Raw genomic sequence first — 56,684 nt, 5'->3', positions numbered from 1 at the left:
GGGGCGTCCCAGTCCAGATCGACGACCGGGTCGTAGGACTTCTTCACCGATCCGGCCAGCAAACGCTGGGCGAAGGATTCGCGCCCGGAGGGGCCGCGCGCAGGCGTGGAGACCGCGTTGTCGCCCATGACAGCTCCCGACTATTACTGATACAGGCTGTTACACTCAGATTAGTGGTACAGGCTGTCACGGTCAATGCGGAGGTGGGTATCGTGAGGCGCGTGACCGGGACCCGACGCAGCAAACCCGCGCCGCCGGGCGCCGACGGCCGCAGTACGCGCTGGGATGATCACAAGGCCCGCCGCCGCGTCGAGATGCTCGACGCCGCGCTGGCCGTGATCGAGGAGCACGGCACCGAGATCTCCGTCCAGCAGATCGCCGACCGCCTGTCGGTCCCGCGCCCGGTCGTCTACCGGCACTTCGACGGCCGCACCGACCTCGACGAAGCCATCCGCCGCCACATCCTCGACGGCCTCACCGCCGAACTCATGCCGCGCCTGCACCCCGACGGCACCGTCCGCGACCTCGTGCGCGGAGCCGTCGGCACCTACGTCGGCTGGGTGGAACGCCATCCGCACCTGCACCGCTTCCTCACCGCCGCCGACCCGCACGGCGAATCCTCCACCGCGCTGGCCGGGGCCCGCGACCGCATCGGCGGGCGGCTCGCGGACCTGTTCGCCGACGCCCTGCACCGTTTCGGCATCGACCGGAACCGGGCCCGCCCCATGGCCTTCGGCACGGTCGGCTTCGTCGACGGCGTGGTCAACAGCTGGCGCGCGGCCCCCGGGCTGTCCTCGGAGCACATCGAGGGCATCCTCACCGAATCGGTGCTGTCGCTGCTCGAGGGCAATGCCCGTAGTCTGGACGTGCCGCTGACCCGCGACACCGTCGTCGCCGACCTGCTCTCGCGTACCGAGGCGGCGCGGGCGTGACGTCGATCGATCCGAGGACTCCGATGGCTGCACGCACTCTCGCCCGCCTGGCCGTGTTCACCGGAATCGCCGGGGCCGCACTGGCTCCGGCCGCGTCCGCCGGCGCCGACGCCGAACTTCCCGCCGGACTGCACTGCGACGTCCTGGACTGCCGCAACGACACCGACACCGAATACGTGGTCTCCGGCTACATGCAGTGCGAGTACCACGACTCGGACGGCGGCGGCTCCTCCGGCAGCGAGCAGTTCGTCGATTTCGTGCCGGCGCATTCGCTCTACCGGCTCTCCTCCTGCATCGACGGCCAGGCGCCCTACCTGCGCTCCATCGACGAGGTCGACTAGCCCCGCACCCCGCCGGTCAGGGCCAGATAACTGCGATTCCACAGCCACTCGACCGGCCCACGCTCGAAGCGCCGCAGCCAGAAGTGGGCGAAGGTCAGCATGAGCGCGCACACCAGCACGTAGATCCCCACCGTGAACGGCACCCGGGCGTTCGCCGACACCAGGCTCGCCAGGCCCAGACCCCAGCCGTAGCACAGGAATCCCGCCACCAGGTTCTGGAGGATGTAGCAGCTCAACGCCATTCGCCCGACCTCGCCGAAGCGGCGGCCCACCCAGCCCGGCCGGGGCCGATGCGCGTACACCTCGGCGACCAGGGCCAGCAGGCCCAGCGAGACCACCGGTGCGGTGCCGTAGCGGGCCAGCAGGATCAGATCGCCGCCGATCAGGCCCAGCGTCAGGTCGACGGGGGCGGCGATGCCGAACCCGATCAGCATGAGCCGCTTGCGGATTCGCGCGCCGCCCGGCTCGAAGATCCCGGCCCGGAACAGGCGCGCGCCCAGCAGGAACAGGGCGATGGACATCGGGAAGATGAGCAGCGGTTCGAGCCGGAACACCAGCAGGTGCTCCCACCGGAACGCCACCAGATCCCAGAACGAGCCATCCGCGTACGGATTCGGATCCAGCGCCTGGCGCGGGCCGGAATCATCGGGCGATCCGACCGCGATCGCCACCGCGAACAGCGACAACAGCGTGATGTGCACGCTCGCCTGCGCGATGAGCCAGCGCCGCTGCGCCTTCGGACCGGTGGCCAGGATGAATGCCACCACCAGGCCGGTGACCGCGTACCCCATCAGCACGTCGAACTCGGCGACCAGGAAGAAGTTCAGCATGCCGTCGAGGAACAGCAGCCCCGCCCGCACCGGATAGCTGCCCGGCCAGGTGCGCCCACTCCGCGCCGCCGATCGCTGCTGGATAGCCAGCCCGATGCCGAACATGATGGTCAGCAGCCCCAGGAACTTGCCCTGCGCGAGTTGTTGCAGGAATCGCTCGATCCACAGCCACGCCCCGTGCGGCTCGTCGCTGCGCGCGATGTAGCCGAGCAGCCCTTCGGCATTGGTGAAGATCCAGACATTGGTGCCCAGGGTGCCCAGGATCGCGATGCCGCGCAGCACGTCGAGGGCGGCCACCCGGCTCGAAACAGGTTGGGCGGGTGCGGGATCGGTGTCGTCGGCGACGGTGGTGACCGGGTGCGGCGGGCGGGGGAGGGGAGCCGATTCGACCATGCAGGTGATTGTGCCGTCGCGCCGGTCCCGGGCGGATCGCCCGCGAGGACGATCCGGCGTACGACTCGCGAATGAGAACGACCCGGACAGTCCGGCCGCGTCGGGGCCCGCCTTTCGCCTAGGCTCGAAGCCATGCAGCGCATCATCGGAATCGAGGTCGAGTACGGCATTTCGACGCCGACCGAGCCGTCAGCCAACCCGATTCTCACCTCCACCCAGGCGGTGCTGGCCTACGCCGCGGCCGAGGGCGTGCCGCGCGCCAAGCGCACACGCTGGGATTACGAGGTGGAATCGCCGCTGCGCGACGCGCGCGGTTTCGATCTCGGCAGGCTCAACGGGCCCGCGCCGGTGATCGACGCCGACGAGGTCGGGGCGGCCAATATGATCCTCACCAACGGGGCCCGCCTCTACGTCGACCACGCCCACCCGGAGTACTCCGCGCCCGAGGTCACCGACCCCCTCGACGCCGTGATCTGGGACAAGGCCGGTGAACGGGTCATGGAGGCCGCCGCCCGCTACGCCTCCAGCGTGCCGGGCGCGGCCCGCATGCAGCTGTACAAGAACAATGTGGACGGCAAGGGCGCCTCCTACGGCACCCACGAGAACTACCTGATGAGCCGGGAGACCCCGTTCAATCAGATCATCGTGGGCCTGACCCCGTTCTTCGCCTCCCGGCAGGTGGTGTGCGGTTCCGGGCGGGTGGGCATCGGCCAGTCCGGTGACACCCCCGGTTTCCAGTTGTCGCAGCGCGCGGACTACATCGAGGTCGAGGTCGGTCTCGAGACCACCCTCAAGCGCGGCATCATCAACACCCGCGACGAGCCGCACGCCGACGCCGACAAGTACCGCCGCCTGCACGTCATCATCGGCGACGCCAACCTGGCCGAATGGTCCACCTACCTCAAGGTGGGCACCGCCTCGCTGGTGCTGGACCTGATCGAGGCCGGCGAGGACTTCTCGGATCTGCAGCTGGCCCGCCCGGTCACCGCCGTGCACACCATCAGCCACGACCCGACTCTGCGTGCCACCGTAGCCCTTTCCGACGGCCGCGAGCTGACCGGCCTTGCGCTGCAACGCATCTACCTCGACCGGGTCGAGAAGTTCATGGACCGCACCGGAAACGACGACGCGCGGGTGCTGGACGTCATCGAGAAGTGGGCCCACGTGCTGGACCTGCTCGAGCGCGATCCGCTCGAATGCGCCGACCTGCTGGACTGGTGCGCCAAGCTGCGCCTGCTCGAGGGCATGCGCTCGCGCGAGGGCCTGTCCTGGGCCGCCCCCAAGCTGCACCTGGTCGACCTGCAGTACTCCGACGTGCGCCTGGACAAGGGCCTCTACAACCGCCTGGTGGCGCGCGGCTCCATGCAGCGGCTGGTCACCGAGCAGCAGGTCACCGACGCCATGACCAACCCGCCCACCGACACCCGCGCCTACTTCCGCGGCGAGTGCCTGCGCCGGTTCGGCGCGGATATCGCGGCGGCCAGCTGGGATTCGGTGATCTTCGACCTGGGCGGCGACTCGCTGGTGCGGATCCCCACCCTGGAACCGCGTCGCGGCACCAAGTCCCACGTCGGCAAACTCCTGGACGGCGTGCACACCGCCTCGGAACTGGTGCGCCAGCTGACCCACTAGGCCCACGTGAGAGGGGTACGGGAACTGAACCCCGTACCCCTTTTTCGTGTCCGCGACATGGCGGCGGAGAGATCGCGGGGACAGCACAATGACGTTTAATCCGGCATGTTGTCCCCGCTGGTGGGTACTGTTGACGGCACGAGCATCGGGTCTTCTCCGGTGCTCGCCGATGATCACAGAGGAGGTCGGCTGCTATGGCACAAGAGCAGACCAAGCGCGCCGGTGGCGGCGACGAGGACGAGGGCCCGGTCGGCGACGGTGGGGCGGGACAGGAGCGTCGCGAGAAGCTGGCGGAGGAAACCGACGACCTGCTCGACGAGATCGACGACGTGCTCGAGGAGAACGCGGAGGACTTCGTCCGCGCATATGTGCAGAAGGGCGGCCAGTGACCCAAGGTGACCCCCTGCGGCTCCAGTTGGGGTTCGCCCAATCCTCTTTCTCCGAGTACCTGCGTTTACACGCTCCGGAACTGTTGCCCGGCAACGGAATCGGATCCGGCGGCACGCACCCGAATCCGGGCGTGCCGTCGGATATCGCTCCGCACGGCACCACCATCGTCGCGGTCAGCTACCGCGGCGGTGTGCTGATCGCGGGCGACCGCCGCGCCACCCAGGGCAACCTGCTGGCCCAGCGTGACATCGAGAAGGTGTACATCACCGACACCTACTCCGCGGCCGGCATCGCCGGTACCGCGGGGATGGCGATCGAGATGATCCGCCTGTTCGCGGTGGAGCTCGAGTACTACGAGAAGATCGAGGGCGTTCCCCTCACCTTCGCCGGCAAGGCCAACAAGCTGTCGAAGATGGTGCGCGACAACCTCCCCGCCGCCCTGCAGGGGCTGGCGGTGGTCCCGCTGCTGGTCGGCTTCGACCCGGACGCGCAGGACCCGGACAAGTCCGGGCGGATCGTGTCCTACGACGTGGTCGGCGGGCGCAGCGAGGAGCGGTTCGGGTACACCGCGGTGGGGTCTGGTTCCCTGTTCGCCAAGTCATCGCTGAAGAAGACCTACGCGCGCGGCCTCGACCAGGACCGGGCGCTGCGGATCGCGATCGAATCGCTCTTCGACGCCGCCGACGACGACACCGCCACCGGCGGTCCGGACACCATGCGCAATATCTACCCGACGGCCATCGTCATCGACTCCGAGGGCACCGTGGAGGTCACCGACGAGCGCCTGAAGGAGATCACCCGGGCGATGGTGGAGGAGCGGGCCGCGCTGGCGGCAGAGGGGATCGGCGAAGCATGACACTGCCGTATTACGCGTCGGCCGAACAGATCATGCGCGACAAGACCGAGCTCGCGCGCAAGGGCATCGCGCGCGGCCGCTCGGTCATCGTGCTGGTCTACGACAAGGGCGTGGTGTTCGTGGCCGAGAACCCCTCGGCCACCCTCCACAAGATCAGTGAGCTCTACGACCGGGTCGGTTTCGCCGCGGTCGGCAAGTACAACGAGTTCGAGGCGCTGCGCCGCGGGGGCATCCTGCAGGCCGACCTGCGCGGTTACCAGTTCGATCGCCGCGACGTGACCGGGCGGTTCCTGGCCAACCTGTACGCCCAGAGCCTGGGCACCATCTTCACCGACCAGCTCAAGCCCTACGAGGTGGAGATCTGCGTCGCCGAAGTGGGCTTCCCCGAGCAGGACACGAACTCGGTGCTGTATCGGATCAACTTCGACGGATCCATCGTCGACGAACGGGAATTCGTGGTGATGGGCGGCAACACCGACCCCATCACCACCGCCCTCAAGGCTTCCTACAAGCCGGGCATGGACCTGCATTCGGCCATCACCACGGCGGTGGCCGCGCTGCAGAAGGCCGTGCCCGAGGGCGACAAGGACAAGCAGCGCACCGTGGGCGTCTCCTCCCTGGAGGTGGCAACCCTCGAGCAGTCCCGGCCGCGGCGGGCGTTCCGCCGGGTCCAGGGCTCCGCGCTGTCGGAGCTGATCACCGGCAAGGCGCCGAACGCGAAGGCGGCCGCCGAAGCCGACAAGCCGTCGGGCGGGGACCCGTCCTAAGGCCCCGGCGACGCCCGCAAATCCCGCTATTCGGGATAAGGCTCCTTTGCACTCTCAATAGCAGAGTGCAAAGGAGCCTTGCTTTTTCGCAGGGTAGAGCGCGTGCCGCGTTGCACCCCGTGCTAAATCGTTGTGAATACGTTTGCATCAGTGCTCCGACAAGGCCGTTACCGGGCACTATTCCGCTGTAATGTCGATAGGGTGCAGCGACGAATCATGGGGATCGAGACCGAATTCGGGGTGACGTGCACGTTCCACGGTCACCGTCGGTTGAGTCCTGACGAGGTGGCCCGGTACTTGTTCCGCCGGGTAGTTTCCTGGGGCCGTAGCTCGAACGTGTTCCTTCGTAATGGTGCCCGGCTCTACCTCGATGTCGGTTCCCATCCGGAGTACGCCACGGCCGAATGTGACAGCCTGGTGCAGTTGGTCACTCATGACCGCGCCGGCGAGCGGGTCCTGGAGGATCTGCTCATAGACGCCGAGCAGCGGCTCGCGGAGGAGGGTATCGGCGGCGATATCTACCTGTTCAAGAACAACACCGACTCCGCGGGCAACTCCTACGGCTGCCACGAGAACTTCCTCGTGGTCCGGGCCGGGGAGTTCTCGAGGATCTCCGACGTGCTGTTGCCGTTCCTGGTTACCCGGCAGTTGATCTGCGGGGCCGGGAAGGTGCTCCAGACGCCGAAGGCGGCGACGTTCTGCCTGTCGCAGCGGGCCGAGCACATCTGGGAGGGGGTGTCGTCGGCGACCACGCGGTCGCGGCCGATCATCAACACCCGCGACGAGCCGCACGCCGACGCCGAGAAGTACCGCCGCCTGCACGTGATCGTGGGCGACTCGAACATGGCCGAACCGACGACCATGCTGAAGGTCGGCACGGCGTCGCTGGTGCTGGAGATGATCGAGGCGGGCGTCGCGTTCCGAGACTTCGCTCTGGACAACCCGATTCGCGCCATTCGCGAGGTGTCGCACGATCTCACCGGTCGTCGGCCCGTGCGGCTGGCGGGCGGGCGGCAGGCGTCGGCGCTCGAGATCCAGCGCGAGTACTACGCCCGGGCCGTCGAGCACCTGCGCAACCGTGACCGCGATCCGCAGGTCGACGCGGTGGTGGATCTGTGGGGCCGCACCCTCGACGCGGTCGAGGCGCAGGACTTCGCCAAGGTCGACACCGAGATCGACTGGGTGATCAAGCGCAAGCTGTTCCAGCGCTACCAGGACCGCTACAACATGGAGCTGTCCGATCCCAAGATCGCCCAGCTGGATCTGGCCTACCACGACATCAAGCGCGGCCGCGGGGTCTTCGACCTGCTCGCCCGCAAGGGTCTGGCCAAGCGGATCACCGAGGACGACGCGGTCGACGCGGCGGTCACCACGCCGCCGCAGACCACCCGGGCCAAGCTGCGCGGCGATTTCATCACCGCCGCGCAGGAGGCGGGCCGCGACTTCACCGTCGACTGGGTCCACCTCAAGCTCAATGACCAGGCACAACGGACGGTGCTCTGCAAGGACCCGTTCCGCTCGGTCGACGAGCGCGTGGACCGGCTCATCGCCTCGATGTAAGGACCGGGAACGGGCCGCGAACCGAGGGTTCGCGGCCCGTTCCGCGTCCGGACCCGGCAGGATCGGGGTCGATAGGGGAAAAACGCGACCGCCCATGCGTCACCTCGGCGACACTCCCATTACTCTCTACGGGGTGGCGATATCCAAGGTCGAGCGGTTGATGAATCTGGTTATCGCGCTGCTGTCCACCCGGCAGTTCCTGACCGCGGAGCGGATCCGGGAGTCGGTCGCCGGGTACGAGGAGTCCGCGAGCGACGAGGCCTTCAGCCGGATGTTCGAGCGCGACAAGAACGAGCTGCGCGATCTGGGCATACCCCTCGAGATCGGACCGGTGAGCCGGTTGTCGAGTGTCGAGGGCTACCGCATCAACCGGGATGCCTATGAGCTCCCGGACATCGATCTGACCAGCGAGGAAGCGGCCGCGGTCGCGGTGGCCGTGCAGTTGTGGGAGTCGCCGGAGCTGGCGGCGGCCGCCGAGGGCGGTCTGCTCAAGCTGCGCGCGGCCGGTATTCACGTGGAGCCCGACGCCGGGGTGTCGGCGGTGCCCGCGGTGCCGGCCCGGACGCGCGGCTCGGAGCCGGTGCTCGGCAAGCTGCTCGCCGCGATCGATGCCGGACGGTCGGTGCGGTTCAAACACCGGCAGTCGCACGGGGATCCGGTCGAACGCGATGTCCAGCCCTGGGGTGTGGTGACCCACCACGGCCGCTGGTACCTGGTCGCGCATGACAATGTGCGCGCCGCGCAGCGGGTGTTCCGCATCTCCCGCATCGACGAGGACGTCACCGAGTACGGACCGGCCAATGCCGTGCACAAGCCCGAGGACCTGGACCTGCGTACCGCCGAGGTCACCGCGCAGTCGCCGATCACCGGATCGGCCACGGTGTGGGTGGCCCAGGGCCGTGGCCAGGAGATCCGCCGCCTCGGACCGGTCATGGAGGACCGGGTGCTGGGCGGGCGGCCCGGCTCGATCGTGGAGGTGCCGATCCGGTCGCGGGACTGGCTGGCTCGGCTCATCACCGGACTCGGCGCGGACGCGCTGGTGCTCGCGCCGGAGGACCTGCGCGACAACGTGATCGCGCGCCTGAAGTCGGTGCTGGAGCGGACGGAGGTGACGGCGTGAGTGCGGACGCGTCGCGGAAACGCCGGGGAGACAGCGTGATCGACACTGCCCGCAAGGGTGACGGCGCTCGGGCGTCGGAGGGGGCCAAGGACCGGCGGGGGAGCGCGGCGGCGAGCAGCCGCCTGTCGACCCGGCTGGCCCGGCTGCTCAATATGATTCCGTACTTCCAGGCCAACCCGGGCATCGGTGCGGCGGAGGCGGCGGCCGAACTCGGCGTCACCACCAAGCAGTTGATGACCGATCTGAACCAGCTGTGGATGTGCGGTCTGCCCGGTTACGGCCCCGGTGACCTGATCGACCTGTCGTTCTCCGAGGAGAGCATCGAGGTCACCTTCAGCGCGGGCATCGACCGTCCGCTGCGGCTGACCTCGCTGGAGGCGACCGCGCTGCTGGTGGCGCTGCGCTCGATCGCGGATCTGCCCGGCATGGTGGATCCGAGCGCCGCGCACGCGGCCACCGCGAAGATCGAATCGGCCATCTCCGGACGGGAATTCGCGGGCCCGGAGCTACCCGCGCCGGTGGAAGCGCCCGCCGTGGCGACCGTCCGGTCCGCCGTCGAGCACGACCACGCGCTGCGCCTGGTCTACTACTCGGCCAGCCGCGATGTGGTGTCCGAGCGCGTCGTGGATCCGATCCGAATCGTGCTGGTGGACAACAACAGTTACCTGCAGGCGTGGTGCCGGCAAGCCGAGGGCGTGCGCCTGTTCCGCCTCGACCGGATCGAGGAGGCCACCGAGCTCGACGAGCCCGCGCGCCCGCCGGCCGAGGCCGCCCTCGACGAGTCCGCGGCGCTGGACCTGTTCGTCGACGATCCCGCGGTTCCGCTGGCGCGCTTGCTGATTCGCCCCGACTACGCGTGGGTGCTCGAGCAGTACCCGATGCACAAGGTCACCACCCACCCCGACGGCAGCCTCGAGGCCACCATGCGCTTCGCCACCCTGGACTGGATGGCGCGGCTGCTGCTCGGCTTCGGCGCGGGCGTCACCGTCCTCGGCCCCGCCGAACTGGTGACCGCGGTGCGCGAGCGGTCCAGTTCGGCGCTGGCCGCCTACGCCGGACTCGACGACACCGGGCTCGGGAATCGCGCCGGGCTCGAGGAGGTCGGTCCCGCTTGAGTTTCCGGGTGACGGTGCTCGGCGCGGGCAGCATCGGGTGTTATGTGGGTGGGCGGCTGGCCGCGGCGGGCGCCGAGGTGACCTTCGTGGGCCGCCCGCGCGTCCTCGACGAGCTGAACACGCACGGCCTGCGGCTCACCGACCTCGACGGCAAGAACGTCACCGTCGAACCGACCGCGTTCCGGACGGCCACCGAGCCCACCGACGAGGCCGATCTGGTGCTGATCACCGTCAAGTCCGCGGGCACCGCCACCGCCGCCGCCGAACTGGCCGGGGTGCTCGCGCCCGGCACCGTCGTGCTCAGCCTGCAGAACGGCATCGGCAACGACGCGGTCATCCGCGAGATCCTGCCCACCTGTGTGGTGCTGCCCGGCATGGTGATGTTCAACGTGGTCCACCGTGGCGAGGGCCGCTTCCACCGCGGCACCGCGGGCACCGTCGACATCGCCGACGATCCGGTGCTGACCCGGTTCACCGGCGTCTTCGCCCGCTCGGGTCTGGGCTTCAAACGCCACGCCGACCTGCTGTCCATCCAATGGGCCAAGCTGCTGCTCAACCTGAACAACCCGATCAACGCGCTGTCGGGTCGTCCGCTGCGCGAGGAGCTCGGGTCCCGCGACTACCGGCGCTGCCTGGCCCTGGCCCAGCGCGAGGCGCTGGCCGCCATGGCCGCCGCCCGGATCCGCCCGGCCCGGCTCACCCCGCTGCCGCCGGAGCTGATGGCGCGGCTGCTGACCGCCCCCGACGGCGTCTTCCGCCGGGTTGCCGGACGTGTGCTGGCCATCGATCCGGTGGCCCGCTCGTCCATGGCCGACGACCTGGCCGCCGGGCGCGCCACCGAAATCCCTTGGCTGTGCGGAGAAATCGTCAGCCTCGGTGCCATGGTAGGAATACCCACACCGGTGAACCAGAAGCTGATAGAACTCGTGACAGCCGCGGAGAACGGCGACCGGCGCACCTGGTCGGGAGCCGAATTGCTGGCACAACTCGAGGGCGCCGCGGGTGACGACGCGGCGAACGAGGGTTGACAACGAGGTTCGCGGTATGCGGGTCCGGTAGCATCGGACTCACCAAGTCTTTGGAGGTAATGGAATGACAGGCGCCATCAGCCCGTGGCACTTGCTGATCGTTGTGCTGATCTTCTTGCTGTTCTTCGGCTCGAAGCGCATGCCGGACGCGGCCCGCAGCCTGGGTCGCTCGATGCGCATCTTCAAGACCGAGGTCAGCCAGATGCAGAACGAGGGCAAGACGGGCGAGGCCGCTCCCGAGGCCCAGGCCCAGCCGGTGCAGCCGCCGGCGCAGCTGCCGCCCGCCCAGCCGGTGCAGCAGCCCGCGGCACAGCCGAACGACCAGCAGAAGGCCTGAATCGGCCACCATCCGGGATGAGCGCGGGCTCATCCCGGATGTGGTGTTGTCCGGGTCCGGGGGCGCACCCGCGCCCACGTCTTCTGTGGCCGTAAGGCGGAGGCAGTCACACTCACATGCGTATTCGCATCCCGTTCGATCCCCGGCGCAGCAAGCGCCGCACGAACCCCGACGGCACCATGTCCCTGGTGGAGCACCTCTCGGAGCTCCGCAAACGCCTGCTCATCGCACTGGCGTGGGTCGCCATCGGCACCCTGTTCGGGTTCTTCTGGTACTCGCACACCCTGTTCGGGATCGAGAGCCTCGGTGAGATCCTGCGCGGCCCCTACTGTGCGCTCCCGGCCTCCTCGCGGGCCAATCTCAGCTCCGACGGCGCCTGCCGACTGCTGGCGACCGCGCCGTTCGAGCAGTTCACGCTGCGCTTGAAGGTCGGCACCACCGCCGGCGTGGTGGTGGCCAGCCCGTTCTGGCTGTACCAGCTGTGGGCGTTCATCACCCCGGGCCTGTACGCCAAGGAACGCAAGTACGCGATCGCGTTCGTGGCGGCCGGCGCGTCGCTGTTCATCGCGGGCGCGGTGCTGGCCTACTGGGTGGTCGCGCACGCGCTCAGCTTCCTGATGACCATCGGCAACAATGTCCAGATCACGGCGTTGTCGGGTTCGCAGTACTTCAGCTTCATCATCAAGCTGCTGGTGATCTTCGGCGTCAGCTTCGAAACGCCTTTGCTCATCGTGGGTTTGAACTTCCTCGGGGTGCTCACCTACGAGCGGCTCACCAAGTGGCGGCGCGGGCTGATCTTCGGATTGTTCGTGTTCGCGGCCATCGTGACCCCGCAGGACCCGATCTCCATGCTGGCGCTGGCGTTCGCGCTGACCGTGCTGTTCGAGATCGCGGTGCAGGTCGCGCGGATCAACGACAAGCGCAAGGCCCGCAATGCGCAGGCCTGGGACAAGCTGGCCGACGACGAGGCCTCCCCGCTCGACACCGCGCCCGGCGGCGTGGACGCGGCGGCCCCGGTGCCGGGGGCCGAGCCGGTCAGCGCCACACCGGTGGAGAAAACCACGGGAGTCGTGTCGGATTACTCCGATACCCTCTGACGCGTGACCGAGGGATGTAGCGCGCGTCGATCTCGTGACATGCAAGCGCGCTATCATGTCACTCATGGGGAATCGGGGAGTCAAGCGGGCGTACAGATATCGCTTCTATCCGACCTCGGAACAAGCCGAGCAGTTGTCGAGAACGTTCGGTTGCGTCCGCTACGTGTACAACCGGGCGTTGGCGGAACGCTCTCGCGCGTGGACGCTGGAGCAGCGGCGTGTGTCGTACGCGGAGTCGGACAAGATGCTCACCGGGTGGAAGCGCGACCCCGGAACAGAGTGGCTGGTGGAGCCTTCCAAGGGTCCGTTGCAGGCGGCACTGCGGAATCTTCAGGGTGCGTTCGACAAGTTCTGGCGCAAGCAATCCGGCTACCCGAAGTTCAAGAAGAAGGGGAGGTCTACGGACTCGGCCACCTACTTCTCGAACTGCTTCAGCTATCGCGACGGCCGGATCAAGCTGGCGAAACAGTCGGAGCCGCTGAACATCCGCTGGTCTCGCCCCTTGCCCGAGGGTGCGGCGCCGTCACAGGTGACGGTGAGTCGCGACGGTGCGGGTCGCTACCATATCTCGATCCTGGTGGAGGACTTGGTCCGCGAGCACACGCCGACGGATGTGACAGTCGGAATCGATGCGGGCATTTCGTCGCTGTACACGTTCTCGACGGGGGAGAAGGTATCCAATCCTCGACACGAGAAGCGGGACCGTGCTCGGTTGGCGAAGGCGCAGCGGGTGCTGGCGAAGAAGCAGCCGGGCTCCAACAATCGCGCGAAGGCGCGATCGAACGTCGCTCGCATCCATGCTCGGATCGCGGACCGGCGGCGGGATCATCTGCACAAACTTTCGACTCGTGTGGTGCGCGAAAACCAAGTGATCGCCATCGAGGATCTGAGTGTGCGGAACCTGGTTCGGAATCGTTCACTGGCGCGAGCGATCTCGGACGCGTCATGGTCCCAGTTCCGGTCGATGGTGGAGTACAAGGCGGACTGGTACGGCCGCACCGTTGTGGCGATCGACCGGTTCTATCCGTCGAGCAAAACCTGCTCGGCGTGTGGCCGTATCGTCGATCGCTTGCCACTCGGTGTTCGCGAATGGAGATGCCCGTGCGGTGCGGTCCACGACCGGGATGTAAATGCCGCCAAGAACATACAGGCCGCCGGGCTGGCGGTCTTGGCCTGCGGAGATGGTGTGAGACCGCCCCGCAGCTGATGCGGGAAGGCAACCGTCGATGAAACAGGAAAGCACCCCCGCGAGGGCGGAAGTCCCGGTCTTCGAGGGCCGGGGGGAAGTCAAATCAAGGTCGCTCACTGGCGAACTGGCGGCATTCACCGCCGAACTGAAATTCGAGCTCGATCCGTTCCAGCGGCAGTCGTGCGCGGCGCTCGAGGGCGGGCACAGTGTGCTCGTCTGCGCGCCCACCGGCGCCGGCAAGACGGTGGTCGGCGAGTTCGCGGTACACCTGGCCCTGGCCTCGGGCGGCAAATGCTTCTACACGACGCCCATCAAGGCGCTGTCGAACCAGAAGTTCGCCGACCTCACCGCCCGCTACGGGCGCGACGAGGTCGGTTTGCTGACCGGTGACCAGTCCATCAATCCGGACGCCTCGGTGGTGGTGATGACCACCGAGGTGCTGCGCAACATGCTCTACGCGGGATCGGATGCGCTGCGCGGGCTTTCCTACGTCGTCATGGACGAGGTGCACTACCTGGCCGACCGCTTCCGCGGCGCGGTGTGGGAAGAGGTCATCCTGCACCTGCCACCCGAGGTGCGCCTGGTCAGCCTGTCCGCCACGGTCTCCAACGCCGAGGAGTTCGGCGCCTGGATGGAGACCGTGCGCGGCGACACCGCGGTCATCGTCGACGAGACCCGGCCGGTGCCGCTGTGGCAGCACGTCATGGTCGGCAAGCGCATGTTCGACCTGTTCGACCCCAAGTCCAGCGACGCCAAGGTGGTCGTGGACCAGGATCTGCAGCGCTACATCAAGCACCGCGAAGCCGTTGACCGGATGGACAATTGGGGTGTGCCCGGGCGCGGTCGCGGCGGGCCGCGGCGCTCGTTTCGGCCCATGCCGCGCCCCGAGGTGATCGCCCGGCTCGACGACGAGGGGCTGCTGCCCGCCATCACCTTCATCTTCAGCCGCGCGGGATGCGATGGGGCACTGGCCCAGTGCGTGCGCTCGCGCCTGGACCTCTCCCGCGAGGACGATCGCGCGGTGGTCGACGAGATCATCGAGAAGCACACCGGGGACCTGCCCAAGAGCGACCTCGAGGTGCTCGGCTACTGGGAGTGGCGCGAGGCGCTGCACCGCGGCTTCGCCGCGCATCACGCGGGCATGCTGCCCGCCTTCCGGCACACCGTCGAGGACCTGTTCGTGCGCGGACTGGTGCGCGCGGTGTTCGCCACGGAGACACTGGCACTGGGCATCAATATGCCCGCGCGCACGGTGGTGCTGGAACGCCTGGTCAAGTTCAACGGCGAGAGCCACGCCGAACTGACGCCGGGGGAGTACACGCAGCTCACCGGGCGCGCCGGGCGGCGCGGCATCGACGTCGAGGGTCACGCGGTGGTGCTGTGGCAGCCCGAGGTCGACACCAGCGCGGTCGCGGGTCTGGCCTCGACGCGCACCTATCCGCTGCGGTCGTCGTTCCGGCCGGGCTACAACATGTCGATCAATCTGGTCGATCGTATGGGCGCGGTGGAATCACGTGCGCTGCTGGAGCGTTCCTTCGCTCAGTTCCAGGCGGACCGGTCGGTCGTCGGCCTGGTGCGGGGCATCGAACGCAACGAGGCGCAGCTGCGCAAGCTGCGCTCGCAGCTCGGGGACGAGAGCTTCTTCGAATACATCCAGCTGCGCGAACGCGTCCGGGACCGGGAACGGAACCTGGAACGTCAGGGCCGCACCGACCGGCGGCAGGCCGCGGTGTCGTCGCTGACCGCGCTGCGGCGCGGCGACGTGGTGGCGATTCCGTCGGGCCGCCGGCAGGGGCTGGCGGTGATCCTGGAACCCGATGCGACACCGGGTGATCCGCGTCCGCTGGTGCTCACCGAGGACAAGTGGGCCGGTCGCGTCTCGGCCGCCGACTTCCCGACCCCGGCCGAATCGCTGGGCCGGCTGCGGCTGCCCAAGCACGTGGACCACCGCACCGCGCGGGTCCGCCGCGACCTGGCCTCGGCGCTGCGCAGCACCGGCATCACCATGCCGCGCCGCCCCCGCACCGCCGGCAAGTCCAAGGCCGCCGACGACCGCGACCTGCAGACCCTGCGGCGAGCGCTGCGCAACCATCCGGCACACTCGCGGCCGGATCGAGAGCAGTTGGCGCGCATCGGGGAACGCTACAACCGCCTCGAACGCGAGACCGAGCACCTGCGCCAGCAGGTGGCGGCCACCACCAACTCCCTCGCGCGCACCTTCGACCGCATCCTCGGGCTGCTCGAGGAACGCGGCTACGTCGAGAACGGCGAGGTCACCCAGGACGGGCGGCGGCTGGCCCGGATCTACGCCGAGGCGGATCTGGTTGTCGCGGAAAGCCTTCGGCAGGGGCTGTGGCGCGGGCTCGGCCCGGCCGAGCTGGCCGCCGTGGTGTCGATCCTGGTGTACGAGTCCCGGCAGGAGGGCGGCTACCTGGGGGCGTCCGGGCCCACCGCGCCCATCCGGCGGGCCGTGGACGCCACCATCGGGGTGTGGTCGCAGCTGCGCTCCGACGAGTCCCGGCACCGGCTGCAGCCCACCCGGGAACCCGACCTCGGTTTCGTCACGGGCGTCTACACCTGGGCGCGCGGCGACGACCTCGCCGACGCCCTGCTCGCCAGCGGGGATCGCGGAAACGCGCTCTCCGCGGGCGATTTCGTGCGCTGGTGCCGCCAGGTCATCGACCTGCTCGACCAGATTCACAGCACCGCCGACGACGTCGAGGTGGCGGCGACGGCCAGCAAGGCGGTGCGCGCCATCCGCCGGGGTGTCGTAGCCGTGGACGCGGCGTAGTAGATACGACTGTGCTTTGATTCTTGGATGTACCGACCGCAGCGGGAGCATGCGCGTGTTCCCGCTCGGGGGGCTAGCGTGAGTACAACGGATTGCTATTGGAGGCAAGCAGATGAGCGGCCCGTACGGACCGAATGACGCCCCGGCGGGGGGCAACAACGATCCGACCCTGCAGTGGAGCGGACAGCAGCCCGCGCCCGGCGCCGGACCGACTCAGCAGTGGGGCGGTCAGCAGCCGGCCCAGCCGACCGCGCAGTGGGGCGATCCGTCTCAGCAGCAGCCCGGCCAGCAGCCGTGGGGCCAGTCCCAGCCGCAGCAGCCCGCCCAGCCCTGGGGGCAGTCGCAGCCGCAGCAGCCGGCCCAGCAGTGGGGGCAGAGCCAGCCGCAGTGGCAGCAGCCGCAGGGTGATCAGCAGTGGGGGCAGTCGCAGCCCCAGTGGCCGCAGCAGGGTCAGCCCGGCCAGCAGGACTGGAACCAGCAGGCCGGGCAGCAGTGGCCGCAGCCCGGTCAGCAGGCGCCCGCGGGCAAGAAGAAGACCGGTGTGATCATCGGCGTGGTGGCCGCGGTCGTCGTGGTGCTGGCCGCGGTCGGCGGCGGTCTGGCCTGGCTGCTGAGCAAGGACCAGCTCGACAACAGCGCCGTGCAGTCCGGGGTGCAGAAGGTCCTCAAGGACACCTACGGCATCGACGACGTGCAGGACGTGAAGTGCCCGTCGGGGCAGAAGGTCGAGGTCGACAAGACCTTCGACTGCACGCTCAAGGTGGGTGGCGAGAGCAAGAAGGTCACCATCAAGATCACCAAGGACGACGGCACCTACGAGGTCGGCCGCCCGAACTGATTTTCGGGGCAAAGTCGTTGGGCCCGGGCGCGATTGGGATCGCGGCCGGGCCTATTTGTTTGCCAGGGGTTGTCTGATCGCGCTCGGCGGGTAATGTGGGCCGAAATTCTTTCGGTTGATCGTGATCGGGGGGCGTTATGAACTCGACTTTTCGAACCATCGGCTGGACCGCCACCGCGGCTGTCGTCGCGAGTGTGGGCCTGGCATCCACGCCGTTCGCGGGGGCGGACGGACCCGCCCCGGTCGTGAACGACTGCATCACCAACCACACCGTGGAGAAACCCGGCGGTATGCTGCTCGCCTGCGGTGACGGCGGGCTCAGCGTCCGCGACATCACCTGGAGCAGTTGGGGTCCCGACATCGCCGAGGGCGACGGCACCGAATACCGGCGGGTGTGCGAGCCCAGCTGCGCGGCCGGGCACACCGCCAGCGGCGCCACCCACGTGACGCTGCGCAAGGTGCAGGACGGCTACTTCACCGAAGCCGCCATCACCGATCTCGACGGCAAGCCCGAAACCTGGCCGGTAGGACCGATTCGCCGCTGATCGCGGTCGGCTCGACCACGGCCGCCGATCGCACACCAGGGTGGCTCGCTACCGCTGTGTGACAGCGAACGAGTTCGGTCAGGAGGCGGAGCGCTTGGCCATGGCGGTGAGCAGTCGTTTGACCGGGCTCTCGGCGTTGTAGGCGGTGGCCAGCGCGGCCAGTCGCTCCGGATCGGCCGGGGTGAGCGGCAACAGGTCGGGGCCGGAGTATTCGACGGTGGCGTCGCGGACGACCCGGACCACCGGGGCCGCGGCCTTCAGATAGTCATCGGCGGCAACGAGTTTCGCGCGCACACCCTTCGCGAGATCGGAGTCCGGGTCGGCGGCCGCCTCCCGCAGCGCCTCCACCGAGCCGAACCTGGTGATCAGCTGGGCGGCGGACTTGTCGCCGATTCCCGCCACACCCGGCAGGCCGTCGGAGGCGTCGCCGCGCAGCGTCGCCATATCGGCGTACGCGGGACCCGCGATGTCCTCGGGCACACCGTATTTGGCCGACACCTCGGCCGGACCCCACAGCTCGGCCTTCGCCAGGCCGCGCCCGACGTAGAACACGCGCACCGGCGGCGTCGGCGTATCGCGGACCAGTTGCAGCAGATCGCGATCGCCGCTGACGACGATCACCTCGTCGATGCCCTCCCGCGTGGCCAGCGTCCCGATGACGTCGTCGGCTTCGAGACCCTCAGCGCCCGCGGTCGCGATCCCCGCGGCCTCGAGCAGCTCCATGATCATGTCGACCTGCGGTGTCAGGGTGTCGGGGACTTCCTCCGCGATCACGCCCGCGACCGGCTCGCCCGCGTCCTCGGCCACCCGGTGCGCCTTGTACGACGGCAGCAGGTCCACCCGGAACCGCGGCCGCCAATCCAGATCCAGGCACACCACCAGCCGGCTCGGGGCGTGCTGCTTGACCAGCGCGGCGATCATGTCGGTGAACCCGCGCAGCGCGTTCACCGGCCGCCCATCGGGCGCGGTGATCTTCTCCGGGATCGCGTAGAACGCCCGGAACCACAGACTGGCCCCATCGAGCAGCAACAGCGGACCGGCGGCAGGGTTGCTCATAGCGCACGACCCTACCGTTCGCCGCCGACAACGCGGGGACAGCGCCGCGGGGAGTCGGCGGGCTCGCGGGCTGGTTGCGGCGCATGGGCCGCGGGCGGGCCGAACGGTACGACGCGGCGCACACGTGGGGCATTCGCGGGTCGAAAGCTGCTCGGCGGCAGGGCGGTCGGGTGCTGCGGCGGTGGTGGCACCCGGTGGTGGGGGTGCGAAGTTCGGTGGTGGCTGGAGGGTGGCGGGGCGGGGGAGTAGCGTCGGATGGCATGAGCTCTCATGACGAGTCACGGTTCGCGGCGGAGGTCTATGGGGCGCGGTTGGAGCGCGCCGCGCGGTTGGCCAGGGATGCGCATCTGGACGCGCTGCTCATCACCCCCGGGCCTGACCTGCGGTTTCTCATGGGGTCGCGGGCGCAGTCGTTCGAGCGGCTGACGTGCCTGGTGATCCCGGCCAGCGGGGAGACGCCCTCGGTGGTGATCCCGAAGCTGGAGCTGGCCTCGCTGAAGGGGTCGGCGGCCGGGGAGCTGGGGTTGCAGATCGTGGACTGGGTCGACGGGGTCGATCCGTACCGCATCGTCAAGAACGTGCTCAATGCCGGTGCGCGCGTGGCGGTCACCGATGTGATGCCCGCCCTGCACCTGCTGCCCATCGCCGATCAGTTTGGCTCGCTACCGGTTTCGGCCACCCCGCTGCTGCGTGAACTGCGAATGCGCAAGGACCCCAGCGAGACCGAGGCCCTGCGGCGCGCGGGCGCGGCCATCGACCGGGTGCACGCCCGCATGGGTGAGTTCCTGCGCCCCGGCCGCACCGAGGCCGAGGTGGGCGCGGACATCGCCGCCGCCATCGTCGAGGAGGGCCACACCGAGGCCGACTTCGTCATCGTCGGCAGCGGCCCGCACGGCGCGGACCCGCACCACATGGTGTCCGACCGCGTGATCGAGCCCGGTGACGTGGTGGTCATCGATATCGGCGGACCGGTCGAACCCGGCTACTTCTCCGACTCCACCCGCACCTACGTGCTGGGTGAGCCGAGCGAGGAGGTGGCGGCCCAGTTCGCGGAACTGGAACGCGCCCAGGCCGCCGCGGTGGCGGCCGTCCGCCCGGGCGTCACCGCCGAATCCATCGACGCCGCCGCCCGCGACGTGCTGGCCGCGGCCGAGCTCGCCGACTACTTCGTGCACCGCACCGGCCACGGCATCGGCCTGTCGGTGCACGAGGAGCCCTACATCGTGGCGGGCAACGACCTGGTCCTGCAGGAGGGCATGGCGTTCAGCATCGAGCCGGGCATCTACTTCCCCGGCCAGTGGGGCGCCCGCATCGAGGACATCGTCATCGTCACCGCCGACGGCTGCGAGTCGATGAACAAGCGTCCCCACGGGCTGACCCGGCTATGACCGCTGGGCCCCCGCGGCAGGTCAGTGGCCGAGGGCGGGGGCTCCCGGCTTGAACACGCTGCTGGCCAGCACGCGCTGCACCTGGATGGCGATGACCACGCGGGTCGGGTTCTCACGGGGCTGGCGGTAGCGGCCGGCGTAGCGGTCGACGGCGTCGGCCACCGCGGCCGGGTCGTCGAGCACGGTGGCCGGTCCCTCGAGGGTGATCCAGCGCGGGCCGTCGACCTGGCTCACCGCCGCGTACCCGGAGCGGCGCACATTGTTGACCTTCACCGAGCCGTCGTTGGTGATGATGCGGGCGATCCCGGCCTCCGGATCCCAGGTGAAGCCGACGGCGACGACGTGCGGGGTGCCGTCGGCGCGCAGCGTGGACAGGGTGGCCAGGTGACGCTCGGTGACGAAGTCGGCGGCGGCGGGGGACAGTTCGGGGCGTGCGGCGGTGCTGGTCATGATTCGACGCTAGCAATCCACCGTCGGGCGCATCGGGCGGCGGTGCCCGGGTGGCACACTGTGGGCCATGGGTTTCGGATCGCGGGACGTCGACAAGGGCGTCGTACTGGTGCTGGGTGGGCGCAGTGAGATCGGGCTGGAAGTGGCGCGCCGGCTGTCGCCGGGCCGGGAGGTCATCCTCGCGGCGCGCGGCGCCGACCGGTTACAGGCACAGACCAAGGAGCTGCTGATCGCGGAGGCGGCGGCGGTGCACTGCGTCGAGTTCGACGCCGACGACATGGCCTCGCATCAGCCGCTGCTGGAGAAGATCATCGCCGAGCACGGGCGCATCGGTGTCGCGGTGGTGGCCTTCGGAATCCTCGGGGATCAGGAACTGGCCGAACAGGATCCCGAACACGCGGTCGCGATCGTGCAGACCGACTTCGTGGCGCAGGTCAGCGTGCTGACCAGTCTGGCGAACCTGCTGCGCGAGCAGGGCGACGGGCAGATCGTGGTGTTCAGCTCCATCGCGGGCGTGCGGGTGCGGCGCGCCAACTACGTGTACGGATCGGCCAAGGCGGGCCTGGACGGCTTCGCCACCGGCCTGCAGATGGCGCTCGAGGGCAGCGGTGTGCACCTGCTGATGGTGCGGTCCGGGTTCGTCATCGGCCGCATGACCGCGGGCATGAAGCCCGCCATCATGTCGAGCACCCCGGACCAGGTGGCCGACGCGGTGGTGGCGAGCCTGTACCGGCGCGCCCGCAACGTCGATGTGCCGCGGCGCATTCGGCTGCTGTTCATCGCCATGCGCTTCACCCCGCACGCGCTGTGGCGGCGGGCCCGCCGATGACCGACCTTCCCGTGCCGTCGGTCCCGATCGCCGTGATCGGGATCGGGGCCGACGGCTGGGACGGCCTGGGCGGTCCGGCGCGGCGCGAGATCGCCGCCTGCGACGTACTGCTCGGCTCCACACGGCAATTGGCGCTGATCCCCGAGGGCGAGACCGGTGCGGAGCGGGTGGCGTGGCCCTCGCCGCTGGTGCCCGCCCTCCCGGGCCTGCTGCGCGAGTACGCGGACCGCAAGCTGGGTGTCCTCGCCAGCGGTGACCCCATGTTCTTCGGCATCGGCGTGACCCTGACGAAACTGGTTGGGGCCCAGGCGCTGCGCGTGCTGCCGCAGCCGTCGTCGGTGTCGCTGGCGTGCGCCCGCCTGGGCTGGGCGCTGGATGCGACGCCGGTCGTCAGCGCGGTCGGCCGTCGCGTGGAGACCGTGCTCCCGGAATTGTCGTCCGGCCGCAGGATTCTCGTCCTGAGCTCCGACGAGCACACCCCGGCCGCGGTGGCGGAGCTACTGGCACGCAATGGATTCGGCGGGTCGGCTCTCACGATCCTGGAACAGCTCGGCGGTCCCGCCGAACGCCTGGTGACCGGCACTGCCACCCGCTGGGATCACCCTCTCGGTGACGCGTTGAACATCATCGCGATCGACTGCGTGGCGGACCCGTCGGCACCGCGGCTGACTCGCCTGCCCGGCCTCCCCGACGAGGTGTACGACGGCGACGGCCAGCTCACCAAATCGGAGGTGCGGGCCCTCACCCTGTCGGCGCTGGCCCCCGCGCCCGGCGAACTGCTGTGGGATGTCGGCGGCGGGTCCGGCACCATCGCGATCGAGTGGTGCCGCACCCACCCGTCGTGCCGGGCGGTCACGTTCGAACGGGTCGAGAGCCGCCGCAAGCAGATCGCCGCCAATGCCGCCGCCCTCGGCGTCCCCGGCGTCGATGTCCACGGCCCGGCCCCCGACGCTTTCGCCGACCTCCCGGCCCCCGACGCGATCTTCATCGGCGGCGGCTTGACCCAGGACGGAATGTTCGACGCCTGCTGGTCCCGCCTGCGTCCCGGCGGCCGTCTGGTCGCGAGCGCCGTGACCGCCGAATCCGACAGCCTGCTCCTGCGCCTGGCCGACGAGCACGGCGGCACCCTGCGCCGCTTCCAGATCTACCGCGCTGAACCCCTCGGCGGCTTCACCGCCTGGCGCCCCCAACTCCCCGTCACCCATTGGGTGACGACGAAACCCGCCGCGCCACAAGGTTAGCCACGCCGCGAGGCTCTCCGTGGTGCGCAGCGGAAATGGGCGCCGCAATGTCGGCGGTGTCGTGGGCTGGTTCCTGACGTGCGGTGCGCGTCGCCTCGAAATCGGCGCGATGCGAGGCGGTGCGTGACGCGCGGCCACCCACGCCGCGAGTTTGGGCGCGGCGTGGGTTGAGTGTGACGAGGTGGTCGGATGCGGCGTCGGCCCGCGCGGTCAGCCGACCGGAGGCAGTGCGAGGGGGCCGGGTTCGAAAACGGTGACCAGGACGACGATATTGCCGTAGGGGGCGGAGCCGTTGGCGAGGCGGTGGGCGGCCTTGGCCAGTGACGTGCGCCAGCCGTACTTCGCGTCGATCGCCGCCTCCACCTTGGTGAGGAGATCACCCTCGGGGACCAGGTTGGCGTGGCCCATGAGCTGACGGCTGCCGACGGCCGGGTTGCCGCGCCAGTCGCCGGGCTGGACCAGGACGCGGGGGTCGAGGGCGAGTTGCTCGGCTTCCGCGGCGAACGACGAGACGCGGAAGGCGAGGCCGTTGTCGCCGAAGGGAATCACCAGCCGCGGGGCGGTGACCAGTTGGCGGTGTCCGAGAGTCCGGGTGACCAGTGCGGTCTTGGCCTTCTCCCAGACCGTCGACGGCCGTGCCGCCGCGGCCTGGGCCGGTATGGTCCGGTCCGGTATGGCCGACACGGCCACCGTGGGTCGTGCGAACGGGGTGCGGCCGACCGCCGCGTCGATGGTCATATCGGTCATCGCCTTCGATCCTTCCGTGCCGGTTCCTCTGCCAGGGCTCGGTGTCGGGCGCGCGCGAGCCGGTGCGGTTCGGCACCAACACGGCGTTTGCCGTGTATTCGCTCATCAGGCGGCGACCCTCTCACTGTCGGTCGGTCCAACCGGTCCGCGCAAGAGCGACACACTGGGCCGCTCATTGAGTTTCGCCACTCGTCACCTTCGGGCCACCCTGCCCCAACGCATCTCGACGGCACTGAGCCCTCCTCTTCGATAGTCCCGGTGTTTCGCGGATCCGGCAACGACACTGGTCAGGCGCATGTGCGCCGGTAACGGAAAAGTCGCTCGAGGCGGCGTCAGTGGGACGCAGGCGCATTGGTGACGTGTCTCGAATCCCCTGTGGGCGGAACAGATCGGTCTGGCTGGGGGCCGGGCTCGGGGCCGGGTGTCGTGTTTACTGACGGTATGGCGCTGTTCGGTCGAATGGTCTCGGCCGGTTCGCGATTCGCGAATCGTCGCGGCATCTACCTGGGTCGTCGATCCACGAGAGTGCACGTGCGCGTCTATCGGTGGTCGCGCGGCCGGATCGGCGGGCGCGTGCCGGGTTGGCGGGGCGGCCGCATCCTGCTGCTGGACCACATCGGCGCGCGCAGCGGCGTGCGCCGGACCTCCCCGCTGATGTACGTCGAGGCGGATGACGTGCTGGCGGTCGCCGCGTCCAAGGCGGGGGAGCCGGCGCATCCCGCCTGGTTCCACAATCTGCTCGCGCACCCGGACACGGTCGTGCGGGTCGGCGGCACGGCGCGGCCGGTGCGGGCGCGCGTGGCGACCGCGGACGAACGGGAGCGGTGGTGGCCGCGGTTCGTGGCGGCGATGCCGGACTTCGCGTTCTATCAAGAGCGCGCGGGCGGACGGCTGATTCCGGTGGTGCTGCTCGAGCCGCGGTGACGGTCCCGCGCCGGGCTGTCCGTTCGGTCCGAATTGCCCTGCCCCCGTGTGGAACAACGTTGTTTGACCTGTTGGGGGCGGGTTTCGCCTAGGCTGGCCGACGTGAGTGCTGCCGTGTCGCGAACGATTGCTTTGCCGCACTGCCGGGTGAGTTACGCCGAGTACGGTGCGGGGGATGGGATGCCGGTGCTGTACTGCCACGGCGTCCCCGGAACGCATGTCGAGGGTGAGGCTTTCGACGAAGCCGGAGCCGCCGCCGGGGTCCGCGTCATCGCGGTCGACCGCCCCGGCATGGCGGAATCCTCGCTACCGGCGGGGGAGCAGGTCGCCGACTGGGCGGCCACCGTGGCCGCCCTGGCGGACCGGCTGGGCCTCAACCGTTTCGGTGTGATCGGCGTGAGCGGCGGCGGCCCGTTCGCCCTCGCCATCGCCGCACGCCTGCCCGATCGCGTCACCGGCGTGGCCCTCGTGTCCGCTCCCGCCCCGACTAGCGAACAACCCGCCGCCGAGGATCTCGACCCGGTGGCGCTGCGCCGGCGCAAGGGTTTGAACGTCCTGCGGCGCGTCCCATTCCTGGTCCACCCCATGGCCCTCGAGATGTCGGTGGTCATCCGCCGCCGCAACGGCGTCGCGGGCCTGGTCTCGCAGATGGCCCCCGTGGACCGCGACCGTGTCGAAGCCGACCCGGAGCTCTCCGCCAAACTCGACACCAACCTGCGCCGCAGCTTCGAACAGGGCAGCCGCGGTTTCGCCGCCGACATCCGCCTGGTCTTCACCCGTGACTGGGGTTTCGACCTGACCGAGGTGACCGCCCCCGTCCAGGTCTGGCACGGCGAAGCCGACGGCAACGTCCCCGCGGCCGATGCCACCCGCCTGGCCGCGGCCCTCCCGCGAGCCCGCCTGCACCTCGTGCCCGAAGCCGGCCACCTGCTGTTCGTCGAACGGTCCGCCGACATCCTGGCCTCCTTGCGAGCCGATCTGTCCTGAGCCGCCGCGCCCGCGCCGGGCCACGCCGGCGATCACCGCCGTGGTGCGGTGTGAGGCGTGGCTCGGCCGGGAATGCCCGGCCGCCCGTCCGGCTTACAGAGGCGGGAGGGGTCGGCTGGTGGAGGTGAGCGATGGCGGTGCGTGAATCGGAGGTCCGGGTGGTCCCGGCCGCGGATCGGTGGCGGTGGCGGAGCGGGTGGCTCGATTCCCGGCAGTCGTTTCCCGCGACCGGCAACTTCGATCTGGCGGCGAACGCGCACGGCCTGCTCCTGATCCACAACGAGGACATCGTCGATCCCGGCGAGGGGTTCGACACCCATCAGCACCGGGATATGGAGATCGTGACCTGGGTGCTGGAAGGCACTGTCGTGCACCAGGATTCGGCGGGCAATTCCGGCCTGATCCATCCCGGCATGGCGCAGCGCATGAGCGCGGGCGCCGGAATCATGCATTCGGAGCGCAATGGCGCGGGCTATCTGGAGCGGGAGCGGCTGCATGTCGTGCAGATGTGGGTGCCGCCCGACGAGTCCGGGGTGACCCCCGGCTATCAGGAATTGGATATCGCCGACCGGTTGACCGGTAACAGTCTGGTCACCGTCGCGTCCGGGATGCGCCGGGACCGCGATCGGACGGCCATCGCGATCGGCAACAGTGGAGCCGCCTTCCATGTGGCGAGGCTCGACCCCGGCCACGCCATCCAGGTCCCCGACGCGCCGTACGGCCATGTCTTCGTGGCCCGCGGATCGGTGGATTTCGAGGGCTCCGGCAGGCTGTCGCAGGGCGATGCGGTGCGCATATCCGCAGGTGGCGGGCACATTGTGACCGCGCTCGAGCCTGCCGAGGTGCTGATCTGGGAGATGCATACCGCACTGGCCTGAGTGTGTGCTCAGGCACGATTGTTAGAGATTATTTCCGAAAGGTGGCATTCTTTAAGGCTGAGAACGGGCTGTCGAACTGATCGCCCGGCTCGCTACAGAAAGAACGCATTCAGTAATGACGCAAGGCACTGTGAAGTGGTTTAACGGCGAAAAGGGATTCGGCTTCATCGCCCAGGACGGTGGCGGCGCCGATGTCTTCGTCCACTACTCCGCGATTACCGGCTCCGGGTTCAAGTCGCTCGATGAGGGTCAGCGCGTCGAGTTCGAAATCGGCGAAGGCCAGAAGGGCCCGCAGGCCCAGCAGGTCCGCGCCATCTAAGTCGTCGACCACGAGGAAGCCCGCGCATCACCGCGCGGGCTTTTTTGTGCCCGCGTCCGGCCACCCCGGGGCAACCTCGACAGCGAGCGTTCGGGCATGCTGATCCGGGAAGTGCGCACCACCTTCGCCCAGGCTCCGCCGACTGAAGGAGATCCCATGCCCCACGAGAAGTCGGACGCGATTCGCGAGTACTCCGCCCCCGGCGTCACCATCACCTGGGAGCCGGGCCGCTGCCGCCACGCCCAGGAGTGCATCCACGGCCTCCCCTCGGTCTTCGACCGCGACCGCCGCCCCTGGATCGACCCGTCCGCCGCCTCGGTCGACGACATCGTCGAGGTGATCGACCGCTGCCCGAGCTACGCCCTCGGCTACCGCACCGACGACGGCCGCACCCGCACCGCCCCGCCGGAGTAGCTCGGACCCGCGTGGTGTCGACCGGATCGGCCGCGGCCGGGATCGCGCCGATGGCGGCGGCGAGGAACACGGTGGCGGCCCTCCGGGTAGTTAATTGCCAAGGCTAACAATAATGCCGGGCGCAGCCCGGCAGCGTGCCGCGGTGGCTCTGGTCAACGGCCCTCGGAGTGAAGGACCTTCCCCTGATCACGGGAATCGGGGCGATCGAACCGCTGTGACTCTGGATTCGCCGATTCTGTTGCGCCGGTGAAGAAGTCGCGGTAGACCCGGAAAGCCATGGCCAGGTACGCGATGGTCTTGGGGATCATCAGCAGTCCCAGTTGCGGGATGCGGCGGGCCCACAGGATGACCGGGAGGTAGCAGGCGAAGGAGGCCGCCATGGCGTCGGAGAGGAAACGGAAGGTGCGGTCGCCGGTGCGGGTGGCCTCGCGGCGCATGAGGTAGATCTCGCTCGCGCCCACGGCCAGCAGCGGGACGTTGCGGTCGACGCCGTAGCCTTCCGGGGTTTCGTCCTTGTCCCAGTTGTTGAACGGGGTCGCCAGCAGGATCAACCGCACGAACGACAGTCCCAGCAGCGACCGGGTGAAGCCGTCCCAGGACCGCCGGAACCGCAGCCGCCAGGCATCCAGGGACAGCACGTAGAACAGGGTGATGGTGATCGAGGTGGCCATCTCCCCGAGGCCGATCAGGCTCGCCCGCCGTCCCCGCCAGGTCAGGTAACCGCGGTCCCGGCCGCGCGCCATCGACACCGCCCGCAATGCCAGATGCGCGGTATCGCCGGTGGCCAGCAGGGTGAAGGCCTCCTCGAACCGGGCCGCGGTCGCCCGCTGTTCCGGCGGAACCCGGTTCCGGTTCCGCCGCATGGCGATCACCAGGCCCCAGATCACCGCCAGATAGGACACGTTGAAAGCCAACTCGAATCGTTTACGCATAACGATGAGTCTGTTGTGGGGAGCCGATCCGGGAGCAGGGCCCAAGGTCCCTTCGTGGCGGACGTGCGATGGAAACTCCACTCCGCCTTGATCGCAGAAGAAGGCCATGCAGAAAGTCCGCGCATCGGTGACCTTCGGCCCTTCTCGGCACCATGCGAGGACCGGCACTCTCGGCAGGAACGGTGATGTGTCCGGTGTGCCGAGAGGGTGGAGGTGGTGCGATGCTACGGGCGTCCGAGGCGTGGACCTCGATGGCTTTTCCGGAAGTGGTCGTCGTCGCCCGAGGCCGGGTACCGGTGCTCGAGGGCGAGCGGTACGCCGGGGCGGTGGGCCGGCAGCTGCGGCGGATGCGGGCGGAAGACGTTGCGCGGCTGCGGATCACCGGGCCGAACTGCGATATCGGCCCCTATCTGGCTCAGGTGAATCTGTCGGTCGGTGGAATCCCGGTGCGGGTTCAGACACTGACCCATGGCGCGGGAGACGCCCTGCCGGTGGTCGTGCGGCTGGAACGCCGGATTCTGGCTCTGCGCACGGCATGGCAGCCGCGCACCTGGCCCGAGCCTGATCGTCGACCGTTGGACGCGCCCGGGCCGGGAGTCGTCGCCCGCCGCAAATCGGTTCCGCTGCAGACTCTCTCGCCGTCGCACGCGGCCATGATGATGGACCGGATGGACTACGACGCCCACGTGTTCACCGACATCGAAACCGGCGAGGACGCCGTCGTCTACCGGGCCGGTCCCTCGGGGCTCCGGCTCACGCGCCAACGCAGTGTCCATCCGCCGCGCGCGGACGGCGATGTGGCCGGCCCGTTCGTCATGAACCCCCGCCCGGCCCCCACCCTCACCGAAGCCGATGCGGTGCAGCGGGTTTGCGAGAGCGGATTGCCGTTCCTGTTCTTCGTCGATCCGGCCACCGGTCGCGGTCGGCTGCTGTACCGCCGCTACGACGGCGATCTGGGTCTCGTCACCGCTGACGGCGGGTAATCGCGAGCCTCGAGCCTCACAGTTCTCTTCCCATATCGGTTGTCACACCCCGATGCGTGTCCGCTTCGCACGCGCATGCGGGGTAGGCGGCCGTGCTTCACCCACTCCCATTCCTGTTTCCGGAAATGAAAGGCGGACAATCCATTGGCGCGAGATCTGACTCAGCTGGAGATCCTGACCGAACTCGAATCCGATGCCGCGGCGGCGCTGAACCGGCATCTGTCGATGGCCAAGGACTGGCATCCGCACGACTACATCCCGTGGGACGAAGGCCGGAACTTCGCGCAACTGGGCGGAACCGACTGGGAGCCCGAGCAATCGCAGCTGTCCGAGGTGGCGAAGGCGGCGCTGATCACCAATCTGCTCACCGAGGACAACCTGCCTTCGTACCACCGGGAGATCGCGGAGAACTTCTCGCAGGACGGCGCCTGGGGCTCCTGGGTCGGGCGATGGACCGCCGAGGAAGCCCGGCACAGCATCGTGCTGCGCGACTATCTCGTCGTGACGCGTGGCGTCGATCCCGTCGCGCTCGAGAACGACCGGATGGCGCACATGACGAACGGTTTCGCCCCGCCCGTCGATCAGCTCACCGCACAGGGGCAGGCGGGATTCCTGTATTCGGTCGCGTACGTGTCGTTCCAGGAGCTGGCAACCCGGATCAGCCACCGCAATACCGCCGCGGTCTGCGACGACCCGATCGCCGATCGGATGCTGCAGCGCGTCGCCTTGGACGAGAACCTGCACATGATCTTCTACCGCACCCTGTGCGGTGCCGCCCTGGATCTCGTTCCCGATCAGGCGATGGAGGCCATCGATCTGATCGTGGAGAACTTCCGCATGCCCGGCGCCGGGATGCCGAACTTCCGGCGGCACGGCGTGCTCATGGCCAAGCACGGCATCTACGATTTGCGCCAGCATCTCGAGGAAGTGCTCGAGCCGGTCATGCGGCAGTGGAACATCTTCGGCCGCGACGATTTCGGGCCGCGCGGCGAACAGGCCCGGGAACGCCTCGCGGGATTCCTCGACAACCTGGCGAACAACCAGATTCCGCGTTTCGAGGAACAGCGCGACCGCGCACTCGCGCGGGACGCGGCCCGGGTCTGACCGTGAACGCCGCCGGGCTAGACCATCGTGTCGCCCGGCGGCAGCCCGAAGGCGTGGTTGCCGTACATGACGTGGACCCGCTCGGCGTCGTTGGCCGCGTGGACCCGCCCGGCGTGCGCGTCGCGCCAGAACCGCTGCAGCGCCGTACCTTCGGTCAGTGCCGTCGCCCCCGCGGCCTCGAACAGCCGGTCGATGGACGCGATGGCCCGCCCGGTGGCCCGGACCTGGTCGCGACGAGCGGCGGCCCGCAGCGCGAACGGGATGTCGCGGCCCGCGACGAGGTGGGCGTATTCCTCGGACACGTGGCCGGACAGTTGCCGCCAGGCGGCGTCGATATCGCTGGCGGCCTCTGCGATACGCACCTTGGCGAAGGGATCGTCCTTGGCCTGTTCGCCCGCGAACGCCGCGCGCACCCGCGTGCCCTGATGCTCGACGTGCGCGGTGTAGGCGCCGTACGCCATGCCGACGATGGGCGTGGAGATGATGGTGGGATGGATGGTGCCCCAGGGCATCCGGTACACCGGATCGGGATTGACCTGCAGGCCGGGCGATTTCAGCTCGCTCATGGTCTGGAAGCTCAGGAAGCGGTGTTCGGGGACGAAGACCCGTTCGACGACCACGGTATTGGATCCGGTGCCGCGCAGTCCGACCACATGCCAGACGTCCTCGATGCGATAGTCGTCGCGAGGGATGAGGAACGAGCCGAAGTCGACGGGCTTGCCGTTGTCGAGCACCGGGCCTCCGACGAACACCCAGTCGGCGTGATCGCAGCCGGACGACCACGCCCACGCCCCGGTCACCAGGTAGCCGCCCGCGACCTTCGTGCCCGCGCCCAGGGGCGCGTAGGAGGAGGCGATGCGGGCGTCGGTGTTCGTACCCCAGACATCCTGCTGCGCTTGCTGATCGAACAGTGCCAGATGCCAGTTGTGGATGCCGAGGATGCCGGCCACCCACCCGGTGGAACCGCAGGCGCTCGCGATCGTGCGCACGGTGTCGTAGAAGAGGACCGGGTCGGCTGCCGTTCCGCCCCATTGACGGGGCTGGAGCAAGGTGAAGAACCCGGTCTCCTGGAGGTCCTTGATGGACTGGTCCGGGATCCGGCGCAGCCGCTCGGTTTCATGGGCTCGTTCGCGCAGTGCCGGAAGTGCCGCTGCGACGCGGTCGGTGATTTCCTGGGTCATCTCGCGGAATGCTCCTGGCTGTCGGGCGGCTGTCCGGCCGCCATTTGTAGAACACGTTCTCGTCAATATCGAGCACGGTTCCGGCAAGGGCTAGTGGAGCAAATGACCGAATAGTAGGGACTTTAGGCCATTGTCGCCGTGGTCGATCGTGTTCGAAGCTGACGCTGTTCTGAAACATGTTCTAATTGCGAGGAGTGTGTGATGGTGGCGAACCCTCAGGGCTACGGAGGCAAGGTCCGCGACATCGACGTGGGCTCCGCGCCCAGCCGGTACGCCCGGGGATGGCACTGCCTCGGCCTCGCCGATTCCTTCCGCGACGGTCGACCGCATCCGGTCGAGGCGTTCGGGACCAAGCTCGTCGTCTGGGCCGACAGCACGGGCGAACTGCGGGCGCTCGATGCCTACTGTCGCCATCTCGGCGGGGACCTCGCGACGGGAAAGATCAAGGGCGACAACATCGCGTGCCCGTTCCACGACTGGAGTTGGGGCGGTGACGGCAAGTGCAAGGACATCCCCTATGCGCGGCGGGTCCCGCCTCTGGCTCGCACGCGCTCGTGGCTCACGCTCGAACGCAATGGCCAGCTGTTCGTGTGGCACGACCACGAAGGCAATCCGCCCGCGCCGGGGGTGACGATCCCCTACGCCCCGGGTGCGTACATCGACGCCGCGGGCGGCAACCTCGACGCCATGAACCCCGGGTGGACGCCGTGGACCTGGCGCTCGATCCGCATCGAGGGCTCCCATTGCCGCGAGATCATCGACAACATCGTGGACATGGCGCACTTCTTCTACATCCACTACGCCTTCCCGACCTTCTTCAAGAACGTCTTCGAGGGCGAGGTCGCCACCCAGTACCTGGAGACCAAGGGCCGCCCCGATGTGGCGACCGGCGCCAAGTACGGCGGCGACACCTTGCTGACATCACAGGCGTCCTACTTCGGGCCGTCGTACATGATCAACACACTGCTCAACAACTACGGCGGGTTCGAGGTGAGCAGCGTCCTGGTCAACTGCCACTACCCGGTCGGCCAGGACTCGTTCGTCCTGCAGTACGGCGTCAGCCTGGAGAAGCCGCGCGGCCTGTCCGATGACGCGGCCGACCGGCTGGCCGCCAAGATGACCGAGGGCATCGCCGCGGGCTTCCTGCAGGACGTGGAGATCTGGAAGCACAAGACCAAGATCGAGAATCCGCTGCTGTGCGACGAGGATGGGCCGATCTACCAGCTGCGACGCTGGTACGAGCAGTTCTACACCGATGTCGCCGCCGTCGACCCGAGATCGCGGCAGCGCTTCGAATTCGAGGTCGACACGTCCCGGGCCAACGAGGTGTGGGAGGCCGAAGTGGCAGCGAACCTGCGCGAGTCCGGGGTGGCGGCCGGGTCCCCGGGCGGTGGGGGAGGACGTCCCGCCGGAGTGTGACGTTGTTCTCTGTGGCCGATCCGGCGCGGGCGGGATGCTCGGGGCACCACCGATTCAGGAGATGCCATGGAAGACAGCGCCCGCCCCGCAACGACTTTCGACCCCGCCGGTGACGACGACCTGGGGGTCGTCGTCGGCACGGACGGGTCTGAGATCTCGTATCAGGCGGTGGCCTGGGCCGCCGCCGAAGCGGATCTGCGGGGGTGCCGCCTGCATATCGTCACCTCGTACGCGAATCCGATCGTGCCCGGAGCGGCGGAGCTGGGGCCCGACGAAACGCGAGATCTGCGCGTGCGGGGGGAGCAGGTCCTGGCCGACGCCGCGCGGATCGCCCGCCACACCGTGCCCGGCGAAAGCCTCCACATCGGAACCGAACTCATCTTCGACATGATCACCACGGCGTTGCTCGACCGTTCGCGAAGGGCCCAGGTGCTGGTGGTCGGCAATCGGGGGCTCGGTGCGCTGCGGCGGGCGGTGCTGGGGTCGGTGAGCACCGTGGTGGCCCGGCAGTCGCAGTGCCCGGCGGTCATCGTGCACGGTGTTTCGGAAACCGAGCCGGAGTCGGTGGCCAAGCCGGTGGTGGTCGGCGTGGACGGATCGCCGAACAGCGCTCCGGCCGTCGAGTTCGCCTTCGAGGAGGCCGCGCGCCGCAAGGTGGACCTGATCGCGGTGCACGCGTGGAACGACGCCACCGGCTTCGACGCGCCCGTCATGGGCTGGGAGTCGATCGAGAAGACCGAAGACGTGCTGCTGGGATCGGCGCTGGCCGGATACGCCGCGCGGTGGCCGGAGGTGACGGTGCACAGGGTGGTGGCTTGGGACACCCCGGCTCGGGTATTGCTCCACCATGCCGAGTCGGCCCAGTTGGTGGTGGTCGGCAGCCACGGCCGCAGCGGGTTCACCGGCATGGTGCTGGGCTCGGTGAGCACCGCCCTGCTGCACACCGCGCCGTGCCCGGTGGTGGTGGTCCGTCAGCCCTCGCGAAACCGGGCCGAAGAACCCGCGGGACGGTGACCTTCGGCCGTCACCGGCCGCCCGTGATCGGGCCATGCTGAAGGCAACAGCAACGCGAATTCCGAGGAAGGACAAGCGATGTCGAAACACCCCGATCCCGATACCGTCCGCGCCGCCCTGGCGCTGGCGGTGCGGGCGCCGTCGGTGCACAACACCCAGCCGTGGCTGTGGCGGGTCGGGGACACCACGGTGCACCTGTACGCCGACGACAGCCGGCGCCTGCCCTACACCGACCCCGACAGTCGTGAGCTCGTCGTGAGTTGTGGTGCGGCACTGCACCATCTGCAGGTCGCGTTGCGTGCGTTCGGCTGGGATCCGGTCGTGCACCGGTTCCCGAACCCCGCGGAACCGCGGCACCTCGCATCGGTGGAGTTGCGGCCGGGCACCGTCGACGAGACAGCCGTCCGGGCGGCCCGCGCGATCGCGCAGCGACGCAGCGACCGTCGCCGCTTCACCTCGTGGGAGGTGCCGTCGGCGCAGGTGTCGGCGATCGCCGCCGCCGGTGCGGAGGCATCCGGGGTCCAGGTCCGCGAAGTCGACGCGAACGGTGAGCACGCCCGCCTGCTGCGCGCGTTCGTCGACGCGGCGACCGCACACCGTGGTGATGCGGCCTACAGCGCCGAACTGGCGCAGTGGAGCGGGCATCACGCCGACCCGCAGGGCGTTCCCGCGCGCAACGCGGTCGCGTCCTCGGACCCGACCGTGCGGCCGTTCGGCGACCCGCGCCTGCCCGAGGCGGTGGTTCGTGACACCGACGAGGAGGCCCGCATGCTGTTGGTGTGCACCGCCGCCGACGACCTGAACGCCTGGCTGGGCGCCGGCGAAGCGGCCAGCGCGGTGCTGCTCGAAGCCACGGTGCGCGGACTGGCCACCTGCGCGCTGAGTGAGCCGCTCGAGATCGCCGGAGTGCGGTCGAGGATCCGCCGGGATCTGCTGGGTGATTTCGGTTATCCGCAATTGATCATTCGCTTGGGCTGGGCGGCGACCAGCGCCGATCCGGTACCGGCCACACCCCGGCTGCCCTTGGAGGACGTGGTGCGGCCGCTCGAGCCCGTGATCCCGTCCGGCGAGAGCTGAGAACCCGCTACGGACAAGAAAACAGGAGAGATCATCATGACCGAGAACACTGTCCCGCAGTCGGATCCGAATCCCGCGATCGTCGTCGCGGTGGACGGATCGGCCGTCTCGTACCAGGCCGTGGCGTGGGCGGCGCTCGACGCCGCGCGGCACGGTTGCCCGTTGCGGATCGTCACCTCGATCTGCGCGCCGGTCGGGCCGTCGCCGACCGTCGTGCTCAGCGCCGAGGACATGGCGTGGCTGGAATCCGAAGGCGAGCGGGTCGTCGGCGAGGCGACCCGGATCGCCTCGGAGACACTGCCCGGCGAAGGCGTTCCGATGTCCTCGGAGGTCACGACCGAGCCGATCATCGCGCATCTGATCGCGCTCTCGCGGCACGCTCGCATGGTGGTGCTCGGCAGCCGCGGGCTCGGAGCGCTGCGGCGCGGACTGCTGGGCTCGGTCACCACCGCGGTGACCCACCACGCGCGCTGCCCGGTCGCGGTGATCCACTCGACCGCGGCGGCGGATCCGATCTCGGCCCGGCAGCCGGTGCTGGTCGGCGTGGACGGATCCGCGAACAGCGTCGCCGCGCTCGAGCTCGCGTTCCAGGAGGCGTCGCTGCGCAAGACCGGCCTGACCGCCCTGCACGCCTGGAGCGACGTCAGCGGGCCCTATATGCCGATGGCGGGCTGGGAGACGGTCGAGGAGCAGGAGCACGCGACCTTCGCCGAGGAGATGGCCGGATACGCCGAGCGTTACCCCGATGTGCCCGTCCGGCGAATCCTGGTGAAGGACAGGCCGGTTCGCTCGATGGTGGACGAGGCCGAGCACGCGCAGCTGGTGGTCGTGGGCAGCCACGGCCGGGGCGGGTTCCTCGGCATGCTGCTGGGCTCCACCAGCAATGCCCTGCTGCACGCCGTGGACTGCCCGATCATCGTCGTGCGCGGCGAGTGATCCGGCCGCAGCGGATGCGCGGTCAACCCGGTACGGGGTCGGCGGCGCACCCGCGCTCGGGTCCGGTCACTGCAACGGCACTGCCCAGCGCAGCAGGGTCCCCGCGCCGTCGGGATTGCTGCCGAAGGAGAACGTGCCGCCCAGCTGTTCGGCTCGGCGGGCCAGGTTCTGCAGACCGCTGGGGGTGATGGCGGCGGGAATGCCGCGGCCGTCGTCGGCGATCAGCACGGTGAGATCGTCGGAGACGTCGATGGTCACGGCGACCGTCTCGGCGTGCGCGTGCCGGACCGTGTTGGAGACCGCTTCGCGCACAACGGCTTCGGCGTGATCGGCCAACTCGGCCGCCACCACCGACAGCGGTCCGGAGATGCGCAACGAGGTGCGCAGTCCGGTGTCGGCGGTGTGCTTGCGGATGACGTCCTCGATCCGCTGCCGCAGCCGGGTGCTGCCCTCGGCGCCGCCGTGCAGGTCGAAGATGGAGGTGCGGATCTCCTGCACCACATCCTGGAGGTCGTTGATGACGTCGGAGATCCGTTCCCGGATCTCGGCGGACCGGGCGCGGGCCACGGTGCCCTGCAAGCTCAGCCCGGCCGCGAACAGTCGCTGGATGACATGATCGTGCAGATCCCGGGCGATGCGGTCACGGTCGGTGAGCACATCGAGTTCCCGCATGCGCTGCTGCGCTTCCGACAGCTGGATGGCCAGGGCGGCCTGATCGGTGAAAGCCGCCGCCAACCCCTGCAATTCGTCCGAGAACGGGGCAGCCCCGGCCGGGCGGACCATGACCAGCACCCCGAACGTCGAGTCCTGTGCGTGGAGCGGCAGCACCATCGCCGGCCCGGCGTCGAGCGCGATGTCGAGGCCGAGATCGTCACTGCGGTCCAGGCTTTGGGGCAGGCCCTTCCGGAACGCCTGCCCGACCACCGTCCCGGAGGTCCGGACGAATCCGCTGTGCGTCTTGCCGTCGGGGCCCGAACACTGGCTGATCCGCAGGCCTTCCACATCGCCGGGGTCGCGGTCGGGTTCGTCGTCGACGGCCAGGAAGGCCCACACCGAGTCGGTGAGCGATCGCGCGTGCGCCACGACGTGTGCGAGAACTTCCTGGGGGGCGGTTCCGGCCAGAAACTCGGTGGCGATATCGCGGGTCGCCTCGATCCAGGCCTGGCGGGTGCGGCTGGACTGGTAGAGCCGCGCGTTGTCGATGGCGGTGCCCGCGGCCGCGGCGAGCGCCTGCACGATCACCTCGTCGTCCTCGGTGAACAGTTGCCCGCCGGCCTTCTCGGTCAGGTACAGATTGCCGAAGACCTCGTCGCGGATCCGGACCGGGACGCCGAGGAAGGTGCGCATCGCCGGGTGGTTGGCCGGAAAGCCCACCGACGAGGGATGGTCGGCGATGTTGTCCAGGCGGATGGTCTTGGGCTGGGTGATCAGCAGCCCGAGCACGCCGCGGCCCTCGGGCAGTTCGCCGATCTCGGCGCGGGTCGCCTCGTCGATGCCCTCGTAGATGAACTGCTCGAGCGGATCCTGCCCGTGCTGATCCTGTCCTCGTACGCCCAGAGCCCCGTAGCGGGCGTCGACGAGGCTGATGGCGGTGTGCACGATGGTGCGCAGGGTCTGATCGAGATCGAGCCCCGAGGTGACCGCGAGCATGGCCTCGACCAGACCGTCCATGCGGTCGCGGGCGTCGATGATCAGCTCCACCCGGTCCTTGACCTCTACCAGCAATTCCCGTAGCCGGAGCTGCGAGAGGGTATCGCGCACCGAGTAGGAGCCGTCCTGGGGCTCAACGGTCATATCGTCTTCCTGTACGTGAGGGATCCGCGCACGATTTGTCCGTTACGGCCTGCCCCGATTCTAGGTCGGTCCCGATTCTAGTGCGGAGCGCCGCGAGTCCCGTACATCGAAGGCCGAGCCGCGATCACCTGCCGGAAGGCATGGATAGCGCGTGGTCCAGCAGGACTCGGCGCTCGGCCGCCGCGACCGCGCGCCGGGTGCGCTCGACCGCGTCCGGGGAGACCGAGACCGAGGTGATCCCGGCCCGCACCAGGTGCTCCACGAATTCCGGTTTGGTGGAGGGCGCCTGGCCGCACAGCGAGGAGGTGATGCCCAGCGTGCGCGCGCTGGTGACGATCTGTTCGATGGCGTCGAGCACGGCTTCGTCGGATTCGTCGAACAGTTCGGCGCACTCCTCGGAATCGCGGTCCACACCGAGCACGAGCTGGGTGAGATCGTTGCTGCCGATGGAGATCCCGTCGATCCCCAGTCCCACGTACTCGGGCATGCGGTACACCACCGAGGGCACCTCGGCCATGATCCAGCGGTGCAGTCCGCGCTGGCGGCCGAGCGGGCTGGCGTCGACGAGCTCCAGGCAGGCCTCCAGCTCCCAGCGGGTGCGGACGAACGGAATCATCAAGTGCACGTTCGGGGTTCGTTCGCGCACACGCGCCAGGGCGGCCAGCTCCAGCCGGAACATCTCGGGTTGGCGGACGTAGCGGTAGCAGCCCCGGAACCCGATCATCGGATTGTGCTCGGTGGGTTCGTAGCGGCCGCCGCCCTCGAGTGCGCGGAATTCGTTGCTGCGCATATCGCTGGCGCGATAGATGACCGGCCTGGTGCCGAACGCGGAGCTGATCCGGTGGATCGAGGCGGTCATGCTCTGGATGAACTTCTCGTCCTCGCCGCGGGCGATGAGGTCACGCGGGTGCCGCCCGCCCAGCGCCTGGGTCAGCAGGACCTCCGCGCGCAGCAGGCCGACGCCGTCGGCACCGGTGGCGGCGACGCGTTCGGCCGCTTCGGGCAGCGCCAGGTTCACGTAGACGCGCGTCGCGGTGGCCTCGGGTGCGGCGACCGGGGCGACCGGGCGCGGGACGGCCGTGATCGAGGCCGGGAGCGGGTTTCCGGCGTACACCTGGCCCGCGGAACCGTCGACGGTGACCTCCTCGCCGGTGGCCAGCTGAGCGGTCGCGGTGCGGGCTCCGACGATGCACGGAATGCCGAGTTCGCGGGCCACGATGGCGGCGTGGCAGGTCATGCCGCCGCTGTCGGTCACCACCGCGGCGGCCCGCGACAGCGTCGGTAGCCAGTCGGGGTTGGTCATCGGAGCGACCAGGATCTCACCGTCCCCGAGGGCGGAACCCTCTGCCGGCGAACGCAATACGCGGACCGGTCCGCTGGCGCGGCCGGGCGCGGCGGCCAGGCCGCGGACCAGGACCCGGCCCTCGACCGTATGCGCCATGGGTGGCTTCGCGTCGGCGTCGTCGGGTAGCACGGTGATCGGCCGGGCCTGCACCAGCCACAGGTGCTCGTCGTCGAAGGCCCATTCGACATCCTGGGGGCGGCCGCCGTGGTGGGCCTGCACCTCGAGCGCGAGCCGGGCCACGGCGACAGCCTGGTCCTCGGTGAGCGCGGGGGCCTGGGCCTCGGATTCGGAGAGCTGGACCCGCCGGTCGCCGCTGGGACCCGGCACGATGACGAAGCTCTGACGGCCGATCTGGCTGGTGAGCAGTGTCGGCCCCGCGGCGTCGAGGACATAGGTATCGGGTGTGACCGCCCCGGACACCACCACCTCGCCCTGGCCTCGCGCCGCGTCGATGACGATGCGGTCGAGCGAGCCGGTGGCGGGGTCGGCGGTGAATGCGACTCCCGCCGAGCGGGCGGTGACCATGCGCTGGACGACCACGGCCATCTCCGGTCGATCGTGCATGCCGCGTCGCGCCCGATAGGTCAGCACGCGCGGCGTGAACAGGGAGGCCCAGCAGTCGGTCAGGGCGGTGATCACCGCGTCGTCGCCGTGAATATTGGTGCGCGACACGTTCATTCCCGCGAATGACGCGTTCGCGCTGTCCTCGCCGACGGCCGAGGATCGGACAGCCACCGCGACGTTGTCGCCGAGCCGGTGGTACGCCGACAGGACCGCGTCGCGGACCGAGGGCGGGATCGGGGTGTCGTGGACGAGTTCGCGCATGCGGTGGCACAGCTCGTCGAGCTGCTGCGTGTCGATGCGCGAAGCCCCGGCCGCCACGGTGAGCCCCCGAGTGTGCAACTCGTCGAGTTCGGGGCCGTGCGCGCCGGTCTGGATCACCTCCTCGTAGGCGGAGGCGAGGACGACGAAACCCGTTGGCACGGGTAGCCGCGCGGCGACCAGTTCGCCGAGATTGGCGCCCTTGCCGCCGGCGCGGTCGGCGTCGGTCAGTCGCAGTTCGTCGAAGGTAGCGACATAGTCACCCATGATTACTCCAGGTGTTCTTCGACCCCGGCAGCAGCAGCAACAGCAGGATCGGGATGGCGAGGACGAGTAACGCGCCCAGCAGCACCGTCGGTGCTGCGCCGGCGAGTTCGAGGCCGGTGATGACGAAGGGCAGTGCGACAACGAACAGGGGAGCGTGCCGGATGGTCACGGACGGGCCTCGGGGGATTCGAAAATGCCTGCCGCGGTGAGGATGCCGCCGAAGTCGGAGCCGAGCAGCACGCGGCACAGCGAGGCGGGCAGCTGGGCGAGGACGTGGTCGAGCTGGCCGGGGGAGAACAGTTGCGCCAGCGCGTCGGTCACCGCGGCGGCGGACCGCCGCGCCTCCTCCTCCGACAGGTCCGCCGACCGGGCGAACTGGAGCAGGAACGACGGCGGATCGTGCGGCACCGGCACCCGCCCGGGCATCCAGCCCTCGTAGTAGACGCCCCGCAGCAGCGTGGGCAGTTGTGCGCTCAGATGCGCTGCCGCACCGATGTCGAGGCGATCGCGCACCGTGTGCAGCCAGGCGCGCAGCGCCTGGTGCGCGGCCATCCGGTCGTCGGTGCCGAGGCGGTCGGCGATGGTGCGCAGCCAGATGCGGCCGGTATGGATCGTGGGCGCGAACGGGTCGGTGTGATGGCTCATCGGCGTGGACTCTCTCGCGGAGGGAAGGTCAGGGGTGGGTCGGGATGGCCTGCGGCCGAGGCAGTTTCAGGTCCTGGGCGACGGTGTCGATCCAGGCGGTGATGGCGGTCCAGTCGCGCAGGTCGCCGTAGCGGCTGCCGCCGAGCAGGCGATACAGGGCGCGGGCCGGGAGTGAGACGCCCGCGCGTTCGTAGTGACCGGCGAACGCGCGGTATCCGCGCGGCATGACCGCGTCGCGGACCTCGGCGATCCGCTTCGGGACGGCCCGGCCCATCAGGTGCCCGATCGGGCCGACCAGGGCGGGGCCGAGGCCGACGCTGAACAGCCAGACCGGCCGTGCGCGCAGTTCATGACGGTGGTCGCGGACGAAGCCCTCCAGCTCCGGCAGCAGGGCGCGGTCGTGGACGGCGCTGCCGAGGATCAGGGCGTTGAAGCGGGTCGGGTCGGGGGCGTGTTCGGCGTCGGCGATCTCGACGGTCGCGCCGCGGGCCGAGAGCGAGGCGCCGATGAAATCGGCGATCTCGCGCGTCGACCCTTGCGCGGAGGCGTAGACGACGGCGATGCGGGGGGCTGTGGTCTCCATGTGTCGAGCGTGCTCGTGCGGGCGAAATTCGGTGAGAGGACTCGTACCCGCGTCGGTCGGGACCATGGTCCCGGCCTCGCCGTCAGCCCGCCGCGGCGGCGGGCTGATCCAGTCCCGACAGCGCCCCGGCGAGCATCCGGCGCATCTCCTCGGCCGAGGAGGCCAATTCGGGCCGGGCCAGGACCTGGACGAGCACGGTCGGATCGACGGCCTCGACCAGGACGCCGGTGTCCTCGGCGCGGATGACCACGGTGCAGGGCATCAGGAGCCCGGCCTCGCGGTCGGTGGCCAGGGCCAGACCCGCGAGCTGGGGATTGCAGACGCCGAGGATCAGGTACTCCTCGATGTGCTCGCCGGTCCGCTCGCGCAGCGACGCCTGCACGTCGAATTCGGTGACGACCTCGAATCCGCGCTCTCGCAACGCTGTCCGGGTTCGGTCCACCGCTTCGGAGAACGTGGTGGCCAGATGGACCGCGATGGCCGGGGCGGGCGCCACCGGGATCCGGATCTCGGTGATCAGCAGCCGGGGATCGCTCACCTCGTCCGGCCCGACGAGATATGCCTCGGTCGGCGGGCCCACGGGACGATAACCGGCCAGCCGCAGCCACTCCCGCAGGGCGCGATAGGCCGCGTCGATATCGCCGTAGCCGCCACGGTGGCTGGTGCGGGCCACCAGGATCGGGGACTGGATGACCAGTTCCGCCCCGGAACTCGGTCCCAGCGCCGGGGCCGCCTCGATCGGCAGCCCGAAGTCGACGACGATGGCGTCCTCGGCAGGTAGCTCCCGATGGAAGGTGATCGTCGGTGCGCCGTTCGCGGTGAGACCCGCCTTCTCGGCGACCTCGCTCAGTTGGCCCATCCCGCTGACGATGCCCTCGCTCAACAGGTCCGGGCGGATCTCCAACGGGATGCGCAGGATCGCCTGCGGCGGTGTCTCGCACACGTTGACCCGGTATTCCATCGCACGCCTCCTTCGATAGCAGTCCCATCAGCCTGCGCATCGGCCGGTCGTGGTTCCAGAGGAGAAGGTCCCGGCAGGGCGGGAACAAGTCGATGACCTTGCCGTGCCGAGTGTCCGAGAGGCCGAGGTCCTGGGATCATGCCCACCGTGGAGTTGCGCGCGAGGTCGAGAGCTCCGCGCACGCCGGCCACCATCACAGCCGTTCGTCGGCGGCGAGGACGAAGTAGTTCTCCTCCTCCTGCAGGAAGTGCAGGCGCAGGACGGCGTGCAGCCCGTAGAGGCAGGCGAGCAGATCGTCGATCTGGTCGGGATCGAAATCGCCACGCGCCCGGGCCAATTCGAGGTGGGTCCCGATTCTCGTGGTCAATCGCTGGATCTCGGCGTGCGCCCGGCTCATGGTCGCCGTCGCCTCGGATCCGCCGAGCGGCCCGGCCAGCGCGGGGTAGAGCTTCGTCTCCTCGGCGCGCTCGTGCGGCAGCAGATCCTCGACCAGGAAGCGGTGCGCGGTCTCGAGCGCCTTCAGCGCTTCGGCATCGGGGCGTTCCGCGATTCGATCGGCCACCGCCCGCAGCGACGCGAGCGTGTCGCGCAGGGTCTCGTGTTCGGCGGCGAAATGCCGGAGCAGTTCGTCGGTGTCGACCGGCACGGCGTGCCCGCTCGCGGGACCGGAGCGCAAGGCCCGCAGCGCGTTCAGGATGACGGCGACGTCGATCGCCTCCTGGAGCAGCGCGCCCGCCGCGGGTGGCAGCCACCCGCCCGCCGCGACGACCATGGCCAGCAGGGACAGCCCCATCCCGACGGTCGCACTCTGCACCGCGATGCGGCGCGAGCGGCGGGCGATGTCCATGGCATCGGCGAGCCGGTCCAACCGGTCGGTGGTGAGAACGATGTCGGCGGCCTCCGACGACGCGGTCGATCCGCGTGCGCCCATGGCCACGCCGACCGTCGCCGCCGCCAGCGCCGGGGCATCGTTGATGCCGTCGCCGACCATCACCGTCACGTGCTCGTCGCTCTCCAGCCGGACGGCCTCGACCTTGTCGGCGGGGCTCTGGTTCGCGTACACCTCGTCCAGGCCCAGCACGGTGGCGACTTCCCGGGCGGGTTCGGGGCGATCACCGGTCAGCATGACGAGCCGGTTCAGTCCCGCCTCGCGCAGTCGCCGCAGCGTGCGGGGCGCGTGCCGCCGCAACGGGTCGCGCAGCAGCACGGCCCCGAGCGGGTCGTCGTCGACGGTGATCCAGGCGATCGCGGCGGAATCGAGCCGGGCGCGATTCATGACCGGCCGGGCCCAGCCCGGAACGGCCGCGGCGTCGGGCAGCTTGCCGACCTGCACGCGGCGACCGTCGACCACGCCGCTCACGCCGTGCCCCGCCCGCTCGGAAACCTCGGTGGCGACCTCCAATCGCAGGCCCCGCGTCAGCGCCTCGGTCACGATCGCCGCGGCCAGCACGTGCGGTGAGAGCTGATCGACCGAGGCGGCCAGCCGCAGCAGCGACGCCGGATCCGTGCCGGGGGCCGCGGCCACCTCCGTGACGACGGGCCGCCCGGCGGTGACGGTTCCGGTCTTGTCCATCACCAGAGTGGTTGCGCGGCCGAGGTTCTCCAATGCCCCACCGCCGCGGACCACGACGCCGACGCGGGAGGCGCGGGACAGTCCCGACACGATCGCGACGGGCGCGGCCAGCAACAGCGGACAAGGCGTGGCGACGACGAGCACCGCCACCGCGCGAGTCGGGGAACCACTGAACCAGTAGGCCGCGGCGGCGACGGCCAGGGTGAGGGGGAGGAACCAGGCGGCGTAGCGGTCGGCCAGGCGGACGGTGGGCGCGGTGTCGGCCCCGGCCTCCCGGGCAAGCCGTACGATGCCGGCGTAGGTGCTCTCCTCGGCGGTCGCGGTGGCCCGCATCTCGAATACCGCACCGGCGTTGAGCACGCCGCTGCGGACCGGTTCCCCGGCGGCCCGTTCGACCTGCAACGGTTCCCCCGTCAACGCCGATTCGTCCAGTACCGCAACCGAATCCAGGATCCTGCCGTCGGTCGGCACCACTTCTCCGGCAGCGATGACCAGGATGTCGCCCGCGGTGATCTCGTCGAGGCCGACGACCCGCACCACCGCTCCGCGTCGGCGCCGCGCCGATCGCGGGGCCCGTTCGAGGAGCGCTCGCAGATCCCGCGTCGCCCGGCGTTCGGCCGCCGCGTCGAGGGCGTGCCCGCCGCTGAGCATGACCGCGATCAACGCCCCGGCGAGGTATTCGTGGACCAGCAGCGTGCCGCCCAGCGACAGCACGGCGATGAGGTCGACGCCCGCCCGCCCGCGCCGCAGCGCCGAGACCACCCACCACAGCGCGGGCACTATGGCCACCACCGTGCCCGCGGCCCAGCACCAGTCGGCGACGGTGATCGCACCGGCCACCCGGGCGATCACACCCGCCAGCAGCGGCACGATGGTGCCGGCCAGCAGCAACGCGCTCGCGACACCGGTGTACCGCTCCCACCGGTGTCGTTCTTCTGGATCGGGCACAGGATGCTCCCTTCCCGCCGGGATCGTGTTCCTCTGAAGTGCATCGCACGAACGCGGCACACCACAGGGCCACAGTCCCTCGGAAAGACTGCCTTTGGACCCGTCGGCCGGTGATCGACCGCGCGGCCCGCAGTCCGGAACGGGTTGGGTGTTCGTTGAACGCGCCCGGTGCCGGAAGGACGTCCGAGATGGGACCTTCGACCCTGTGGGGCCGACGGGTATCGGTGATGACATTGATCCAGGGGAACGCATCATGCCAGGGGCCGTGAGAAAGGGTTGTCAGTTCATGCGCGCCTACGAAGCTCTATCGGTCCGAATGCGCTTGTGGCCGGAGGCATTCGGCCCGCGGGCGCGCCGGGTGTCCGGAGCTTTCGCGTGAACGGGCCCGCCGAGCGTTCGTTCGGTCCCCGCGCGACCGTGGCCATGGGGCGGGACGAGGCGCTGCGGCTGCTGGCGAGCGTGCCGTTCGGGCGGGTGATCTTCACCCGTGACGCGCTGCCCGCCGTGCGGCCGGTGAACCACCTGGTCGAGGATGGCGAGATCGTCATCGTGCGAACTCGCCTCACCTCACGCCTCACCTCGACGGTGCGCGCGGACGAGAATGTCGTCGTAGCTTACGAAGCCGATGACATCGATCCCGTCGAGCAGCTCGGATGGTCGGTGGTGGTGACGGGTATCGCCCGCCCGGTGACCGATCCCGAACGCGTCGCCCGGTATGAGGAGATGCTGCAGCCGTGGGTGGACGGGACGATGGATTCCATCGTCGCCATCGAGCCGACCCTGGTGACCGGGGTGCGGCTCGTGGCGAAGCGGGCGGGCTAGTTCATGCGTGAAGCACGCCGCACCCGGCCACGGAGGCTCTAGGGACCAGATGCCTGTACCGGCTGTGCGGAAGTCCCCGGCCCGGAATGGGCTCCGGCGGCGAAACGTGCTGCGCGACGGCGCAATCGGTGATCGGTGCGGCGGTCGCGGGCGGCGGGGACGGGCGGGGGCGTTCGGAAGAACCAGCGTTTCGCGGCCTCGGCGAGCGCGAGATACACCATGATCATGACGAGGAGGGCGGCGAAGAATCCGGCGGGAAGCGGCGCGAAACCGAGCGCGGGCGCCAGCGGAGTCACGGGCAGCAGCGCGCCGATCCCGACCGAGATCAGAGCGGCGGCCAGCAGCACGACGCTGGGATGACTGCGGAAGAACGGCGTTCTGCGAGTACGGATCACGAACAACACCAGGGTCTGGGTGGCCAGCGATTCGACGAACCAACCGGTGTGGAACAGGGTTTCGCCGGCGTGGAAGACCCACAGCATGACGCCGAAGGTGGCGAAGTCGAAGATCGAGCTGATCGGGCCGAACACCAGCATGAACCGCCGGATCAGCGCGATATCCCAGCGCGACGGGCGGGCCAGTTGCTCCTCGTCGACATGGTCGGTGGGGATGGCGAGCTGCCCGGCGTCGTAGAGCAGATTGTTGAGCAGGATCTGCGAGGGCTGCATCGGCAGGAAGGGCAGGAACGCCGAGGCGCCCGCCGCGCTGAACATATTGCCGAAATTGCTGGACGTTCCCATCAGGACGTATTTCATGGTGTTGGCGAAGACGCGGCGGCCCTGGGTGACGCCGTCAGCGAGCACCTGCAGGTCCTTCTCCAGCAGCACCACATCGGCGGCGTCCTTGGCCACATCGGTGGCCGCGTCCACGGAGATGCCGACGTCGGCGGCGTGCAGGGCGAGCGCGTCGTTGACGCCGTCGCCGAGAAAAGCGACGTCGACGCCGAGCGAGCGTTGCGCGCGCACGATGCGCGCCTTCTGCTCGGGGTCGATGCGCGCGAAAACCGTGGTGGTGGGCAGTTTCTCGGCGAGCTCGCGGTCGGTGAGCCGGTCCACCTCGGCGCCGGAGAGGGCGCTGTTCACCGGCAGACCCAATCGTTCGCACACCTGCGCGGCCACGCCCGGATGATCACCGGTGATCACTTTGACCGTGATTCCCAGCATTGTCAGGCGGCTGATCGCCGCGGCCGCAGAGGATTTCGGCGGATCGAGGAAGACCAGGAAGCCGGCCAGCCGCAGGCCGGTCTCCTCGGCGGCCGTCAACGAAGTCGTCCCGGGGGCGGCACGGGTGGCCACGGCGACCACCCGGTGCCCGGCCGCGAACTCCGCGTCGAGGGCTCTGATCGCGGACTCGGGCACCTGCTCGCAGCGGGCGAGGACGGCCTCGGGCGCGCCCTTGGTGACGATGACGCGTCCGCTCGCGGGTGAATCGACGAGGACCGACACCATGCGGCGCCGATGATCGAAAGGCAGTGTCGCCGACCACGAATACCCCCGCACCGCTGCCCGGGGCGCGCCCGGCGCCGCCCACAGTGCGGTGTCGAGCGCGTCGCCGCCGACCAGAGCGCCGTTCTCGATCGAGCCGTCGGTGCAGACCAGGCCGAGCGCGATGACGTCGGCGCTGTCCGCCCCGTCCGCGGCGACCGCGCGCACGAACTCGATCCGGCCCTCGGTCAGCGTCCCGGTCTTGTCGGTGAACAGCACTTCGATATCGCCGAGGTCCTCGATGCAGACCAGCCGCTTCACGAGCACTTTGCGCTGGGCCAGCAGTCGCGACCCGGCCGCCAGGCCGGTGGATACCACCGCGGGGAGCAGTTGGGGTGAGATCCCGACCGCGATCGCCAGCGAGAACATCAGCGCGTCCAGCAGCGGACGGTGCAGGACCAGGTTCACCGCGAAGATGCCGATCGTCAGGACGGCGGCCACTCGGACCAGCAGCATCGAGAACCGGCGCAGTCCGACCTGGAACTCGGTCTCGGGCTCCCGGTGCGCCAAACCGGCCGCGATACGCCCGAATTCGGTGTCACCACCGGTCGCGATCACCATGCCGCGGCCGGTGCCGGAGGCGGCCACCGTACCCATGAGCGCACAGGACGTCAGTTCCGCGATCGGGCTGCCCGCGGGCACCGCGTCCGGTGACTTGCGCACCGGTTCGGGCTCGCCGGTCAACACCGATTCATCGCAGTGCAGCCCGGTGGACGACAGCAGCCGCAGATCCGCGGGCACCAGTTCCCCGGCCCGCAAATCGACGATGTCTCCGGGCACCAGTTCCACCAGGTCGATCGATCGGGCCACATCGTCGCGCACCACCACGACCCGGTGCCGGATGCGGTCGCGCAGCGCGTCGGCGGCCTGCCCGGCGCGAAACTCGTTGATGGTGCCGAGACCCACCGACATGGCCACGATCACGCCGATGACCACCGCGTCGGTGCGCTCGCCGAGGAAGAAGGCGACCGCGGCTGTCACGGCGAGCAGCAGCAGGAGCGGGGAACGCAATTGCCTGGTGACGACCGATCCGAGCCGAACCCGATGGGTCCGAACGGCATTGGGGCCGAACACGCCCGCCCGGCGGGTGTACTCGGCTTCGGTCAGACCGGCATCGCCGCTGTCCAGCGCGGTCATCACCTGCTCGATCGGTCGCGACGCGGCGAGCGTGGCCGAGAGGGAGTGAACCGGTTGGCGCGGGCCGGTATTCGCGACAGTCGCGCGAGCGTGCATCGACATGCCTTCGAGGGTTGCGCTGGAACGCGGGAATCGATAGGGCCCGGCCGCACGCGGGTCGAGGACCAAAGGCCCTGTAGCCGAGGACTTGCCGCCGCTGCGGCGACCGGGCGGTGCCCCCGGACCGGCGCAGCCGGAGACGCCCTTCCGGGCGCCTTCGCTGCGTAATCGCTCCGGCCCCGGGGGTCGTCGATCTCGGGCTACACCGGATGGGGGTGGTCGCCGCGCAGCTTGGAGGCGTAGACGGCGGCCTGGGTACGGCGTTCCATACCGAGCTTGGCGAGCAGCCGGGAGACGTAGTTCTTGACGGTCTTCTCGGCGAGGAACATCCGCTCGGCGATCTGACGGTTGGTCAGGCCCTCGCCGAGCAGATCGAGGAGCTTGCGCTCCTGTTCGGTGAGTCCGGTGAGCGGGCCGTCGGTCTGCGTGCTGCGGCGCAGCCGGTCCATGAGGGCGGCGGCGGCGCGATTGTCCAGCAGCGAGCGGCCGGCCCCGATCTCCTTGATGGCCTTGGCCAGTTCCATGCCCTTGATGTCCTTGACGACATAGCCGCTGGCCCCGGCCAGGATGGCGTCCATCATGGCCTGCTCGTCGGTGAACGAGGTGAGGATCAGGCAGCGCAGCCCGTCCAGGCGGGATAGCAGATCGCGGCACAATTCGATGCCGTTGCCGTCGGGCAGCCGCACGTCGAGCACCGCGACATCAGGGTTGAGGGCGGGAATCCGCGCCAGTGCCTGGGCGGCGTCGGAGGCCTCGCCGACGACGGTGATGTCGGGGTCGCTCTCGAGCAAGTCGACGAGCCCCCGGCGGACGATCTCGTGGTCGTCCACGAGAAAAACGGTGGTCATGGCCGGTTCCCATCTTCTTGGGTGGTCAGGTCAACGATAGCTCGCGGGCCTCGCGGCCCGGAAACGCCGGAACTCACTCCGATACCGCGGTGGCGGGTGCGGTGACGGCCAGGATCTGCGTGAGCGGCAGTCGCGGCGTGGGGGGTTGCCGCCGCTCGGAGACGGGGACGCTCCCGATCCGGACGAGGACCTGGGGCTGCTCCTCGCGGCCCGTGAGTGCCCGGATCATGGCACGGCTGCGCGGCAGTTCGGTGACATGGGTGAGCGGGCAGGTGTGATAGCCGGCGACCGTGCATTCGAGCAGAATCGTCGACAGTGCCTCACCGCAGCGCAGGAATTCGATCGCGCTGTCGCCGCCGGAGAGGACCACGACGACCGATCGGTCCTCGTCGATCTCGGTGCGGCGCGATTCGCCCCCGACGGCGGGCAGGACCCGGCTCACCTCGACACGCTCACGCTCCTCGGTCGAGATCCGAGCTTCCGGAGGGATGCCCTCCGCTGCCAGTGAATGCCCGGCCCACCACTGCAATTCGGCCTGATAGCTGGAATCGTAGCGGCGCACCGCGGCGGTGAGCCGCGACGCGTGGGCCAGCTCGGCGCGGGCCTCGGGCGGCAGCACGGTGATCACCGCGTCGCGCGGGTCGACGATCACCGGCAGCACCGGTTCGAAGTCGCGCCAGTCGTTCGGCGCGCTGAAAGGCAGCCGGTCGGTGTAGCGGACCTCGATGGCGGCAGCGCGATCCAGGTCGGCGTCGGTGACGATGCGCGCGGGCTCGAAAGTGACCGTCGCCAGGTGTTCGTGGCGCGTGGGATTCGGGAAGTAGGCGACCCGGGTCTGCCACCCGGCCGCGGCGAGCGCGGACCGCAGGTGACCCAGGGCCAGACCACAGCTGAGGAGCAGTTGCCGTCCGGAGGCGTCGGTGGCGGGCAGCATGCGCTCGCGGACCGAGTACAGGTGCAGGGCGGCGCCGTCGAAGACCCAGCGCCAGGGCTGGCTGTTGTGCAGCGAGGGCGCTCGACCGGACAGCCGGACGGCCTGCTCGATCGTGTCGCCGCTGGGTAGTGGGCTCATGGACTCACGCTAGGACGCGCGCGGTCATGGCCGCAGGGGCCATTGGTCCTCGGTGCGGTGCTACAGGACCCTTGGCGACACGCCGGGCGCGACGCACGCTGAAGGGGTGGACGAGCACACACAGGCCACGCCGCTGATCGATGCGCGGCGTCACGATGCGGTGATCTTCGATATGGACGGCGTGGTGACCGACAGTGCTGCGGTCCACGCGGCGGCGTGGCAGGAGACCTTCGACGATTTCCTGACACACCGTCCCATCGTGCCCGGCGAGGATCGGTCACCGTTCTCCGCCGACGACTATCTGCGATATGTCGACGGCGTCCCCCGATACCAGGGCGTCACGAATTTCCTTGCCGCTCGCGGTATCTCACTGCCCTATGGGGCTCCCGGAGATGGTGATGACGTGGAGACCATCTGTGCGCTGGGCAATCGCAAGGACCGGCTGTTCCTGGATCGGCTCACCCGAGACGGGATACCCGCGTTCGCGAGCACGGTGGCGTTGGTGCGCCGCTTGCAGGCCGCGGGACTCGGCGTCGCGGTCTTCTCCGCCAGCCGCAACTGCGCCGAGGTCCTGCGTGCGGCCGGCATCGGTGATCTGTTCGATGTGCGCGTGGACGGGGTGGTCGCCGACGAACTGGGGTTGGCGGGCAAACCGGATCCCGCGATGTTGTTCGAGGCCGCGCGCCGGCTCGGGGCCGAACCGGCGCGGACCATTGTCGTGGAGGACGCGGAGGCCGGCGTGGCCGCCGGGCGCGCGGGTGGTTTCGGCCTGGTGATCGGCGTCGATCGGGGCGGGAACGGGGACCGGCTCGCCGAACACGGCGCCGATGTCGTGGTCGCCGATCTCGGACAGGTGGGGCTGCGCAACGGTTTCCGGCGGATGTCGGAACTGCCCGAGGCGGCCGTGGCGCGCCTGGGTGACCTGCTCGACACCGAAAAGGCCTCGGTGCTGCTCGATTTCGACGGCACGCTCTCGGCCATCGTGCCCGATCCGGCCGCCGCGACCCTGGTCGACGGCGCGGTAGCGGCCCTGGAGCGGCTGGCGACGCGGTGCCCGGTGGCCATCATCAGCGGGCGTGAACTGGCGGACCTGCGCGATCGGGTGGGCGTGGACGGACTCTGGTACGCCGGGTGTCACGGATTCGAGCTGCTGGCCCCGGACGGAACGACCTATGTGCACGACGCGGCACCGGGTGCGGAGGCGGCTCTCGCCGCGGCGGCCGCGGAACTCGAGCGGGCACTCGGCGACGTCCCGGGAATTCTGGTGGAGCACAAGCGGTTCGCCGTCGCGGTGCACTACCGGCGCGTGTCGCCGGAACAGGTGCCCGCGGTGACCGCCGCGGTTCACGCCCGAGCTCACGACCGGGGCCTGCGGGTGACGGGCGGGCGGAAGGTCGTGGAGCTGCGACCGGACGTGGACTGGGACAAGGGAACCGCACTGCACTGGATCCTGGGCCACCTCACCACGTCCACCCTGCCGATCTACGTGGGCGACGATCTCACCGACGAGGACGCCTTCGACTCGATCGAGGCCGAGGGACTGCCGGTGGTCGTCCGCCACGACGAGAACGGCGACCGCCGGACCGCCGCCCGGTTCGCGCTGTCCGGCCCGGAAGGCGTGCGCGTGTTCCTCGACGACCTGGCCGGGTTGTTCGAAGCCGAATCGTCCGGGGCGGTGTCGGATTCGTGGGTGCTCGCCTTCGACGGCTACGACCCGGCGCACGAGCGGCTGCGGGAGGCGTTGTGCACGGTCGGCAACGGCTACCTCGCCACCCGCGGCGCAGCGCCCGACCGCGCGGCGAGCGAGCATCACTATCCGGGGACGTATGTCGCGGGGACCTACAACCGGCTCTTCGATCAGGTCGCCGGGCGTACCGTCGACAACGAGAGCCTGGTGAACCTGCCGAACTGGCTGCCGGTGACCTTCCGGGTCGGCGACGGCGACTGGTTCGACATCGACTCCGTCGAATTGCTGTCCTATCGGCAGGAATTCGATCTGCGCCGCGCGGTCCTGTCGCGGCGGTTCCGTTTCCGCGACGCCACCGGGCGGGTCACGCGGGTGCGGCAGCGTCGCTTCGCGGCCATGCACGCCCCGCACCTGTGCGCGCTGGAGACGGAGGTGACCGCCGAGAACTGGTCGGGCACCGTGATCTTCCGCTCGACAGTGGACGGCGGCGTGCGCAATGCGCTGGTGGCCCGGTATCGCGACCTGTCGGGTGATCATCTCGTGCCGGTGTCGGCGCGCGAACTGTCGCCGGAATCGGTATTGCTGGTCGTGCGTACCGGGCAGTCGGGAATTCCGGTGGCGACCGCCGCGCGCGGAACCCTGCACCGTGACGGGGTGAAGTTGTGCCCCGCAACCGAACTCGTCGAATCGGAGGACTCGATCGGACACGACCACGGTGTCGTGCTGACCACGGGGGACACCGTCGTGCTGGAGAAGATCGCGGCCGTGGTCACCGGTCGCGACCACGCCGTCTCGGCCCCGGACGACGAGGCCGCGCGGTCCTTGCACGCGGCCGGCGGGTTCGCGGATCTGCTCGAATCCCACACGGCCGCCTGGGAACACCTGTGGGATCGGCTGCGCATCGACCTCGACGGCGGTGATCGGGCGACCCGCGTGCTCCGGCTGCACCTGCTGCATCTGGTGCAAACCCTGTCACCACACACCGCGGATCTCGATGTCGGCGTCCCGGCGCGCGGCCTGCACGGCGAGGCGTACCGCGGGCACGTCTTCTGGGACGAGCTGTTCGTCTACCCGGTCGTGAACCCGCGCTTCCCACGCCTGGCGCGGGCGCTGCTGCGCTACCGCTACCGGCGACTGCCGGAGGCGCGCCGCGCCGCGGCCGCGGCGGGTCAGCGCGGAGCGATGTTCCCGTGGCAGTCGGGCTCCGACGGCCGTGAGGAGAGTCAACTGCTGCATCTGAATCCGCTGTCGGGGCACTGGAATCCGGATCCGAGCCCGCGCGCCCATCACATCGGCAGCGCGATCGCCTACACCGTGTGGCAGTACTACCAGGCTTCCGGTGACATCGAATTCCTCACCGATTACGGAGCCGAACTGCTGGTCGAGATCGCCCGCTACTGGGCGAGTGCGGCCGAGTACGATCCGCGCCACGATCGCTTTCACCTGCGTGGTGTGATCGGGCCCGACGAATTCCACACCGGTTCGCCCACCGCGCCCGGGACCGGTGTCGACGACAACGCCTACACGAACATCATGGCGGTGTGGACGCTGGTGCGCGCTCAGGAAGCCCTGGACCGGCTGACGCCGCGGGCCCGCGCGGAACTGCTGGAGTCACTGCGCGTCTCGCCGCGAGAGCTGGCCCGGTGGGAGCACGTCAGCCGCCGCATGTTCGTGCCGTTCCACGACGGTGTGCTCAGTCAGTTCGACGGGTACGAGCTCCTGGCCGAACTCGATTGGGATGGCTATCGACAGCGCTACGGCGAGATCCAGCGGCTCGATCGGATCCTCGAGGCCGAGGGCGATGACGTCAACCGGTATCGGGCCGCCAAACAGGCCGACGTGCTGATGCTGTTCTACCTGCTCTCGGCCGACGAATTGCGCGACCTGCTCGAGCGCCTCGGATACGAACTGCCGGGGGAGATGATTCCCCGCACCATCGACTACTACCTGGCCCGGACGTCGCACGGCTCCACCCTGAGCGCGCTGGTCCACGCCTGGGTGCTGGCTCGCGCGCACCGGGCGCGGGCGATGGAGTTCTTCGACCGGGTGCTCGACTCCGATGTGGCCGACATCCAGGGCGGCACCACGGAGGAGGGAATTCACCTGGGAGCCATGGCCGGAAGCATCGACCTGGTGCAGCGCTGCTTCACCGGGATGGAGATCCGATCCGACCGGCTGATCTTCAACCCCTGCTGGCCGTCGGAGCTGGGGGAGCTGCGCTATTCGATCATCTATCGGGGACATCGCCTGGCGATCCGGATCAGCGCTCGCGCGCTGGAGGTCGCCGCGGATCCGGGACGCGCCGATCCGGTCGAGATCCACTGTGACGGCGTCACCGAGATGCTGGCGGCGGGGGCCACGGTGCGGGTACCGCTGGACGCGCGGGATTTCGTGGCGGGCCGCGATCAGGAACGCAGCTGAGCGGCGCCCCAGCGGACCAGCCCGACCGCGACCGCCAGGTATTCGGCGAACGCGAGGTAGACCAGCACCGCGCCGTACAACCGCGCCCAGGCGGTCAGAGAGTCGGTAGCCGCGGGGATCACGACGACCATCACCGAACCGAGTACCAGCGCCGCTATCGCCACGGCGTGCGGTGGTGCGGGAGAATCCATGGTGATCAGTCTCGTCCCGGCGCGAGGCGGGCAGCAGGGCCGTTGTTCCCGACCCGGGAGTGACCAACGGCGGCGAAGTCCCGGTTCGGTGATCGCGGACGGCAGCGCAGAGGCCTTTGGTCCCCGGTTCGAGGACGATCGCCCGCAGCAGCGGGGGCGGGGGCATTTCTACCGTGAGAGGACCAGCCCGGTTCGGGCGCCGATGATTTCACCTCACCCCGGAGGTCACGATGACAGAGCAGCAGTACGACGATCCGCATCGGCTGGCCTCCGCGCCCGTGGTCGTGGGGGTGGACGGCTCGGACGGTGCGGCACGGGCGCTGCGGTGGGCGGTGGAGTACGCCGCGCAGCATCGGCGGCGGCTGCACATCGTCCACGGGCTGGACCTGGTCGGCGTGAGCCGCGGCGTGGGAACCTACGCGGTCGCCACGCAGCCGCTGATCGACAGCGTCAAAGCGGCGGGCAGGGCGATGGTCGCGCGCGCGGTGACGGCCGCGGGCGAGTACGACCCCCAGGTCCCGCTCTCGGCGTCCATGTCCGGCGACACCGCCGCCCAATTGCTGATCGAGGACAGCGCGACCGCCTTCGCGGTGGTGATCGGCGCGTCCGGCACCGCCGGCACCCTCGCGCACCTGGGCTCGACCCTGTTGGCGGTCACCAGCCACGCGCACGGCGTGGTCATCGTGGTGCGGCCGGACCCCGACACCGGCGACACGGTCCGGACCTCCGGGCCGGTGGTGGTGGGTGTGGACGGCAGCCGGACCAGCGAGGCCGCCATCGCCGCGGCGTTCGCCGAGGCCGCCGAGCGGCGCACCGGCCTGGTCGCGATGCACGCCTGGAGCGATTGGGACACCGGGCAGTTCGCCGGCGAGGTGACCTCGATGACCGGGAACCTCGACGATGTCGAGACGGCCGTGCTGGCCGAGCGGCTGGCGGGCTGGCAGGAGAAGTACCCGGACGTCGAGGTGACCCGGGAGGTCTGCGCCGCCGGGCCCGCGGCCCAGCTCACCGAGCTGTCGAAGACCGCGCAACTGATGGTGGTCGGCAACCGCGGCCGCGGCGGATTCGCGGGCCTGCTCCTCGGATCCACCGCCCACCACCTGGTACAGCACGCGCACTGCCCGGTGATGGTGGTGCACGCCGACCCCGAGGAGACGAAGCGATGACGAGGACCATGCCCGGTTCCGCGACCCGCATCCGGGACGACCTGGTCGATCTGGACGCGTGGTGGCGGGCGGCGAACTATCTGGCCGCCGGCCAGATCTACCTCATGGACAACCCGCTGCTGACCGAAAAGCTGCGGCCCGAACACATCAAGCCGCGGTTGATCGGGCACTGGGGCACCGTGCCCGGGGTGACCCTGACCTACGCCCACCTCAACCGCGTCATCATGCGCACCGGGCAGCAGATGCTGTTCGTGCTCGGCCCCGGGCACGGCGCGGCGGCGCTCACCGCCGCGACCTGGCTCGAAGGCACCTACTCGCTGCGGCATCCGGAGGTGGGGCAGAATCTGGCCGGAATGCGGGAACTGTTCCGGCAGTTCTCCTTCCCCGGCGGCGTGCCCAGTCACGCCTCGCCGCATCTGCCGGGGTCCATCCACGAGGGCGGCGAACTGGGCTACTCGCTCGCGCACGCCACCGGAGCGGCCCTGGACAATCCGAATCTGGTGGTGGCCTGCATGATCGGCGACGGCGAGGCCGAGACCGCGGCACTGGCCACCAGCTGGCACGGATCGCTGTTCCTGGACCGCGTGACCGACGGGACTGTGCTGCCGATCCTGCACCTCAACGGCTACAAGATCGCGAATCCGACACTGCTGGCACGTATGTCGCGCGGGGACCTCGACGCTCTGCTCACCGCGCAAGGGTGGGAGCCGATGTACGTGGAGGGCGCCGATCCGGCCGAAGTGCACGAACGCTACGCGACGGTGCTCGACGAGGCGATGGAACGAATCCGCGAGATCCGCGACGACGCCGAGCGCGGGCTCGGGCCGCGCGACCCGTGCCGCCCGATGATCGTGCTGGTGACCCCCAAGGGATGGACCGGTCCGGCGATGGTCGACGGCGTCCGTGTGGAGGGCACCTTCCGGGCCCACCAGGTGCCGTTGGCAGGCGTCCGAGAGAACCCCGAACACCTTGCGCAACTGGAGGACTGGCTGCGCTCCTACCGGCCCGAGGAGCTCTTCGACGCCGCCGGCCACCCGGTCGGCCGGATCGCGGACCTGCACCCGCGGCACCTGCGCATGAGCGCGAACCGCGCCGCACACGGGCATGACAGTGTCGACCTGCGGCTCCCGTGCCCGACCGACTACCGGGTCGAATTCGCAACGCCCGGAACAGAATCGG

Annotated in this window: 52 protein-coding genes (2 of these 52 running past the window's edge); 34 read left to right on the top strand and 18 right to left on the bottom strand. The window is 69.6% G+C overall.

Annotated features, from left to right (window positions below):
- A protein-coding gene (locus tag ACWEOI_RS13895; RefSeq protein ID WP_452359815.1) for an AurF N-oxygenase family protein crosses the window boundary here: on the bottom strand, positions 1 to 128 show its 5' end (the start). 790 nt of this gene lie to the left of the window's left edge; 128 of the gene's 918 nt are visible here — the first part of the coding sequence; its start codon is at positions 126 to 128; its stop codon lies beyond the left edge, outside the window.
- A 93-nt stretch (positions 129 to 221) separates the two neighbouring features.
- Here ACWEOI_RS13895 and ACWEOI_RS13890 point away from each other — a divergent pair, with 93 nt between their 5' ends.
- Together ACWEOI_RS13890 and ACWEOI_RS13885 are read left to right on the top strand one after the other, a co-directional pair.
- Positions 222 to 932 carry a TetR family transcriptional regulator gene (locus ACWEOI_RS13890; protein ID WP_433666057.1) on the top strand — a complete coding sequence of 237 codons (711 nt, stop codon included), beginning with the start codon at positions 222 to 224 and terminating at the stop codon, positions 930 to 932.
- 23 nt (positions 933 to 955) lie between these two features.
- Entirely contained in the window at positions 956 to 1,273 is a 318-nt protein-coding gene (locus ACWEOI_RS13885; RefSeq protein WP_379107098.1) for a hypothetical protein, read from the top strand.
- Here ACWEOI_RS13885 and ACWEOI_RS13880 read toward each other — a convergent pair.
- Entirely contained in the window at positions 1,270 to 2,496 is a 1,227-nt protein-coding gene (locus ACWEOI_RS13880; protein ID WP_433666056.1) for a DUF418 domain-containing protein, read from the bottom strand. The genes ACWEOI_RS13885 and ACWEOI_RS13880 overlap by 4 nt on opposite strands.
- 132 nt (positions 2,497 to 2,628) lie before the next feature.
- On the opposite strand from ACWEOI_RS13880, the gene dop reads away from it, so the two are divergent.
- The 14 genes from dop to ACWEOI_RS13810 all read left to right on the top strand — a co-directional run bounded on the left by dop (position 2,629) and on the right by ACWEOI_RS13810 (position 17,761).
- A complete protein-coding gene (dop, locus tag ACWEOI_RS13875) occupies positions 2,629 to 4,128 on the top strand; it encodes a depupylase/deamidase Dop (RefSeq protein ID WP_433666055.1) in 1,500 nt (499 codons plus the stop codon).
- 194 nt (positions 4,129 to 4,322) lie between these two features.
- Positions 4,323 to 4,517 (top strand): ubiquitin-like protein Pup, encoded by a 195-nt coding sequence (locus ACWEOI_RS13870; RefSeq protein ID WP_033089305.1) that lies wholly within the window; start codon positions 4,323 to 4,325, stop codon positions 4,515 to 4,517.
- Complete coding sequence (gene prcB / locus ACWEOI_RS13865; RefSeq protein ID WP_357085445.1) at positions 4,514 to 5,374, top strand: proteasome subunit beta; 861 nt, start codon at positions 4,514 to 4,516, stop codon at positions 5,372 to 5,374. The genes ACWEOI_RS13870 and prcB overlap by 4 nt, the downstream gene beginning before the upstream one ends.
- The gene (gene prcA, locus ACWEOI_RS13860) at positions 5,371 to 6,141 is read left to right on the top strand and encodes a proteasome subunit alpha (protein WP_433666054.1); all 771 of its coding nucleotides are present in this window, start codon (positions 5,371 to 5,373) and stop codon (positions 6,139 to 6,141) included. The genes prcB and prcA overlap by 4 nt, the downstream gene beginning before the upstream one ends.
- 201 nt (positions 6,142 to 6,342) lie before the next feature.
- Positions 6,343 to 7,701: a Pup--protein ligase gene (pafA, locus tag ACWEOI_RS13855; RefSeq protein ID WP_357085449.1), complete on the top strand. Its 1,359-nt coding sequence runs from the start codon at positions 6,343 to 6,345 to the stop codon at positions 7,699 to 7,701.
- Between the two features lie 133 nt (positions 7,702 to 7,834).
- A complete protein-coding gene (locus tag ACWEOI_RS13850) occupies positions 7,835 to 8,821 on the top strand; it encodes a helix-turn-helix transcriptional regulator (protein WP_452359814.1) in 987 nt (328 codons plus the stop codon).
- Positions 8,822 to 8,943: 122 nt separating this feature from the next.
- Entirely contained in the window at positions 8,944 to 9,936 is a 993-nt protein-coding gene (locus ACWEOI_RS13845) for a WYL domain-containing protein (protein WP_433673376.1), read from the top strand.
- Positions 9,933 to 10,964 carry a 2-dehydropantoate 2-reductase gene (locus ACWEOI_RS13840; protein WP_433666052.1) on the top strand — a complete coding sequence of 344 codons (1,032 nt, stop codon included), beginning with the start codon at positions 9,933 to 9,935 and terminating at the stop codon, positions 10,962 to 10,964. The genes ACWEOI_RS13845 and ACWEOI_RS13840 overlap by 4 nt, the downstream gene beginning before the upstream one ends.
- Before the next feature lie 64 nt (positions 10,965 to 11,028).
- Positions 11,029 to 11,301, top strand: coding sequence for a Sec-independent protein translocase subunit TatA (tatA, locus tag ACWEOI_RS13835; protein ID WP_357085454.1), 273 nt, complete (start codon positions 11,029 to 11,031; stop codon positions 11,299 to 11,301).
- Between the two features lie 122 nt (positions 11,302 to 11,423).
- Positions 11,424 to 12,398, top strand: coding sequence for a twin-arginine translocase subunit TatC (gene tatC, locus ACWEOI_RS13830; RefSeq protein WP_452360141.1), 975 nt, complete (start codon positions 11,424 to 11,426; stop codon positions 12,396 to 12,398).
- Between the two features lie 64 nt (positions 12,399 to 12,462).
- The gene (locus ACWEOI_RS13825) at positions 12,463 to 13,605 is read left to right on the top strand and encodes an RNA-guided endonuclease TnpB family protein (protein WP_433666051.1); all 1,143 of its coding nucleotides are present in this window, start codon (positions 12,463 to 12,465) and stop codon (positions 13,603 to 13,605) included.
- A 19-nt stretch (positions 13,606 to 13,624) separates the two neighbouring features.
- On the top strand, positions 13,625 to 16,378 hold the full coding sequence (locus ACWEOI_RS13820) for a DEAD/DEAH box helicase (protein WP_433666050.1): 2,754 nt from the start codon (positions 13,625 to 13,627) through the stop codon (positions 16,376 to 16,378).
- A 112-nt stretch (positions 16,379 to 16,490) separates the two neighbouring features.
- Positions 16,491 to 17,216 (top strand): DUF4333 domain-containing protein, encoded by a 726-nt coding sequence (locus ACWEOI_RS13815; protein ID WP_433666049.1) that lies wholly within the window; start codon positions 16,491 to 16,493, stop codon positions 17,214 to 17,216.
- A gap of 137 nt (positions 17,217 to 17,353) precedes the next feature.
- Positions 17,354 to 17,761: a hypothetical protein gene (locus ACWEOI_RS13810; protein WP_452359813.1), complete on the top strand. Its 408-nt coding sequence runs from the start codon at positions 17,354 to 17,356 to the stop codon at positions 17,759 to 17,761.
- Positions 17,762 to 17,839: 78 nt separating this feature from the next.
- On the opposite strand, the gene ACWEOI_RS13805 is transcribed toward ACWEOI_RS13810, so the two are convergent.
- Positions 17,840 to 18,817 carry a 5'-3' exonuclease gene (locus ACWEOI_RS13805; protein ID WP_452359812.1) on the bottom strand — a complete coding sequence of 326 codons (978 nt, stop codon included), beginning with the start codon at positions 18,815 to 18,817 and terminating at the stop codon, positions 17,840 to 17,842.
- 260 nt (positions 18,818 to 19,077) lie between these two features.
- Between ACWEOI_RS13805 and ACWEOI_RS13800 the strand changes: the two genes are divergently transcribed.
- Positions 19,078 to 20,205, top strand: a complete 1,128-nt coding sequence (locus tag ACWEOI_RS13800) for a M24 family metallopeptidase (protein ID WP_452359811.1) — start codon at positions 19,078 to 19,080, stop codon at positions 20,203 to 20,205.
- 21 nt (positions 20,206 to 20,226) lie between these two features.
- On the opposite strand, the gene ACWEOI_RS13795 is transcribed toward ACWEOI_RS13800, so the two are convergent.
- Complete coding sequence (locus ACWEOI_RS13795; RefSeq protein ID WP_357283913.1) at positions 20,227 to 20,655, bottom strand: PPOX class F420-dependent oxidoreductase; 429 nt, start codon at positions 20,653 to 20,655, stop codon at positions 20,227 to 20,229.
- Positions 20,656 to 20,722: 67 nt separating this feature from the next.
- Here ACWEOI_RS13795 and ACWEOI_RS13790 point away from each other — a divergent pair, with 67 nt between their 5' ends.
- Positions 20,723 to 21,484 (top strand): SDR family NAD(P)-dependent oxidoreductase, encoded by a 762-nt coding sequence (locus ACWEOI_RS13790; protein WP_433666045.1) that lies wholly within the window; start codon positions 20,723 to 20,725, stop codon positions 21,482 to 21,484.
- On the top strand, positions 21,481 to 22,725 hold the full coding sequence (gene cbiE, locus ACWEOI_RS13785) for a precorrin-6y C5,15-methyltransferase (decarboxylating) subunit CbiE (RefSeq protein WP_452359810.1): 1,245 nt from the start codon (positions 21,481 to 21,483) through the stop codon (positions 22,723 to 22,725). The genes ACWEOI_RS13790 and cbiE overlap by 4 nt, the downstream gene beginning before the upstream one ends.
- A gap of 210 nt (positions 22,726 to 22,935) precedes the next feature.
- Here the strand turns inward: cbiE and ACWEOI_RS13780 are convergent, their stop codons facing one another.
- Positions 22,936 to 23,472, bottom strand: coding sequence for a hypothetical protein (locus ACWEOI_RS13780; protein ID WP_433666043.1), 537 nt, complete (start codon positions 23,470 to 23,472; stop codon positions 22,936 to 22,938).
- 531 nt (positions 23,473 to 24,003) lie between these two features.
- Here ACWEOI_RS13780 and ACWEOI_RS13775 point away from each other — a divergent pair.
- The 5 genes from ACWEOI_RS13775 (at position 24,004) to ACWEOI_RS13755 (ending at position 26,994) form a co-directional block, all read left to right on the top strand.
- Positions 24,004 to 24,396, top strand: a complete 393-nt coding sequence (locus tag ACWEOI_RS13775; protein ID WP_452359809.1) for a nitroreductase/quinone reductase family protein — start codon at positions 24,004 to 24,006, stop codon at positions 24,394 to 24,396.
- A 102-nt stretch (positions 24,397 to 24,498) separates the two neighbouring features.
- On the top strand, positions 24,499 to 25,383 hold the full coding sequence (locus tag ACWEOI_RS13770) for an alpha/beta fold hydrolase (protein ID WP_452359808.1): 885 nt from the start codon (positions 24,499 to 24,501) through the stop codon (positions 25,381 to 25,383).
- A gap of 131 nt (positions 25,384 to 25,514) precedes the next feature.
- The gene (locus ACWEOI_RS13765) at positions 25,515 to 26,261 is read left to right on the top strand and encodes a pirin family protein (RefSeq protein ID WP_452359807.1); all 747 of its coding nucleotides are present in this window, start codon (positions 25,515 to 25,517) and stop codon (positions 26,259 to 26,261) included.
- A 115-nt stretch (positions 26,262 to 26,376) separates the two neighbouring features.
- Positions 26,377 to 26,580, top strand: coding sequence for a cold-shock protein (locus tag ACWEOI_RS13760; RefSeq protein WP_357085479.1), 204 nt, complete (start codon positions 26,377 to 26,379; stop codon positions 26,578 to 26,580).
- Between the two features lie 156 nt (positions 26,581 to 26,736).
- A complete protein-coding gene (locus ACWEOI_RS13755; protein ID WP_433666039.1) occupies positions 26,737 to 26,994 on the top strand; it encodes a (4Fe-4S)-binding protein in 258 nt (85 codons plus the stop codon).
- 152 nt (positions 26,995 to 27,146) lie between these two features.
- Here the strand turns inward: ACWEOI_RS13755 and ACWEOI_RS13750 are convergent, their stop codons facing one another.
- Positions 27,147 to 27,926: a hypothetical protein gene (locus ACWEOI_RS13750; protein WP_452359806.1), complete on the bottom strand. Its 780-nt coding sequence runs from the start codon at positions 27,924 to 27,926 to the stop codon at positions 27,147 to 27,149.
- Positions 27,927 to 28,147: 221 nt separating this feature from the next.
- On the opposite strand from ACWEOI_RS13750, the gene ACWEOI_RS13745 reads away from it, so the two are divergent.
- Positions 28,148 to 28,909 (top strand): sigma 54 modulation/S30EA ribosomal C-terminal domain-containing protein, encoded by a 762-nt coding sequence (locus ACWEOI_RS13745; protein ID WP_452359805.1) that lies wholly within the window; start codon positions 28,148 to 28,150, stop codon positions 28,907 to 28,909.
- 144 nt (positions 28,910 to 29,053) lie between these two features.
- On the top strand, positions 29,054 to 30,013 hold the full coding sequence (locus ACWEOI_RS13740) for an acyl-ACP desaturase (protein WP_433666036.1): 960 nt from the start codon (positions 29,054 to 29,056) through the stop codon (positions 30,011 to 30,013).
- Between the two features lie 17 nt (positions 30,014 to 30,030).
- Here ACWEOI_RS13740 and hsaA read toward each other — a convergent pair whose 3' ends face one another.
- Positions 30,031 to 31,194: a 3-hydroxy-9,10-secoandrosta-1,3,5(10)-triene-9,17-dione monooxygenase oxygenase subunit gene (gene hsaA / locus ACWEOI_RS13735; RefSeq protein WP_452359804.1), complete on the bottom strand. Its 1,164-nt coding sequence runs from the start codon at positions 31,192 to 31,194 to the stop codon at positions 30,031 to 30,033.
- A gap of 201 nt (positions 31,195 to 31,395) precedes the next feature.
- Here hsaA and ACWEOI_RS13730 point away from each other — a divergent pair, with 201 nt between their 5' ends.
- The 4 genes from ACWEOI_RS13730 (at position 31,396) to ACWEOI_RS13715 (ending at position 35,640) form a co-directional block, all read left to right on the top strand.
- The gene (locus tag ACWEOI_RS13730) at positions 31,396 to 32,613 is read left to right on the top strand and encodes a Rieske 2Fe-2S domain-containing protein (RefSeq protein WP_433666034.1); all 1,218 of its coding nucleotides are present in this window, start codon (positions 31,396 to 31,398) and stop codon (positions 32,611 to 32,613) included.
- 66 nt (positions 32,614 to 32,679) lie between these two features.
- Positions 32,680 to 33,627 carry a universal stress protein gene (locus ACWEOI_RS13725; RefSeq protein WP_452359803.1) on the top strand — a complete coding sequence of 316 codons (948 nt, stop codon included), beginning with the start codon at positions 32,680 to 32,682 and terminating at the stop codon, positions 33,625 to 33,627.
- A gap of 78 nt (positions 33,628 to 33,705) precedes the next feature.
- Positions 33,706 to 34,704 carry an Acg family FMN-binding oxidoreductase gene (locus ACWEOI_RS13720; protein WP_452359802.1) on the top strand — a complete coding sequence of 333 codons (999 nt, stop codon included), beginning with the start codon at positions 33,706 to 33,708 and terminating at the stop codon, positions 34,702 to 34,704.
- A gap of 36 nt (positions 34,705 to 34,740) precedes the next feature.
- Positions 34,741 to 35,640, top strand: a complete 900-nt coding sequence (locus ACWEOI_RS13715) for a universal stress protein (protein WP_452359801.1) — start codon at positions 34,741 to 34,743, stop codon at positions 35,638 to 35,640.
- Between the two features lie 66 nt (positions 35,641 to 35,706).
- Here ACWEOI_RS13715 and ACWEOI_RS13710 read toward each other — a convergent pair whose 3' ends face one another.
- The 7 genes from ACWEOI_RS13710 to ACWEOI_RS13680 all read right to left on the bottom strand — a co-directional run bounded on the left by ACWEOI_RS13710 (position 35,707) and on the right by ACWEOI_RS13680 (position 44,521).
- Positions 35,707 to 37,434: a GAF domain-containing protein gene (locus tag ACWEOI_RS13710; protein ID WP_433666030.1), complete on the bottom strand. Its 1,728-nt coding sequence runs from the start codon at positions 37,432 to 37,434 to the stop codon at positions 35,707 to 35,709.
- Between the two features lie 124 nt (positions 37,435 to 37,558).
- A complete protein-coding gene (gene ppsA, locus ACWEOI_RS13705; RefSeq protein ID WP_452359800.1) occupies positions 37,559 to 39,868 on the bottom strand; it encodes a phosphoenolpyruvate synthase in 2,310 nt (769 codons plus the stop codon).
- Entirely contained in the window at positions 39,861 to 40,037 is a 177-nt protein-coding gene (locus ACWEOI_RS13700; RefSeq protein WP_452359799.1) for a hypothetical protein, read from the bottom strand. Before ACWEOI_RS13700 ends, ppsA begins: the two co-directional genes overlap by 8 nt.
- Positions 40,034 to 40,513, bottom strand: a complete 480-nt coding sequence (locus ACWEOI_RS13695; protein WP_452359798.1) for a DUF2267 domain-containing protein — start codon at positions 40,511 to 40,513, stop codon at positions 40,034 to 40,036. Before ACWEOI_RS13695 ends, ACWEOI_RS13700 begins: the two co-directional genes overlap by 4 nt.
- A gap of 28 nt (positions 40,514 to 40,541) precedes the next feature.
- Positions 40,542 to 41,096 (bottom strand): flavodoxin domain-containing protein, encoded by a 555-nt coding sequence (locus tag ACWEOI_RS13690; protein ID WP_433666026.1) that lies wholly within the window; start codon positions 41,094 to 41,096, stop codon positions 40,542 to 40,544.
- A gap of 82 nt (positions 41,097 to 41,178) precedes the next feature.
- On the bottom strand, positions 41,179 to 42,057 hold the full coding sequence (locus tag ACWEOI_RS13685; RefSeq protein ID WP_433666025.1) for a DUF302 domain-containing protein: 879 nt from the start codon (positions 42,055 to 42,057) through the stop codon (positions 41,179 to 41,181).
- A 193-nt stretch (positions 42,058 to 42,250) separates the two neighbouring features.
- Positions 42,251 to 44,521: a heavy metal translocating P-type ATPase gene (locus ACWEOI_RS13680; RefSeq protein ID WP_452360140.1), complete on the bottom strand. Its 2,271-nt coding sequence runs from the start codon at positions 44,519 to 44,521 to the stop codon at positions 42,251 to 42,253.
- A gap of 480 nt (positions 44,522 to 45,001) precedes the next feature.
- Here ACWEOI_RS13680 and ACWEOI_RS13675 point away from each other — a divergent pair, with 480 nt between their 5' ends.
- Complete coding sequence (locus ACWEOI_RS13675; RefSeq protein ID WP_433673373.1) at positions 45,002 to 45,400, top strand: pyridoxamine 5'-phosphate oxidase family protein; 399 nt, start codon at positions 45,002 to 45,004, stop codon at positions 45,398 to 45,400.
- Positions 45,401 to 45,438: 38 nt separating this feature from the next.
- On the opposite strand, the gene mgtA is transcribed toward ACWEOI_RS13675, so the two are convergent.
- From mgtA to ACWEOI_RS13660, 3 genes are all read right to left on the bottom strand, one after another.
- A complete protein-coding gene (gene mgtA / locus ACWEOI_RS13670; protein WP_452359797.1) occupies positions 45,439 to 48,123 on the bottom strand; it encodes a magnesium-translocating P-type ATPase in 2,685 nt (894 codons plus the stop codon).
- A 197-nt stretch (positions 48,124 to 48,320) separates the two neighbouring features.
- Entirely contained in the window at positions 48,321 to 48,968 is a 648-nt protein-coding gene (locus ACWEOI_RS13665; RefSeq protein ID WP_433666023.1) for a response regulator, read from the bottom strand.
- A 73-nt stretch (positions 48,969 to 49,041) separates the two neighbouring features.
- Positions 49,042 to 50,040: an Acg family FMN-binding oxidoreductase gene (locus ACWEOI_RS13660; RefSeq protein ID WP_452359796.1), complete on the bottom strand. Its 999-nt coding sequence runs from the start codon at positions 50,038 to 50,040 to the stop codon at positions 49,042 to 49,044.
- A gap of 172 nt (positions 50,041 to 50,212) precedes the next feature.
- On the opposite strand from ACWEOI_RS13660, the gene otsB reads away from it, so the two are divergent.
- Entirely contained in the window at positions 50,213 to 54,148 is a 3,936-nt protein-coding gene (otsB, locus tag ACWEOI_RS13655; RefSeq protein ID WP_452360139.1) for a trehalose-phosphatase, read from the top strand.
- Here otsB and ACWEOI_RS13650 read toward each other — a convergent pair.
- Entirely contained in the window at positions 54,133 to 54,339 is a 207-nt protein-coding gene (locus ACWEOI_RS13650; protein ID WP_433666021.1) for a hypothetical protein, read from the bottom strand. The two genes, otsB and ACWEOI_RS13650, sit on opposite strands and share 16 nt — an antisense overlap.
- Positions 54,340 to 54,569: 230 nt before the next feature.
- Here ACWEOI_RS13650 and ACWEOI_RS13645 point away from each other — a divergent pair, with 230 nt between their 5' ends.
- Both ACWEOI_RS13645 and ACWEOI_RS13640 read left to right on the top strand, forming a co-directional pair.
- Complete coding sequence (locus ACWEOI_RS13645; protein WP_452359795.1) at positions 54,570 to 55,505, top strand: universal stress protein; 936 nt, start codon at positions 54,570 to 54,572, stop codon at positions 55,503 to 55,505.
- A protein-coding gene (locus ACWEOI_RS13640; RefSeq protein ID WP_433666019.1) for a phosphoketolase crosses the window boundary here: on the top strand, positions 55,502 to 56,684 show its start. Its footprint extends 1,187 nt past the window's final position; the window shows 1,183 of its 2,370 coding nt (coding positions 1–1,183); its start codon is at positions 55,502 to 55,504; its stop codon lies beyond the right edge, outside the window. The genes ACWEOI_RS13645 and ACWEOI_RS13640 overlap by 4 nt, the downstream gene beginning before the upstream one ends.

It is taken from the genome of Nocardia sp. NPDC004340, assembly GCF_053602575.1.
This window is presented reverse-complemented; position numbering and strand designations above follow the sequence as displayed.

Bases quoted from the DNA above. Each gene is read 5' to 3' on its own strand.
- ACWEOI_RS13760 (WP_357085479.1), top strand. From the start codon at position 26,377: ATGACGCAAGGCACTGTGAAGTGGTTTAACGGCGAAAAGGGATTCGGC.
- ACWEOI_RS13745 (WP_452359805.1), top strand. From the start codon at position 28,148: ATGCTACGGGCGTCCGAGGCGTGGACCTCGATGGCTTTTCCGGAAGTG.
- ACWEOI_RS13805 (WP_452359812.1), bottom strand. From the start codon at position 18,817: ATGAGCAACCCTGCCGCCGGTCCGCTGTTGCTGCTCGATGGGGCCAGT.
- ACWEOI_RS13720 (WP_452359802.1), top strand. From the start codon at position 33,706: ATGTCGAAACACCCCGATCCCGATACCGTCCGCGCCGCCCTGGCGCTG.
- hsaA (WP_452359804.1), bottom strand. From the start codon at position 31,194: ATGACCCAGGAAATCACCGACCGCGTCGCAGCGGCACTTCCGGCACTG.
- ACWEOI_RS13715 (WP_452359801.1), top strand. From the start codon at position 34,741: ATGACCGAGAACACTGTCCCGCAGTCGGATCCGAATCCCGCGATCGTC.
- ACWEOI_RS13690 (WP_433666026.1), bottom strand. From the start codon at position 41,096: ATGGAGACCACAGCCCCCCGCATCGCCGTCGTCTACGCCTCCGCGCAA.
- ppsA (WP_452359800.1), bottom strand. From the start codon at position 39,868: ATGGGTGACTATGTCGCTACCTTCGACGAACTGCGACTGACCGACGCC.
- ACWEOI_RS13650 (WP_433666021.1), bottom strand. From the start codon at position 54,339: ATGGATTCTCCCGCACCACCGCACGCCGTGGCGATAGCGGCGCTGGTA.
- cbiE (WP_452359810.1), top strand. From the start codon at position 21,481: ATGACCGACCTTCCCGTGCCGTCGGTCCCGATCGCCGTGATCGGGATC.
- ACWEOI_RS13870 (WP_033089305.1), top strand. From the start codon at position 4,323: ATGGCACAAGAGCAGACCAAGCGCGCCGGTGGCGGCGACGAGGACGAG.
- ACWEOI_RS13880 (WP_433666056.1), bottom strand. From the start codon at position 2,496: ATGGTCGAATCGGCTCCCCTCCCCCGCCCGCCGCACCCGGTCACCACC.
- ACWEOI_RS13725 (WP_452359803.1), top strand. From the start codon at position 32,680: ATGGAAGACAGCGCCCGCCCCGCAACGACTTTCGACCCCGCCGGTGAC.
- ACWEOI_RS13730 (WP_433666034.1), top strand. From the start codon at position 31,396: ATGGTGGCGAACCCTCAGGGCTACGGAGGCAAGGTCCGCGACATCGAC.
- ACWEOI_RS13755 (WP_433666039.1), top strand. From the start codon at position 26,737: ATGCCCCACGAGAAGTCGGACGCGATTCGCGAGTACTCCGCCCCCGGC.
- ACWEOI_RS13645 (WP_452359795.1), top strand. From the start codon at position 54,570: ATGACAGAGCAGCAGTACGACGATCCGCATCGGCTGGCCTCCGCGCCC.
- ACWEOI_RS13780 (WP_433666043.1), bottom strand. From the start codon at position 23,472: ATGACCGATATGACCATCGACGCGGCGGTCGGCCGCACCCCGTTCGCA.
- ACWEOI_RS13885 (WP_379107098.1), top strand. From the start codon at position 956: ATGGCTGCACGCACTCTCGCCCGCCTGGCCGTGTTCACCGGAATCGCC.
- mgtA (WP_452359797.1), bottom strand. From the start codon at position 48,123: ATGTCGATGCACGCTCGCGCGACTGTCGCGAATACCGGCCCGCGCCAA.
- otsB (WP_452360139.1), top strand. From the start codon at position 50,213: ATGGACGGCGTGGTGACCGACAGTGCTGCGGTCCACGCGGCGGCGTGG.
- ACWEOI_RS13665 (WP_433666023.1), bottom strand. From the start codon at position 48,968: ATGACCACCGTTTTTCTCGTGGACGACCACGAGATCGTCCGCCGGGGG.
- ACWEOI_RS13710 (WP_433666030.1), bottom strand. From the start codon at position 37,434: ATGACCGTTGAGCCCCAGGACGGCTCCTACTCGGTGCGCGATACCCTC.
- ACWEOI_RS13815 (WP_433666049.1), top strand. From the start codon at position 16,491: ATGAGCGGCCCGTACGGACCGAATGACGCCCCGGCGGGGGGCAACAAC.
- ACWEOI_RS13695 (WP_452359798.1), bottom strand. From the start codon at position 40,513: ATGAGCCATCACACCGACCCGTTCGCGCCCACGATCCATACCGGCCGC.
- ACWEOI_RS13685 (WP_433666025.1), bottom strand. From the start codon at position 42,057: ATGGAATACCGGGTCAACGTGTGCGAGACACCGCCGCAGGCGATCCTG.
- dop (WP_433666055.1), top strand. From the start codon at position 2,629: ATGCAGCGCATCATCGGAATCGAGGTCGAGTACGGCATTTCGACGCCG.
- ACWEOI_RS13765 (WP_452359807.1), top strand. From the start codon at position 25,515: ATGGCGGTGCGTGAATCGGAGGTCCGGGTGGTCCCGGCCGCGGATCGG.
- ACWEOI_RS13800 (WP_452359811.1), top strand. From the start codon at position 19,078: ATGAGCTCTCATGACGAGTCACGGTTCGCGGCGGAGGTCTATGGGGCG.
- ACWEOI_RS13820 (WP_433666050.1), top strand. From the start codon at position 13,625: ATGAAACAGGAAAGCACCCCCGCGAGGGCGGAAGTCCCGGTCTTCGAG.
- prcA (WP_433666054.1), top strand. From the start codon at position 5,371: ATGACACTGCCGTATTACGCGTCGGCCGAACAGATCATGCGCGACAAG.
- ACWEOI_RS13825 (WP_433666051.1), top strand. From the start codon at position 12,463: ATGGGGAATCGGGGAGTCAAGCGGGCGTACAGATATCGCTTCTATCCG.
- ACWEOI_RS13675 (WP_433673373.1), top strand. From the start codon at position 45,002: ATGGGGCGGGACGAGGCGCTGCGGCTGCTGGCGAGCGTGCCGTTCGGG.
- ACWEOI_RS13810 (WP_452359813.1), top strand. From the start codon at position 17,354: ATGAACTCGACTTTTCGAACCATCGGCTGGACCGCCACCGCGGCTGTC.
- ACWEOI_RS13750 (WP_452359806.1), bottom strand. From the start codon at position 27,926: ATGCGTAAACGATTCGAGTTGGCTTTCAACGTGTCCTATCTGGCGGTG.
- tatA (WP_357085454.1), top strand. From the start codon at position 11,029: ATGACAGGCGCCATCAGCCCGTGGCACTTGCTGATCGTTGTGCTGATC.
- ACWEOI_RS13795 (WP_357283913.1), bottom strand. From the start codon at position 20,655: ATGACCAGCACCGCCGCACGCCCCGAACTGTCCCCCGCCGCCGCCGAC.
- ACWEOI_RS13790 (WP_433666045.1), top strand. From the start codon at position 20,723: ATGGGTTTCGGATCGCGGGACGTCGACAAGGGCGTCGTACTGGTGCTG.
- ACWEOI_RS13660 (WP_452359796.1), bottom strand. From the start codon at position 50,040: ATGAGCCCACTACCCAGCGGCGACACGATCGAGCAGGCCGTCCGGCTG.